Origin of the sequence: Brachyspira alvinipulli ATCC 51933, from assembly GCF_000518245.1 — a bacterium.
Classification (GTDB): Bacteria; Spirochaetota; Brachyspiria; order Brachyspirales; family Brachyspiraceae; genus Brachyspira; species Brachyspira alvinipulli.
In genome coordinates, this window is record NZ_KI912403.1 from 258,600 (window position 1) to 316,270 (window position 57,671).

Annotated in this window: 50 protein-coding genes and 3 pseudogenes (1 of these 53 only partly in view); 28 read left to right on the top strand and 25 right to left on the bottom strand. The window is 26.2% G+C overall.

Annotated elements, in window-relative coordinates:
* The first annotated feature begins 42 nt into the window (after positions 1 to 42).
* The 7 genes from T324_RS0108630 to T324_RS17040 all read left to right on the top strand — a co-directional run bounded on the left by T324_RS0108630 (position 43) and on the right by T324_RS17040 (position 4,742).
* Positions 43 to 579 (top strand): hypothetical protein, encoded by a 537-nt coding sequence (locus T324_RS0108630; RefSeq protein WP_028329882.1) that lies wholly within the window; start codon positions 43 to 45, stop codon positions 577 to 579.
* Positions 580 to 669: 90 nt separating this feature from the next.
* A complete protein-coding gene (locus tag T324_RS0108635; protein ID WP_028329883.1) occupies positions 670 to 1,113 on the top strand; it encodes a hypothetical protein in 444 nt (147 codons plus the stop codon).
* Between the two features lie 10 nt (positions 1,114 to 1,123).
* On the top strand, positions 1,124 to 2,149 hold the full coding sequence (locus T324_RS0108640) for a hypothetical protein (RefSeq protein ID WP_028329884.1): 1,026 nt from the start codon (positions 1,124 to 1,126) through the stop codon (positions 2,147 to 2,149).
* Between the two features lie 14 nt (positions 2,150 to 2,163).
* On the top strand, positions 2,164 to 2,697 hold the full coding sequence (locus tag T324_RS0108645) for a hypothetical protein (protein ID WP_028329885.1): 534 nt from the start codon (positions 2,164 to 2,166) through the stop codon (positions 2,695 to 2,697).
* Between the two features lie 30 nt (positions 2,698 to 2,727).
* Positions 2,728 to 3,735, top strand: a complete 1,008-nt coding sequence (locus T324_RS0108650; protein ID WP_028329886.1) for a hypothetical protein — start codon at positions 2,728 to 2,730, stop codon at positions 3,733 to 3,735.
* 21 nt (positions 3,736 to 3,756) lie between these two features.
* Complete coding sequence (locus tag T324_RS0108655) at positions 3,757 to 4,011, top strand: hypothetical protein (protein WP_028329887.1); 255 nt, start codon at positions 3,757 to 3,759, stop codon at positions 4,009 to 4,011.
* Positions 4,012 to 4,181: 170 nt separating this feature from the next.
* Positions 4,182 to 4,742: a hypothetical protein gene (locus tag T324_RS17040; protein WP_038375153.1), complete on the top strand. Its 561-nt coding sequence runs from the start codon at positions 4,182 to 4,184 to the stop codon at positions 4,740 to 4,742.
* A gap of 2 nt (positions 4,743 to 4,744) precedes the next feature.
* Here T324_RS17040 and T324_RS0108670 read toward each other — a convergent pair whose 3' ends face one another.
* The 3 genes from T324_RS0108670 to T324_RS0108680 all read right to left on the bottom strand — a co-directional run bounded on the left by T324_RS0108670 (position 4,745) and on the right by T324_RS0108680 (position 8,211).
* Complete coding sequence (locus T324_RS0108670; protein ID WP_028329888.1) at positions 4,745 to 5,887, bottom strand: hypothetical protein; 1,143 nt, start codon at positions 5,885 to 5,887, stop codon at positions 4,745 to 4,747.
* Between the two features lie 114 nt (positions 5,888 to 6,001).
* Positions 6,002 to 7,576, bottom strand: coding sequence for a DUF3800 domain-containing protein (locus T324_RS0108675; RefSeq protein WP_028329889.1), 1,575 nt, complete (start codon positions 7,574 to 7,576; stop codon positions 6,002 to 6,004).
* A 113-nt stretch (positions 7,577 to 7,689) separates the two neighbouring features.
* Entirely contained in the window at positions 7,690 to 8,211 is a 522-nt protein-coding gene (locus tag T324_RS0108680) for a hypothetical protein (protein ID WP_028329890.1), read from the bottom strand.
* A 229-nt stretch (positions 8,212 to 8,440) separates the two neighbouring features.
* On the opposite strand from T324_RS0108680, the gene T324_RS17735 reads away from it, so the two are divergent.
* Entirely contained in the window at positions 8,441 to 9,352 is a 912-nt protein-coding gene (locus T324_RS17735; RefSeq protein WP_051436824.1) for a CAP domain-containing protein, read from the top strand.
* Positions 9,353 to 10,295: 943 nt separating this feature from the next.
* On the opposite strand, the gene T324_RS0108690 is transcribed toward T324_RS17735, so the two are convergent.
* The 6 genes from T324_RS0108690 to rsgA all read right to left on the bottom strand — a co-directional run bounded on the left by T324_RS0108690 (position 10,296) and on the right by rsgA (position 18,682).
* A complete protein-coding gene (locus tag T324_RS0108690; protein WP_028329891.1) occupies positions 10,296 to 13,355 on the bottom strand; it encodes a hypothetical protein in 3,060 nt (1,019 codons plus the stop codon).
* 633 nt (positions 13,356 to 13,988) lie between these two features.
* Complete coding sequence (gene rplT, locus T324_RS0108695; protein ID WP_028329892.1) at positions 13,989 to 14,342, bottom strand: 50S ribosomal protein L20; 354 nt, start codon at positions 14,340 to 14,342, stop codon at positions 13,989 to 13,991.
* A gap of 14 nt (positions 14,343 to 14,356) precedes the next feature.
* Entirely contained in the window at positions 14,357 to 14,560 is a 204-nt protein-coding gene (gene rpmI / locus T324_RS0108700) for a 50S ribosomal protein L35 (RefSeq protein ID WP_028329893.1), read from the bottom strand.
* An 89-nt stretch (positions 14,561 to 14,649) separates the two neighbouring features.
* A complete protein-coding gene (gene infC, locus T324_RS0108705; protein WP_028329894.1) occupies positions 14,650 to 15,237 on the bottom strand; it encodes a translation initiation factor IF-3 in 588 nt (195 codons plus the stop codon).
* Between the two features lie 14 nt (positions 15,238 to 15,251).
* The gene (gene thrS / locus T324_RS0108710) at positions 15,252 to 17,183 is read right to left on the bottom strand and encodes a threonine--tRNA ligase (protein ID WP_028329895.1); all 1,932 of its coding nucleotides are present in this window, start codon (positions 17,181 to 17,183) and stop codon (positions 15,252 to 15,254) included.
* A 395-nt stretch (positions 17,184 to 17,578) separates the two neighbouring features.
* A complete protein-coding gene (gene rsgA / locus T324_RS0108715) occupies positions 17,579 to 18,682 on the bottom strand; it encodes a ribosome small subunit-dependent GTPase A (protein WP_028329896.1) in 1,104 nt (367 codons plus the stop codon).
* A gap of 136 nt (positions 18,683 to 18,818) precedes the next feature.
* Here rsgA and T324_RS0108720 point away from each other — a divergent pair, with 136 nt between their 5' ends.
* Entirely contained in the window at positions 18,819 to 19,991 is a 1,173-nt protein-coding gene (locus T324_RS0108720; RefSeq protein WP_028329897.1) for an MFS transporter, read from the top strand.
* 44 nt (positions 19,992 to 20,035) lie between these two features.
* Here the strand turns inward: T324_RS0108720 and T324_RS0108725 are convergent, their stop codons facing one another.
* Both T324_RS0108725 and T324_RS0108730 read right to left on the bottom strand, forming a co-directional pair.
* Positions 20,036 to 21,979: a heavy metal translocating P-type ATPase gene (locus T324_RS0108725; protein ID WP_028329898.1), complete on the bottom strand. Its 1,944-nt coding sequence runs from the start codon at positions 21,977 to 21,979 to the stop codon at positions 20,036 to 20,038.
* Positions 21,966 to 22,361: an ArsR/SmtB family transcription factor gene (locus tag T324_RS0108730; protein ID WP_028329899.1), complete on the bottom strand. Its 396-nt coding sequence runs from the start codon at positions 22,359 to 22,361 to the stop codon at positions 21,966 to 21,968. The genes T324_RS0108725 and T324_RS0108730 overlap by 14 nt, the downstream gene beginning before the upstream one ends.
* 651 nt (positions 22,362 to 23,012) lie before the next feature.
* Here T324_RS0108730 and T324_RS0108740 point away from each other — a divergent pair.
* The 4 genes from T324_RS0108740 to T324_RS0108755 all read left to right on the top strand — a co-directional run bounded on the left by T324_RS0108740 (position 23,013) and on the right by T324_RS0108755 (position 28,191).
* Positions 23,013 to 23,522: a hypothetical protein gene (locus T324_RS0108740; protein ID WP_028329900.1), complete on the top strand. Its 510-nt coding sequence runs from the start codon at positions 23,013 to 23,015 to the stop codon at positions 23,520 to 23,522.
* A gap of 486 nt (positions 23,523 to 24,008) precedes the next feature.
* Entirely contained in the window at positions 24,009 to 25,997 is a 1,989-nt protein-coding gene (locus T324_RS0108745) for a DUF4954 family protein (RefSeq protein WP_028329901.1), read from the top strand.
* An 11-nt stretch (positions 25,998 to 26,008) separates the two neighbouring features.
* Positions 26,009 to 26,881 carry a 50S ribosomal protein L11 methyltransferase gene (locus T324_RS0108750; RefSeq protein WP_028329902.1) on the top strand — a complete coding sequence of 291 codons (873 nt, stop codon included), beginning with the start codon at positions 26,009 to 26,011 and terminating at the stop codon, positions 26,879 to 26,881.
* An 11-nt stretch (positions 26,882 to 26,892) separates the two neighbouring features.
* Positions 26,893 to 28,191, top strand: coding sequence for a glutamate-5-semialdehyde dehydrogenase (locus T324_RS0108755; protein WP_028329903.1), 1,299 nt, complete (start codon positions 26,893 to 26,895; stop codon positions 28,189 to 28,191).
* Positions 28,192 to 28,299: 108 nt separating this feature from the next.
* Here the strand turns inward: T324_RS0108755 and T324_RS0108760 are convergent, their stop codons facing one another.
* The 6 genes and pseudogenes from T324_RS0108760 to T324_RS0108785 form a co-directional block, all read right to left on the bottom strand.
* Positions 28,300 to 29,037, bottom strand: coding sequence for a tetratricopeptide repeat protein (locus T324_RS0108760; protein WP_028329904.1), 738 nt, complete (start codon positions 29,035 to 29,037; stop codon positions 28,300 to 28,302).
* Positions 29,034 to 29,252, bottom strand: a complete 219-nt coding sequence (locus T324_RS18970; RefSeq protein ID WP_028329905.1) for a tetratricopeptide repeat protein — start codon at positions 29,250 to 29,252, stop codon at positions 29,034 to 29,036. The genes T324_RS0108760 and T324_RS18970 overlap by 4 nt, the downstream gene beginning before the upstream one ends.
* A pseudogene (locus tag T324_RS18975) lies at positions 29,250 to 29,486 on the bottom strand (tetratricopeptide repeat protein); the annotation flags it as partial. The gene T324_RS18970 and the pseudogene T324_RS18975, both read right to left, overlap by 3 nt.
* 158 nt (positions 29,487 to 29,644) lie before the next feature.
* Entirely contained in the window at positions 29,645 to 29,938 is a 294-nt protein-coding gene (locus T324_RS0108775; RefSeq protein WP_028329906.1) for a hypothetical protein, read from the bottom strand.
* Positions 29,939 to 30,243: 305 nt separating this feature from the next.
* Positions 30,244 to 30,582: pseudogene (locus T324_RS18980) on the bottom strand (DUF1232 domain-containing protein).
* A 261-nt stretch (positions 30,583 to 30,843) separates the two neighbouring features.
* Positions 30,844 to 31,227, bottom strand: a complete 384-nt coding sequence (locus tag T324_RS0108785) for a hypothetical protein (RefSeq protein ID WP_028329907.1) — start codon at positions 31,225 to 31,227, stop codon at positions 30,844 to 30,846.
* A gap of 278 nt (positions 31,228 to 31,505) precedes the next feature.
* On the opposite strand from T324_RS0108785, the gene T324_RS0108790 reads away from it, so the two are divergent.
* The 4 genes from T324_RS0108790 to T324_RS0108805 are packed head-to-tail and all read left to right on the top strand — an operon-like array spanning position 31,506 to position 35,018.
* Complete coding sequence (locus T324_RS0108790) at positions 31,506 to 32,270, top strand: ParA family protein (RefSeq protein ID WP_028329908.1); 765 nt, start codon at positions 31,506 to 31,508, stop codon at positions 32,268 to 32,270.
* Positions 32,271 to 32,302: 32 nt separating this feature from the next.
* A complete protein-coding gene (locus tag T324_RS0108795; RefSeq protein ID WP_028329909.1) occupies positions 32,303 to 32,809 on the top strand; it encodes a GNAT family N-acetyltransferase in 507 nt (168 codons plus the stop codon).
* A gap of 47 nt (positions 32,810 to 32,856) precedes the next feature.
* Entirely contained in the window at positions 32,857 to 33,810 is a 954-nt protein-coding gene (locus T324_RS0108800; protein WP_028329910.1) for a ParB/RepB/Spo0J family partition protein, read from the top strand.
* An 8-nt stretch (positions 33,811 to 33,818) separates the two neighbouring features.
* Positions 33,819 to 35,018 (top strand): DUF4384 domain-containing protein, encoded by a 1,200-nt coding sequence (locus T324_RS0108805; RefSeq protein ID WP_028329911.1) that lies wholly within the window; start codon positions 33,819 to 33,821, stop codon positions 35,016 to 35,018.
* A gap of 41 nt (positions 35,019 to 35,059) precedes the next feature.
* Here T324_RS0108805 and T324_RS0108810 read toward each other — a convergent pair whose 3' ends face one another.
* From T324_RS0108810 to T324_RS17055, 6 genes and pseudogenes are all read right to left on the bottom strand, one after another.
* A complete protein-coding gene (locus T324_RS0108810; protein ID WP_028329912.1) occupies positions 35,060 to 35,302 on the bottom strand; it encodes a PepSY-like domain-containing protein in 243 nt (80 codons plus the stop codon).
* A 195-nt stretch (positions 35,303 to 35,497) separates the two neighbouring features.
* A complete protein-coding gene (locus T324_RS0108815) occupies positions 35,498 to 39,811 on the bottom strand; it encodes a BadF/BadG/BcrA/BcrD ATPase family protein (RefSeq protein ID WP_028329913.1) in 4,314 nt (1,437 codons plus the stop codon).
* Positions 39,812 to 39,841: 30 nt separating this feature from the next.
* Positions 39,842 to 40,192 carry an aspartate 1-decarboxylase gene (gene panD / locus T324_RS0108820; protein WP_028329914.1) on the bottom strand — a complete coding sequence of 117 codons (351 nt, stop codon included), beginning with the start codon at positions 40,190 to 40,192 and terminating at the stop codon, positions 39,842 to 39,844.
* Between the two features lie 184 nt (positions 40,193 to 40,376).
* Positions 40,377 to 41,198 (bottom strand): DUF2262 domain-containing protein, encoded by an 822-nt coding sequence (locus T324_RS0108825; RefSeq protein WP_028329915.1) that lies wholly within the window; start codon positions 41,196 to 41,198, stop codon positions 40,377 to 40,379.
* 101 nt (positions 41,199 to 41,299) lie between these two features.
* Complete coding sequence (locus tag T324_RS0108830; protein WP_028329916.1) at positions 41,300 to 42,043, bottom strand: leucine-rich repeat protein; 744 nt, start codon at positions 42,041 to 42,043, stop codon at positions 41,300 to 41,302.
* A gap of 22 nt (positions 42,044 to 42,065) precedes the next feature.
* Positions 42,066 to 43,317, bottom strand: a pseudogene (locus T324_RS17055) (hypothetical protein).
* Between the two features lie 120 nt (positions 43,318 to 43,437).
* Here T324_RS17055 and yedE point away from each other — a divergent pair.
* Together yedE and T324_RS0108845 are read left to right on the top strand one after the other, a co-directional pair.
* Positions 43,438 to 44,523 carry a YedE family putative selenium transporter gene (gene yedE, locus T324_RS0108840; RefSeq protein WP_028329917.1) on the top strand — a complete coding sequence of 362 codons (1,086 nt, stop codon included), beginning with the start codon at positions 43,438 to 43,440 and terminating at the stop codon, positions 44,521 to 44,523.
* A gap of 284 nt (positions 44,524 to 44,807) precedes the next feature.
* Positions 44,808 to 45,041, top strand: coding sequence for a sulfurtransferase TusA family protein (locus T324_RS0108845; protein ID WP_028329918.1), 234 nt, complete (start codon positions 44,808 to 44,810; stop codon positions 45,039 to 45,041).
* Positions 45,042 to 45,061: 20 nt separating this feature from the next.
* On the opposite strand, the gene T324_RS0108850 is transcribed toward T324_RS0108845, so the two are convergent.
* Both T324_RS0108850 and T324_RS0108855 read right to left on the bottom strand, forming a co-directional pair.
* On the bottom strand, positions 45,062 to 46,054 hold the full coding sequence (locus T324_RS0108850; RefSeq protein WP_028329919.1) for a glycosyltransferase family 9 protein: 993 nt from the start codon (positions 46,052 to 46,054) through the stop codon (positions 45,062 to 45,064).
* Positions 46,055 to 46,089: 35 nt separating this feature from the next.
* Positions 46,090 to 47,208: an AI-2E family transporter gene (locus tag T324_RS0108855; protein ID WP_028329920.1), complete on the bottom strand. Its 1,119-nt coding sequence runs from the start codon at positions 47,206 to 47,208 to the stop codon at positions 46,090 to 46,092.
* Between the two features lie 116 nt (positions 47,209 to 47,324).
* Here T324_RS0108855 and T324_RS0108860 point away from each other — a divergent pair, with 116 nt between their 5' ends.
* The 9 genes from T324_RS0108860 to T324_RS0108900 all read left to right on the top strand — a co-directional run.
* A complete protein-coding gene (locus T324_RS0108860; protein ID WP_028329921.1) occupies positions 47,325 to 50,714 on the top strand; it encodes a UvrD-helicase domain-containing protein in 3,390 nt (1,129 codons plus the stop codon).
* Between the two features lie 160 nt (positions 50,715 to 50,874).
* Complete coding sequence (locus T324_RS0108865) at positions 50,875 to 51,588, top strand: tetratricopeptide repeat protein (RefSeq protein WP_028329922.1); 714 nt, start codon at positions 50,875 to 50,877, stop codon at positions 51,586 to 51,588.
* Positions 51,585 to 52,841 carry a DNA-processing protein DprA gene (dprA, locus tag T324_RS0108870; RefSeq protein WP_028329923.1) on the top strand — a complete coding sequence of 419 codons (1,257 nt, stop codon included), beginning with the start codon at positions 51,585 to 51,587 and terminating at the stop codon, positions 52,839 to 52,841. Before T324_RS0108865 ends, dprA begins: the two co-directional genes overlap by 4 nt.
* 30 nt (positions 52,842 to 52,871) lie before the next feature.
* Positions 52,872 to 55,031, top strand: a complete 2,160-nt coding sequence (topA, locus tag T324_RS0108875; protein WP_028329924.1) for a type I DNA topoisomerase — start codon at positions 52,872 to 52,874, stop codon at positions 55,029 to 55,031.
* Entirely contained in the window at positions 54,977 to 55,924 is a 948-nt protein-coding gene (locus T324_RS0108880; protein WP_028329925.1) for an N-acetylmuramoyl-L-alanine amidase family protein, read from the top strand. Before topA ends, T324_RS0108880 begins: the two co-directional genes overlap by 55 nt.
* A 54-nt stretch (positions 55,925 to 55,978) precedes the next feature.
* Positions 55,979 to 56,158, top strand: coding sequence for an AAA family ATPase (locus tag T324_RS18495; RefSeq protein WP_028329926.1), 180 nt, complete (start codon positions 55,979 to 55,981; stop codon positions 56,156 to 56,158).
* A 59-nt stretch (positions 56,159 to 56,217) separates the two neighbouring features.
* Positions 56,218 to 56,661, top strand: coding sequence for a hypothetical protein (locus T324_RS18500; protein ID WP_028329927.1), 444 nt, complete (start codon positions 56,218 to 56,220; stop codon positions 56,659 to 56,661).
* Between the two features lie 16 nt (positions 56,662 to 56,677).
* Positions 56,678 to 57,319 (top strand): AAA family ATPase, encoded by a 642-nt coding sequence (locus T324_RS18505; RefSeq protein ID WP_483771102.1) that lies wholly within the window; start codon positions 56,678 to 56,680, stop codon positions 57,317 to 57,319.
* Positions 57,316 to 57,671, top strand: the 5' portion of a protein-coding gene (locus T324_RS0108900; RefSeq protein WP_028329929.1) for a hypothetical protein. 250 nt of this gene lie beyond the right edge of the window; only the first 356 of its 606 coding nucleotides appear in the window; its start codon is at positions 57,316 to 57,318; the stop codon falls past the right edge of the window. Before T324_RS18505 ends, T324_RS0108900 begins: the two co-directional genes overlap by 4 nt.

The window sequence follows — 57,671 nt, forward strand, 5'->3', positions numbered from 1 at the left end:
AATTTATTATCAAAAAAAAATAATAATTATAAGGAGGTATTTATGACTAAAAAAACATTATTTATTTTATTCATTATGGCTATAGTTTCTGTATCTGCATTTGCATATTCAAGTTATGATTCTTATGATTCTTCTGATTCTTATGATTCACGCAAAAGCATAGCAGTAATAACATTTCAAGGTCCTAATGATATGGACAATGTATCATTATCTAATCTATTTGCAATAGAATTAGGTAATTATAAAGATATAATAGTAAGAAGCGGTAAATTTATAGACAGTTCTTTTCAAGACAAAGATAGAGACAGAGATCAAAACGAATATTACAGTTCATTATATTCTTCCAACTATGAGTACAGTGCCATAAAAATAGCTAAAGAACTTCGCAGTAATTATGTACTTATAGGACAAATAAATAAATTGGGAAAAACACATAAACTTATAGTAAGAGTTATAGATACAGATGGAAATCATATAGCTGGTTCACAAAATACATTTGAAAACATTTCAGATTTATCAGATTTAATACCAAGCATGTGCCAAAAAATAATAGAAAAGATCAATAATTCAAATAGTTAATATTAATTAAAGGAGAAATACATATTTAACTGGTATGGTTAATAATTTAATCATACCAGATTAAAAATAAAATTAATAGGAGTATTATTTATGTTAAAATTCTTACTAATGTTTATACTAATCGCTTCTTCCCTATTCTCAGAAACATTGATCATATCACCTTTTAAGGGACTTGAATATAATGACAATATAAGCATATCAGAAATGTTCAATGAGCATCTATCAAAAACTATAAAAACAATTAATTCGCAATTATTCGATTACAATTTTGGATTATTAGATATGAGAGACTATAATGAAATAATAATGAATGATGCTAAAGACTCAAATGCTGATTATGTACTATTTGGATATATAAGCAGAATACATAAGATAAACAAATTAAATATAAAAGTAGTTAATGTTAAATATGGTCATTGCATATACACATATTCTTGGTCTTTTCAATATATAGAAAAAATAGAAGCAGAAATATATAGAATTCATATTTATATAATTGAAAAAATATTAAATGATTCAAGTATTCAATTTTAAGGAGTTATTAATGAAAAGAATTATTGTATTAAAAATAATATTTATATGCTTTTATATAAATGCTTTGGCTGAAGTTCCAAATAGTATAAAAAAATTAGAAAAAAAATATATGAATAACGATGAATACTTATATTCTATAGGTGAAGGAGAAACTAGTGAAGAAGCAAAAATAAATGCATATATTAATATGGCAGATAAATACTTCTATATAGGTTTTAAAGCTGAAAGCATATTTTTGGAGCAATATAAAGAAAAAAATATGAATATAGCTTATATGCCATTTTTAGAAGAAAATTCCTATTTACAAAATTATGCTGAGATTTTTAATATAGAATTTGTAAAAGAAGAGTATAACGACAAAGAAAAAAAATATTATGTATTTTCTGCAGCAAATAAAGTACAGCTATATTCAATACTAAAAAACAAAATACTCAAAAATGAAAACAGCATTGAAGCATATAATGAACATTTATCATTTGAAAAAGATCATTTAAACAAATTTATGTATTTAGAAATTATATATATTCTATCAAGAAAAAACTATGTTTATAACAAACAAATTGAGGCCATGAATTTTAAATGTTTGAATCTTAATTATAAATATGATGATTTTCTATACAGATTAAAAGAAACAGAAACACAATTAACTTTTGCAATATCTGCAAATACAGGTATAGAAATAAATAAAGAAATAATGGATTTGTTATTTTATGGTATAAACCAATACGGTCTAAACGGAGCATCAAGCAGTAATGCCAATTATATTTTTAAGCTTAATATAATATTAACCCCTGTAGAGAACAGAACTATAAATAAAATAAAATATATAATGCAGTTTACTTTATCTATTTCAAGAAATGATGAGATTATACATACTTTTAAATTTAAAGATGATAAAGCTAACTATAAAAAAATAGGTATATCTGATTTAAAAAAAGCCCAAGATCAGGCTAGATATAATACAGCAAAAATATTAAAAGAAGAATTCGGTATACAATTAAAAGAATTCTTTAACAAAAAAATCAAAAATTTATAATTGGAGTGTTATCGATGAAAAAATTATTAATTATATTTATTATTTTGAATAGTTTGTATGCTTATAGTCAAACAAATGATAATAATGAGTCAGGAAATACAAAGAAAAAAATTGTTATAGCAGCATTTGAAATAGATTATAGTATAGAAACAATCAATTCTCAATTTTATAAAAATGTATTTACTAATTTATCTAAAATACTAATAAATGAACTTAGCAATGAAGAATATAATAACTTCATTATTGTAGATAAAGATATAGAAAATTACAGATATGACGAAGTTAATTATCAAATTGATAACTTAAATCGTGATAAAGCTAATAGTTTCAATATACCATATAATGCTGACTATATCATATTTAATAAAATATTAAAAAGTACTACAAATGAATATTTTATTATTAGTAAAATGATCAATATTGTAAACAACCAAATTTTTTTAAGTAAACGTGAAAGAATAGAAGACTTTGAACAGTTTACATCTGATCCAAATATAATATTACAAAAAATAAAATCTCTTGCCAAGAAAATATCACTAGGTTTATAAAATAAATTAATTAAATAAAAGGAGTATTATATGATAAAAAAAATATCTACATTATCAATATTATTCTTAATGTTTTTTGTAAATTCATTATTGGCAAATACTAATGATTACAAAAATTACAAAATAGCAATAAGACCTTTAAATTTTGATCCCAATTATGACACTTATATAGAGGAAATAATAGTAAGCGTATTAACTGATAACGGATTAAATGTTTTTAACAGAAATAAAAAAATAGATGAAATAATCGATAATGAGTATAAAGATATAAATGAGAATAATCCAGAAGCTAAATCTATTGATAAATCTATAATAACTCATGTTGTATCAGGAAATATCATCGAATTAAATGGTCAATATATATGTTCTCTATCTATAAAGAATATAGGAACATATAAATCCGAAAAATCTGTAACTAAAGTTTTATATGATTTAAGCTATGATAATGTAGTGAGACTTGCTTCATCTCTATATGAAGAAATAACAGGCTATAATGTAACAAGCCCTTATGATTCTGTATGCGAAATCAAATATTATAAAACTTCTTCTGTATCAAAAGAATTAGAGAATAACATCAACATAAAAAAGAAGAGCAGAGTACCAGCCATGGTTACAGGAATATTATTCTTAGCTTCAGGATTAGCTGGAACTATATATTCAACTTTTGAATTGGTAGATTGGCATTCCGAGATAGGAGGAAGTGCTGCAAATGAATACTATCTTTATAAAAATCCTAATTCATCCCTTTCAGGTTCAATACAATACAGAAAACTAACTTTATACAATGCTTGGAAAAAAGGAGAGATTAATACAAAACCTGATAATATGCCTTACTTTAATCCTGTAGGAAGCAGTATCATGCTAGGATCTTCTATTGCTTTAACTATAATAGGGCTTGGATTATTTGGATGGTCATTATCAGATCAAGATACTTCTTATTCCACATCAACAAGCAGCTTCAATATTACACCTACTATATTTGATGAGAACGGACTGTTTGATATGGGTGTACAAATGGCATTCAGTCATAAACTATAACTTACAAAAGGAGTACAATATATGAAAAAAAATATACTGCTTATAACTATTATAATGCCTTTATTATTAATACTATTTGCATCATGCACTGCAAACACTAAACCTAATATTTATCACTCTCTTATAACAATTAAAACTAGCTCTATAACTAATCCAGCATTGCCTATATCTGTTTATATTTCTAAAAGCAATGAAAATAGTTATGAACTTATGGGCATCTTACATATAATAAATATTCAGAAGAATATGACAGCAGCACAAAATCATACAATATAAACTTTTATTTAGATGAAGGAAATTATGATATAAAGTTTATTTGGTATATGGATCCTCAGGGCATTGAAAAAGAATATATATTAAAAAATGAGAGAATAGAAAAAGGTCAAAACTATAAATATGATCTAGAACAAATAATAAAATAATAAAAATAAAGGAGTAAATAATATATGAAAAAAATAATATCTAATATCAAATCAATAATTATAATATTAATAGTATTACATATTGCTGACATATTTATTCTTGGAAATACATTAAATATACCTAAAAGAGGAAAACAAATATTTAATAAAATTTCAGAATATGATACAAAATATTTTATAGATTCTATTAAAAATATAAAATATTATATAAACAACAATTTTGATAAATATAAATACAAATGGGAAAATATATCATCAGGCAAGGCTTTTATAGGAAGCGACGGCAAAGGAAAATACACTTTTGATGATAAAGGAGTACTGCATTTTAGTTCTGTTAAAAATACAGATGCATTTATGAAAGCTAATTTCAAATTAGTATATTTGGCAGATACAAATAAAGCGGTATTTGAATCAGAATTTCCAGAGTTTAACATTAAATATAATGGAAAAATACTATACCCCATAGAAATAAAAAATAATAAAATATATTTCTATGAATCTATAAATAAAAATGAATATTTACTTGCAATAGATAATATAGATTGGAAAAATCATTTTGACTTAGCTAATAGAATAAAAAAATAATATTACATATATAATTTATCTCTTACTTTTGATGCCCATTCTTTTTTATCATTTATTGAATCTTTAGATAATAGTAACTCATTAAAGGTATTTTTATATCCATCAGAAGTATCAGATAATTTTTCTATAATATCCAAAGCTTTATCAATATTGGATTCATTATCCATTAATATCTCTATTATATATAATGAAAGCATTCTCATTTCATTAAATGTTCCTTTTTTACCTATCATAAAACCATAACATCTTTCAAAATATTTAGTGTTAACCTCTTTATTATTATATTTATACAATAATAAAGTATATTCTTTTTGTATATCTACATCTTCCATTGAAGATAAATTGTATTTTATAAAATTTTTCTCATTAGAAATTAATAAAGCAGCAATTTCTTTTGATTTTTGACTTATTTTAAATGTATTGCAGTATCTTAAAAGCCTTATAACAAAAAACTTACATCCTTTATCTTTTTTATTATATTGAGATAAATATATATTAATTTTATCACCTAATTCACCGATATTTTCATCATCCTCTAATATTAAATCCAAATATTTTTGAGTATATTCTAAAAACTCTTCTTCATTTTTAGCACTTATAGCTAAATTTTGTAAATAACTATATTCTCTAATAATTTGATAATTATTATTTTCAAAATATTCTATTGATTTAAAATAAAAATCTTTAGCTTTTTCTAAATCATTTGTATCATTTGTAACATAATAACTGATATTATAGCTTTGTCCTAAAGTGCCATATAATTTTGCTCTATCTTCTGATTTTATATTATTATCATCTAAAGTTTCATTTAATGCTTTTATAGAATCTTGAGCATTATATTTATACCAATACACAATATAACTTATCGTATCAAATAATATAACCCTATCTTTAAACTCACTGCTATTTAAAGCATAATCTCTATAATTTTTATTATCTACTAAAACTTCATAAGCGTTTTTATCATCATCTGAATGATTAAAAACTGCCAATTTTTCTGTATTAATTGCAAATACTATTGCTTTATTCAAAGATATGTCATCTGTTAAAATATTTTTTTTAGCTAAAGATATTAAAATATCATAAGATTCTATAATATCATCATAATTATAAAGTGAATTAGATTCATACTCAATATTTTCCAAAATAGATTTTAAAGCTGCAACTATATATCTGATTTTTTTCCAATGCTTATCTTCTTTAAAATAATTTGCAATTTTTGAAAATATTTTTTCAGCATATGCTTTAGTGTTTATATTTTAATTATTTGAAAAATAAATCTTTCTAAATGTAATATATTTACTTAAAATATTAAAATAATCTTTTTTTTCTAGATATAAATCTATATCTTTACTAAAAGGATTATACTTAATTTTTAAATAACATAAATATAAAAATGTTGTAAATATCCCAGTGTCCATTCCATTACCATGTTTAAATGAATAAAACATATTACAAAAATAATCAGCTATAACTAAATCAGTATCTTTTGTAGCATTTGTTAAAGGAAGTATGGAATATTCTAAATTTTTACTATTCAACCCATAATTAATTTTTATTTTCTCTATTCCATCTTTTATAAATGGTTCTATATCCAATATTTCTAAATATCTAGTATTGGATAGATATCTCATATTTTGTTTTTTCCATTCATCTAATATATCATTTATATTTACTGCATTTTCTATAGAAGACATCAAAAAATTTTCAACATCTTTAAATTTAAAAGTAAGGCTTTTATATTTATCTTCATAGCTTCTTGATGAAAGTTTTATAATTAATAGCAATTTTTCTTCACTTAAATTAATTTTATCATCTGATATGATTTTATTTAATGTTTTAATTACTAAATCAGAAAGCAAATCAACATAATATTGTCTAGTAAAATCTATATTAAAAGGATTTTTTTCATATACATATATAAATTTTCCGCCATTTATTTTTATTAATCTAAATACATCATAAGTAATTGCTTTCTTTTTATTCTTTTCTAGTTCATTTCTATGCAATAAAGTATCATCAAATATTCTAAATTTATGTCTTAATATATCAAAATAATTTTTTGTAATATTATTCCATTTTCTCATATTAATATCATTAATTAAATATCCGCCTATTATAAATACATTCTCTCTATTATCATTAATATTGCCGCTTTCATCCATATAAAGATTGTATACCCTCAAATCAGAAAATAATAAATCCATTATTTCATATCTTACATTAATTTTATTACAGAATGAATATAATTTCTCCGAAGAAACAGAATGTTTGAAAATTGCAAGTAAATAAATCAATGGAAAATTATTATTTTCTATTTTAAGATTAAAAACTTCCTGCAAATACTTATCTATATAATTGTTTTCTTCATTATTTTTTTTATCTTTTTCTTTTAATACTATATCTGTAGCCTTATTTTTAAATAGTAAAAGATCTTCATCTGTTAAAGAATTTATAATTAATTTGTCATCTAATATATCAATATTTGATATGATTCTTTTTATGTTATCATCATCAATTTTATTTTCTTTAGCCTTAGTAAGTAATTCTAGTATATAACCTTTGCTATTATTATCTAAAATACTAAAAACATCTCTAAAAGTAATTAACTGTTTATTTTCAAAAAGAACAATATTTATAATATCTTTTTTAATATCAGATTCATCATCAAATAAATATATCAATGAAGAGAATAAATACATAAAAGGAAAATTAGAATTATCATTAATAATATTATCTAAGTTAACATCTAATAAGTTTTTAATATAATCCATTTTTTCATTTTCTTCTCTTATCTTTTTTTTACAAAATAATTTTTGTATTATATCCTTCACTATACCCAATTGAATTTCATCAAAATTATTAACTTTAATTTGGATATTAGTAATATTAATATCTTTAATTAAAGAGTCTATATATTCATTATGATAATCATATCTTTTTAATTCTATAAATAAATCTCTAATCTTTTTTTGTCTTCAGGATACAATATATCAAATAAATCTTCAAAAAATATTTTGTCTGTATTTTCAATAAATACAATATTATTTATTTTCTTTATAAATTCATCATTAAAATATTCATCAACATTACAAAAATAAAAAATAGATAAAATATAAGCAAATGGAAATAATTTATTATTATTTTTTATATCATCTATTATGGTATTTGGAATATTATAAATATATTTGTTGATTTCATCAAAAGTAATATTTTCATTATATTCTATATATTTATATAAATATTCTTTTAACAATATGTGTAAAAAATCAATCTGTTCCTCTGAAATATTATTTATCTTAAAATTATAACTTATCGTAGATTCTATATTAGAAATTATTTTCTCTAAATCAGTATTTTCATGGTTACTATTTTTAGCATTATGTACTAATTGTAATAATTCATTTTTAATATTATCATTGCTTATTATATCATTACAATATATAAATTTTTCATTATCAATTAACATATTAAGAATCCTCTAAATATTATATGATTTTCATATAATATAATAAATACATATAAAAACAAGTTAAATAATACTTGAAATAATATAAAAATTATATTAAACTATAAGTATATAATAATTAGTTCTTTTACATTTTATTTCTTGAATATAGATTAATTATTTTTTAGTTTGAATTTGAAATATGATATTTTTAATATCATCGAATCTATATTAATTTTAAGGAGATAAAATGAAGAACATCATAATATCAATAATATTTATTTGCAATAGTATTGCATTTTCTTATGACCTAGTTTCTATAATTAATGATTATAGATTCAAAAATGGAAGACTATCATTAAAACAAAGTTATGAATTAGATATAGCTACATCTAAAATGGCGGAAATGTATGCCAATGAAGGTACTTTGGATAATGATATGATTGGAGAAGCACTTTCAGATATCAATTTAAATATTACTTCTTTTGTAATTAGCAATATAGACGGATTCGATTCTTCTGATTCATTAGTAAAAATTTGTCTGCCTTCTAATGATTTTTTAGCTAATTATGATTATGCCTCAGTTGGAGTTTATAGGGTTGGAAATTATAATTATGTGGTAACTGCTATTTATAATGAAATTGATTATAATGCTGAAGTTGATAAAATATATGATTTAATAACATACAATAGGAATAATAATGGAGCTATAACAAAATTAAAAAGAGATAAAAATTTAGAAAAAATGGCAATGGCTAGAGCAAAAGAATTATTTGAAAACTATTCACATACGAGACCAAATGGAAAAGAATTCTACACAATAATGGAAGACTTGAATATAAAAAATTACTGGAATGGAAATGGAGAAAATATTGCTTATGGATATAAGGATGCCAAACATGTAATGAAAGGCTGGATGGAATCTAAAGGTCATAGAGAAAATATTCTTGATAAAAGATATACAAGTGTTGGAGTAGGATTATATATAAAAAACGGCTTAGCTTATTGGGTACAAATATTTGGAATAGATAATCCAAAATATAAAGATAATAATACTGAATATAATAAAAAAGACAATGAATATAATACTTATAATCAATATGATTCTTATCAAGACTATGATGAATACGAAGATCATTATAAAAATGATTCTTTATACTGAGTATTTGACAATACAATAAAATGATATTATACTTATTTACATATTTGCTTAATAGGAGGCGTGGTACAAAGTATCATCCGTCCCGATACCCTGTTGCTTATGCCTTAAAGAGTGGTTTTAATAAACTGTTTCTGGATATACAGGAAAGCGGGATTTCCACCAGCTACTGCAATAGTTTTTTAGGTCTCGATACCCTGTTGCTTATGGCTTAAAGAGAGGTTTTAATAAACTGTTTCTGGATATACAGGAAAGCGGGATTTGTATTGATTTTTAATCTCAGTCATGTAGTCTCGATACCCTATTCAAAGGACTGCGTGTGCCTTTGGCTATAAAAATTGCTAGTGCCTGCCTAACATTCGAAAGAATGGCATAAGTTATTAACTAGTAATTTTTTATTGATGATAAAATATAGGAAAGTGGGATTAATGGCTCTGTTAAGGTTCATAATCTTGGCATGGCTTTTTATATTTTAATTAGATTTTTTATATGATATATGTCTATTAATGATATTAAATTGTTTCTACATATAAATAATGTTTTATTAAAATTTGAAATTAACAATACATACCTAAACAACTATATTTTGTCAAAAATAAGTTTATATTTTTGTTTTTATATATGGGGCTTTGCCCCATACCCCAGTTCTTTTACGACCGAAGGAAGTACTGTAAGTATTGGTATAAGGCACAGCCCGCCTTCGGCGAGAACCTATATCCTCGACAGGCTCGGATACGCTTCGCGAACAACTGCATTTTTAACCTAAAATTAGGGTATTACACCATATTTAATAGATATTCTTAAATATAAAGTTCTAGTAATTGCGTTTTTTGCAACTTTTTTGTGCAGCAAAAAAGTTGATAAAATTTAGATAAAATCCATCAGTTAAGAAAGTTAAAAATTCTTAGTATATACCGAATATATACAACTGCAAAATAAATATGCATTATTTTTTATTGTATTTATTATTTTTTAGATATACATCTTTTAAAGATTTTTCTAAAGTTTTTTTCATAGCATCATCTAATATAGATATAGCAGACTTATAATTAAGTTCAGCACTTTCATCAAATAATCTTCCATGTGCCAACATATTTCTAACATTTATTATTTTTTCAGTTTCAGAATCATCAAAAGCAGAATTATTTTTATGATTATCTAAAACTCTTATTTTTTCTATATCTATATTATGTAAACTAACTAAATCTCTGAAATTGAAATATCCCTCTTCTCTTGTTAATTCATCTATTTGAGGTTGAGTATATATTTTATTTAGTGTGTATATAATATCAGCCTCTATGTTACAAATAAAATATAATAATTCTTTTTGAGCCCATACCAAAACTTTTACCATATCTTTTATATTATCTGCATTTAAAATATCTTTGCCAATCTCTGCAGAAACTTTAGGACATTTATTTTTTAATATATAATGAGAAGTAATCATTTTATAAGATTTAATGACATTAGTAAGACATTCCTGTAAATCTTTCTTTCCTCCAATTCTACCTTCTTCTTTTATTCTTGAAGCATCGAATATCCAATTTAAAGCAGAACGTATATCTTTTTTCATATAGTCTTTTATATTAATTTCAATGATAGGATTTAATTCCCATATTAAATTAAATTTTAAAGGGCTATTATCTGTTATATCCTCATAACTTTCTAATCTGAAATAAGAATTTCTATTTTTATTCATATTATTAACATATTGTAAAGATATATATGTTAATATCATTTCTTCTGCTATAATATTTCTAATTTCTTTATTTCTGTATTTATCTATTTTATTATTTTTAATATAATCATTATATATATCAACTAAATGAGGAGGAGTCATTTTTTCTTGTTCAAAAATTTTTGACAGTATATCAAATAAATCCGCATTTTTATTTTTAATATCATATTTAGTTTTTATATCATTCCATTGAAGTATGTCTGAAATTTCTTTGTTTTTCTCATTACAAGGAAGAAATGCAAATTTACTCCAAGTTTTAAAAAGTAAATTATCAGAATCGTTTTTTATTTCTTTATTTGGAATAGTAAATAAAGTAAAAGATTGATTAAGCATTTCAGATAAAGTATTACATCTAAGTACATTCTTTACTTTATCAGAAAAATTACGTGTATCAACTTTATATCTATGCATAACAGCAATGACATCATCATATACATTTCCAGTTCTATTATCTAATAAATATAAAACTCTAGTAAATTCATGGAAGAAAGCAACACTATCTCTGTTATGTAATTTCACATTTTTCATAGCACTTCTTCTAATAACTTTAATTATAAAAGAAGCCTGCTGATATCTATTCCAATTTTCACTTTTCTTTTTAATAGCATCAATTAATAATCTATCATTATTAACTTTATTAGTTTCTTTATTATTAGAAGCGGTACAATTATCTGATGCAGTAGTTTTTAATTTTTTGAATTCCACTCCACCATTAATTAAAATAGAAGTTATTAAGGCTCTTAAATTATGTCTGTTTAAACTGTATCTTTCTGCATTTTTTTTACTGTACACTATTTTATATATGGAATGTAATCCATTTTTTGAAGGCTTAACTTTTCTTCTCAGATCAAATAATATATCATCATTAGGCTCAATCCATATAATAGTATTTCCAGATATAGTCCAAGTATTATTTCCAAATTGACTTTTATATTTTAAAGATAAAAATTCAGCTGCATCTTTAATAAAAATATCTTCATTTCTAAACACATTAGTTAATAAAGGTATAATATTTTTATACTCAGTTTCCAAACGAGGTACAGGCTGTTCTTTTAATATTTCATCACGCCCTACTTTAGCATTATGCTCTTTAACATTTCTATTAAACTCTATTATACCATCAATTTTATTCTTATTGGCATTCGCTATTTCTTTGGCTTTAAACTCTCTTATTAAATCTTCAAATTCTTCAATCTTTGGAAAACTTGTTCTATAGCTATAGAATTTCAAAATCTTTTTATAAACTGCAAAGTCATTATTAACATCAATATCATTAATATTGAAATATGATAAGTTTTTTTTAAGTCTTCTTCCTGTAGTAGAAACTTCATTATTAACTATATATTCATTTTCTATTTGTTTTAAATATAATTCATCATCTTCTAAAGAAATACCTGGAACAAAAGTTTTATATCCACCTCTTAAAGAAAATGAAAGTATAAATTCCTCAATAAATTTTTTCAATTTTATTAAGTCCAAAATATCTTTTATATACTTACTTTCAACAAACATAGCCAATATTGATAAAGCATATATAAATGGTACATTGGCAAAATTTTCTCCCATTCTTTCAGCATTCATTTCCAATACTTTTTTTATATATTCATTTTTAATCTCAAATTTATCAGATGATAATTTTATACCTTCTTCTTTATTTTTTTCTTTTAATAAAGATTTTTGTTTATCATTGATTCCAAAAGCAGCCTTCATATTAAGTATTAAAAATGTAAATAAATCTCCTTGAAATTTTTTAAATTTACATCTTGAAAAAGTATCTTCTTTTACATTTTTATGCATCATTATATTTCTAAAATCTCTTAAAAATACTGCAGCCTCAGTAAAAGCATTATTGATTTTATACTCCAACACATTCTGTCTAATAAGCATATTATCTTCTTTGATAAATTCATCTTTATATTCTGAAGGAAGTTTTTCAAATCTATTTCTTATAACAACTGCAAAATCTTTTTTAAGATGTGATTTTTCATATTTAAATTGTTTATTTTCAACAATAAATGTAAGAAGCGGTATTAATAGTTTTTTAATTTTATTTTTATCTTTGTCATTGTGCTTCTTATCTTCTTTCAAAAAATAAGATAAATAATATATTTCATTGTTATTTCTATTATTGTTATTATTTCTATTGTTATTATTATTATTATTGCTGTCTACAGTATTTTCATCAGAATTAAATAATTGATCAAATGGATTATAAGTTTGAGAATCGGGTGTATATGAATATCTTTTTTTACTATGATTATTAGACATATAAAAATCCTTTAAGAATATGTAATTTTATTATATTATAAAAAATTATAAAATCAATGATATAAATTATAAAATAATATTAATACGTTATGATCATTGACATATTAATATTTAGTTGTTAAAATAATACAACTAACTAAATTACAGTTTCTATATGGGTTCGCCACCAGTCTCGATACCCTGTTGCTTATAGCTTAAAAAGTGGTTTTAATAAATCGTTTCTGGATATACAGGAAAGCGGGATTACCGGGATTTCTGTAATCTCTTGTGTGTCTTGATACCCTATTCAAAGGACTGCGTGTGCCTTAATAAAAAATTGTGAGTGCCTGGCATTCAAGAGAATAGCAGGAGCTTATTAACGAGCAATTTTTTATTTATGATAAAAATATAGGAAAGCGGGATTAATAGCTCTGTTAAGATTCAAAATCTTGGCAGGGCCTTTGTTTTTTTAAAGTTTGATATTTGTATTAGTGTTTTTGTATGAGATATACAATGATTTTGTTTCTTGATTTATATATTTTTAAGAATTGATTTTATGATATGTATTTGAAATTTAAAAATAAAAAACCGTTGGCATTCTATTAAGAATACCAACGGTAATTTTATACATAAGTAAATATTTTTTAAGTCTAATTAAGCAAGTGCCTTCTTAGCTACTTCAACTACTGCTTCAAATGCTTTATAATCTTCAATAGCTAAATTAGATAAAGCCTTTCTGTCTATTATAACATTAGCTTTTTTAAGTCCGTTAATGAACTTGCTGTAAGATATGCCTAAAGGTCTGCATGCAGCATTGATTCTTAAAGTCCATAAACGTCTCATCATTCTTTTTTTCTGTCTTCTATCACGATAAGCGTATTTTAAACCTCTTATTACAGCCTCTTTAGCCTGCTTCATTTGCTTGCTATGAGAACCATAATAGCCTTTAGCCATCTTTAATATTTTTTTAACCTTTTTCTTTCTTACTACACCGCTAACTGCTCTCATTTTAGTCTCCTTTATTATCTGCCATAAGGCATCAATCTAGGCATTTCAGCCATATTAGTGTCATCAGCTATTCTAGCTTTACGATACTTTCTTTTAGTATCTGGTCTTTTGTTCAAAAATTTGTGGCTACCAAATGCATGAGCAAATTTAACTTTACCGCTTTTAGAAAATCTAAAACGCTTTTTAGCACCGCTTTTTGTTTTTAACTTTTGTTTCATAAACTAATATCCTTTTAAAATTATATTTACTGTATGCTCAAACTATATGTATGATAAGTACATATAGGTAGTGGGCTTATTAAAAAATATTACTCCTCTGTATCTTCAGAAACTTCTTTCTTTGAAGAACTTTCAGAATCAGAAGAACTTTTTTTCATTTTTATAGGATTAAGTACTGCAGATAAATTTTTTCCTTCCAATTTGGCAGGCTTTTCTGTAGCAGCTTCATTCTCTAAATCCTGTATAATCTTTTCAATAAGGTCATAACCAAATTTAGTATGGGCCATTTCCCTACCTCTAAACATTATAGTAATCTTAACCTTATTGCCTTCATCTAAGAATTCACGAATATGCTTCATTTTAAAGTTATAATCATGTATGCTTATTTGAGGACGCATCTTGATTTCTTTAAGCTGTACTAACTTTTGTTTCTTCTTAGCTTCTTTACTCTTCTTTTGAATATCAAATTTATATTTACCATAATTGATAATCTTACAAACAGGCGGCTCTGCTGTAGGTACAATCTCCACCAAATCTGAGCCTTCCTCTTTGGCTAATGCTAAAGCATCTTTAATGCTCATTATACCAAGACTTCCCCTCTCATCATGCACAACTCTAACTTCTGGTGCAGTAATAAATTGATTAATTCTTTCTCCTTCTTTTTTTACTGTTGCCATATTATTTATCTACCTCATTTAGTAGTAAATATAGAATCATTCATTCTCTCCTTAAATTCTTTTTTGAGTTTCTCTATAAACTCATTTAAATCCATATCTTTAATTTCTTGTGAAGAGCGTGTTCTAACAGATAATTTTCCGCTGGAAACCTCTTCGGCTCCTATTATAACCGTATATGGAGTTCTTTGCAAGCGGTATTTCTTAATCTTAGTACCTAAATTTTCATTACCTTCATCAATTTCTACTCTGAATCCTGCATCTTTTAATGCCTTAGCTACTTCGTTAGCTCTGTCAATTTGAGGCTGTTCATTAAGTACATTAACTACAGCTACTTGTAAAGGTGATAACCATAATGGGAATTTACCATTATAATGCTCAACTAATATTCCTATAAAACGTTCCATAGAACCTAATATAGCTCTGTGAAGCATTACAGGAGTATGTTTCTTACCATCTTTACCTTCATAGCTAATCTCAAATCTTATAGGAAGTGAGAAGTCTACTTGTAAAGTACCACATTGCCAGTTTCTATCAAGAACATCTTTAATATTGAAGTCTATCTTAGGACCATAGAAAGCTCCGTCACCTTCATTAATTTTATACTTTATTCCAAGTTTATCTAAAGCATTAATTAATGATTTAGTAGCAAGCTCCCAAATCTCATCGCTTCCGATTGATTTAGCTGGTCTAGTAGAAACAAATATTTCAAAGTTCTCGAAACCAAAGTCTTTATATACAGATAAATAGTATTCAATAGTATTAATAATTTCATCGCCTAATTGCTCTTCAGTACAGAATATATGAGCATCATCTTGAGTGAAAGCTCTTACTCTAAAAAGTCCATGCAAAGCTCCTGAAAGCTCATGTCTATGAACAAAACCTAATTCAGCAACTCTTAAAGGCAAATCTCTATAACTATGTATGTTAGAATTATAAACAATCAAACCGCCTGGGCAGTTCATTGGTTTTACAGCATATTTAGTTTCATCAATTTCTGTAAAATACATGTTTTCTTTATAATTATCCCAGTGTCCGCTTCTATGCCATAATTCTTCATTAAGAATGGCAGGAGTTTTTATTTCAACGTATCCACGTTTATCATTTTCATTTCTAATATATGATTCAACAGCTTTATAAATAACCATTCCTCTAGGATGCCAGAAAGGAAAACCAGGACCTTCATCATGGAAACTAAATAAATTTAATTCCTTACCTAATTTTCTATGATCTCTTTCTTTAGCTTCTTGCAATTTTTTTAGATATTTATCTAAAGATTCTTTGCTTTCAAAAGCTGTACCATATATACGAGAAAGCATTTTATTATTAGAATCACCTCTCCAATAACTTCCTGCAACAGACATCAATTTATAAGATTTCAAATATCCTGTAGAAGGAACATGAGGTCCACGGCAAAGATCTATAAAATCGCCTTGTTCATAAAAAGATACTGTATCAGCATCTATCCCTTCTATAATTTCAACTTTATAAGGTTCATTAGCTTTCTTGAAATATTCTATAGCCTCATTTTTATTCATCACTTTTCTTATTACAGGTATATTTTCTTTGATGATTTTTTTCATTTCATCTTCGATTTTTGGTAAATCTTCTTCAGTGAAAGGCTTTTCTGCATCAAAATCATAGTAGAAACCATCTTTAATAGCAGGACCTATAGTAACCTGAGTATTAGGATAAAGTCTTCTAACTGCCTGAGCCATTAAGTGACTTGTAGAGTGTCTTAATATTTCAAGTCCCTCATCTGAGGTGGTAAGTATCAATTCTAAATCGCCGTCTGTTTCAGGCGTATATGTAAGGTCAACTTGTATTCCATTAAACTTAGCTGCTACTGCATCTTTGGAATCTTTTTTAGCATTTTGTTTAAGGAAGTCTAATAAAGACTCTCCTTTAGACAAGTCATAAGACTGTCCTAAATAATTAATTTTTGACATTATAACACCTCTTGAATTGATACTTTTATTTGCAAAACTTTTGCAAATATTTAGAGCCATTATAACATACATACAAACAATAGTCAACAAATGAACTATAAAATAATTATTTATAGCATAGATTTTTTACTCACTGCTTTGGCATTACAATACAAAAATACGCATATCAATTTTAATAAATTTATATTATAGCAATAAATTGAGTTATAATTTACTAATCATCTGCTCGTTTATCAGTTAAATTATTTATTATTCTTGATATTCATTTTTTATAATTATTTCTATGCTTCGTGATTTTATTAATACCATTTTTTATTATTGCTAGTGATAAACTCGCCCATTATTAGCTGACAACTTCCTTCGTCAGTTATCAGCTGCTCGTTTATCACTTTAAACTACTTCTTATTTTTTACATTCATCTTCTTATAATTATTTTTATGCTTCGTGATTTTCTTTAATGCCATTTTCCTGTCTTTTTTTATCTCTATAGAAGTTTTTTGAAGTTCTCTATTTTCATTAAGCAGAGTTATATAAGCATCATATCTTTCATAAGGTATTTCATCATTTTCAAGTAATTCTAATATATAACAATCAGGTTCATGCTGATGAGTGCAGTCTTTAAACTTACATTTTTTAGCATACTCTTCCAAATCTTCAAAAGTTTTCTTTATTCCTTTGTTATCTTCCCATAAACCTAAATTTCTTAACCCCGGAGTATCTATTACAACACCTCCGCTGTCTAATACTAAAAGCTCTCTATGAGTTGTGGTATGCATTCCTTTAAAATCATACTCTCTTACTTCCTGAGTTTTCATCTTTTCATCTTTTAAAAGATAATTGATAATAGTAGATTTTCCTGCTCCTGAAGCTCCTATAAATACTGATGAAGTATCTTTCTTAATATATTTTAGAAATGTATCAGCATTCTTTCCTGTTTTTGAACTGTAAGCAAATGCTGTTTCATTAGGATAAGTTTCTTTTATAGTCGCTAACAATTCTTTATACTCAGCATCTTCATATAAGTCTATTTTACTTATAGCAATTATTGGTTTAATTCCAGAAGTATGAACAACTGACAAATATCTTGCTATAGCAGACATAGGCATCTCATTATCAATACCTACTATAATAAAAGCATAATCAATATTGCTTACTATAGCCTGAATATCATTTTTTTTAACATTAGCTTTTCTATACAAAATATTTTTTCTAGTGAGAATTGTATCAATAAAGGCGTTATTATCAGACTTTTTCATTAAAACCCAATCGCCTACAACAGGAAGCTCGCTTTGTACTTCTGAATTATATCTAATCTTACCCTTTATTCTAGCTAAAAACTCGCCTTCATCAGAAAAAAGAGTATAATATCTTTTATTAATTCTTATTACTCTTGCTGGAATAAGTTCTTCTTTATTAATTTCATCTAAAGAATTAATATTTAAACTCTTAAGTGCTAATTTCTCAAAATATTCATCGAAACCTATATCTTTTATTTTCAATATTTTTATCCCCAAATAAAATATACAGCAATATAATACTAAATATAAAAGTTTTGTCAATTTAATTATTTATAATAGATATTGAATAAAAAATTATTTATATTATAATATTCAAATAATTTTATGGATATTTAATATGGTTAATTTACTACTTGCTATTATGTATTTATCATTTATCAGTTTGGGACTTCCGGATGCCCTTCTTGGTTCAGCATGGCCTACTATGCATAAAGAATTGAATGTGCCTATTTCTTATGCTGGTATAATATCAATGATTATATCAGCAGGAACTATAATTTCTAGTTTGCAAAGTGACAGATTAACTAAAAGATTCGGAGCTGGAAAAATAACTGCATTCAGCGTAGCCATGACAGCTATAGCACTTTTTGGTTTTTCTATTACTCATTCATATATATTTTTATGTGTTTGGGCTATACCTTATGGATTAGGGGCAGGAAGTGTAGATGCTTCTTTAAATAATTATGTAGCACTTCATTACAAAAGCAAACATATGAGCTGGCTTCATTGTATGTGGGGAATAGGTGCAACTACTGGACCGTATATAATGGGATATGCTATCACTAATAGTAATTGGAATGCAGGATACAGATATATATCAATAATACAGATAGTACTAACTGCCATTTTATTTTTGAGCCTTCCTTTATGGAATAAAAATGATGAAGAAAATAAAGAAAAAATAAGTACAAAAGCTTTAAGTTTGAAAGAAATAATAAAAATACCCGGTGCCAGAGAAATTATGATATGCTTTTTTTGTTATTGTGCTCTTGAAGCTACAACAGGATTATGGGCAAGCAGCTATTTAAATCTATATAAAGGTGTTGATATAAAAACTGCAGCTTCATTTGGAAGTTTATTTTATATAGGCATCACTGTTGGAAGAGCTATATCGGGATTTATAACAATGAAATTAAATGATAATCAAATGATAACTTTAGGCGAGTTATTAATTTTAATAGGTATTATATTAATGATTATTCCTGCTGTAAATATTGTATCTTTAATAGGATTTATAATTATAGGTCTAGGATGTGCACCAATATACCCTTCTATAATACACTCAACTCCATATAATTTTGGAGCAGAAAATTCTCAGGCTATAATAGGGGTACAAATGGCTAGTGCTTATATAGGTACTCTTGCAATGCCTCCGTTATTTGGCTACATTGCAAATCACATATCAATATCATTATTACCATTCTATTTGATATTAATTTTAATATTGATGTTTATCATGCATAAATTAATGATAAAAAAGACTATAAAAAATAAAAATATAGATGCATAATAAAAATCATGCATCTATATTTTCACAACATTATAAATATCAAATCAATGTTCGCATCCACAATTACAATTAGTTACTTTAATATCACAGGCTTCTGTATTGACATTTATATTTTCCTGTTTTTCACCTAAAGGATAAAGCAGTCTTAAAGCATTAAGAACAACTATAACAGTAACTCCTGTATCAGCAAATATAGCTAACCACATAGAAGCAAGTCCTAAAGCTCCTAATATAATAGCTCCAAATTTAATAACTAATGCTAAAAGTATATTTTGCAAAACTACTATATGATTTTTCTTAGCTAATTTTATTGCAGCGGCAACTTTTGAAGGCTTATCATCCATAATAACAACATCAGCATTTTCTATAGCAGCATCGGAACCAAGTCCGCCCATAGCAATACCTATATCAGCACGGGCAAGAGAAGGAGCATCATTTATACCATCACCTACGAATATTGAAGCCTTAGAATCTTTCATCATTTCTTCTAATACAGTTACTTTGTCTTCAGGCAAACAACCTCCTTTAAATGATTGTATATTCATCTCTTTTGCAAATGCTTCTACTCTGTCAACATTATCACCACTTATTAATGCAGTTTTTATACTCATTGAATTTAATAAATCAATAGCTTCTTTAGTATCATCTTTCACGCTATCATCAATGAAAAATCCGCCGGCATATTTTGAGTCTACAGCAATATGAACATTAATATTTTCTTTAATTTCTAATATTTCAACATTATTTTGTTTTAATAAATCGAGTCCTCCTATCAATATATTTTTATTTTCCACTATTGATGAAGCACCTTTTCCGCTTATATCTTTATGACTCGAAATTAAACTGTCATTTACAACACCATTATGATGATTCTTATAATGCTCAACTATTGATACAGCAATTGGATGGGAAGAACCTGTTTCAGCATAAGCTGCATATTTAAGTAATGTTTCATCATCGTATACACCAGTATTATATATCTCTCTTATAGAAAATTCACCTTTAGTAAGAGTTCCTGTTTTATCAAAAATAACCTTATCAACTTTAGCAAGTAAATCTAAAAATATACCACCTTTAACCATTATTCCAAATTTAGAAGCTCTTCCTATAGAAGCAAAATATGTTAAAGGAATACCAACCATAAATGCACAAGGACAAGACACAACCAACAGAGTCAAAGAACGTTTGAACCAATTATCAAAAACTTCTGTACCGTATATTATAGTAGGTATCACAGTAAGGAAAATTGCACCGAATACCACTATAGGGGTATATATTCCTGCAAATCTGCTTATAAATTGCTCAATATTAGCTTTTCTATTTTGTGAATCCTGAACAAGTTTTAATATTTTAGCTATAGAAGATTCAGAATATCCTCTTATAACTTTAGCCTTAATAGTATTATCTCCGTTTATAGTTCCAGCTAAAATTTCATCATTAACTTTAACACTTCTAGGCATACTCTCACCTGTCAAAGCTTTAGTATCAATCCAACTTTCACCTTCATATATAACAGAGTCAAGAGGCACTTTCTCAAACGGATTTATTATTATACTATCATTGATATGTACCTCAGATATGTCAACTTTTTCAACATTTCCATTAGCTCTTATAATATTTGCTGAATCTGGTCTTATTGCCATCAATGCTGCTATTGTTCTCTTAGATTTATCAACTGCCATATCTTCAAAGTACTCACCTACCCTATAAAACATAAGTACAGCCAAAGCCTCAGGAAGTTCATGAAGTATAATAGCTCCAACTGTAGCAATACTCATAAGAAAACTTTCACGCATAAACTTTCCCTTAATAAAATCTAAAGCAGCATTTTTAAATACTTCTCTTCCTAAAATCAAATATGGTATAAAGAAAATAATATATTCTATAGTACCATGTATATTGTTATGTAAAGTGTATAATAATATTAATACTATAAGTCCTAGCAAAATTTCTAATAAAAATAAAAGTCTTTCTTTATTCTTTAACATGTTCATACCCCCAACTATAAATTTTTTCTATATGCTCATCATCTAATCTATAAAATACATGAAGCCCGACTTTTCTTTTCTTTACTACCCTAGCCTGCCACAGCATCTTTAAATGCTGAGATACAGATGGCTGCTTCATATCAAGCAATGATGATAATTCATGCACACATAATTCCTTCTCACTCAGGGCAGATATTATCTTTAATCTTGTAGGATCAGAAAACACAGAAAAGAAATCAGCTAAAAGAGAAAACTCTTCATCATTTGGAAGTCTAGGTATAAATGATGATATACTGCTATCAGTTATGTTAACTTCGCAGTCATTATCTAAGTCTTTATTTATAAACTCTTTTTCATCAATATTTTGTAATTTATTTTTCATATTACCAACTTTATATAAGTATATTATAATATAATAATATATTTATATAATAATTAAGTCAATAATTTTTTTAAAAATTTAATTTGAAAATAAAAAAATTGTGTAAAGAAGAAAGTAAACATTATTTAATAAAAAAATATTTTTTTAGAAAAAAGATAAATAAAGATTACATATGAAAATATTTTTTAATATTTTATTTACAACTATAAAATTCGATTTGAGATATAAAAACATGAAAATATTTATAAATAAAAATTAATACTAATCATTAAAAATAAATATTTTCTATAATATGTTTTCAATGATTAAAAAAAATTAAAAAAACAAATATTTTTATCATAAAAAAAAGATTTGAGTATTGACATAAAAAATAAAGAACTCTAGCATTTAAGTATGATAAAATTAGAAACATTAATAAAAAAGTTAAAAACAATATTTGTAAAGTTAGATTACACTAAAAGTAAAAAAATATTTTACGTAAAAAACAATATAGTATCAGTTAATTATATTGATTTTCCAAAGAATAATATATTTATTTTCTGCAAATAAAAGTTTTGAATTCTTATAATTAATGTTTCTAAAAAAATATTTAATCAAGAAATAAACATTAGCAATAGTGTTTATTATAAAAAATTATTTAAAGGAGTTCATATGAACAAAAAAATTTTATCATTATTTTTAGTTGTTGCTGCCTCAGCTATTTTAGCTATAAGCTGTAACAACAAATCAACAAACCCTACTGCAGCTGGAAACGACAAAGAATTATCTAATGCTGATCTTGTAAATGCTTTAAAAGGTCTTGGAAAAGTTGGAGATGCTAGTAAGACAGGAACATTTGATTTTTCTGCAATTACATCTGTAGATGGAGGAACTGTAAAAGAAGAAATAACAGGAAGCGATAATAGCGGTGGAAACACTTCAAAAAGCGAATTAGAGAAAAAACTAGGAGAAGCTTTTGCTAAATTATCTGATAAAGGTTTTAAAGTAACATCAGACTATAGTACATTAAAAAGTGCTGGAAATGATGAAAATACAGTTTCACTTTCTTTAAATGTTACTCCTAATGCTGGCTTTAAATTTGGACAAGAATTAAATAGCACTTTAAAAAGTGGAAAATTGATTTTAAAATTAAAACCTCAATCATCAAAAAACTGGAACTAAAAATATAGCAGAAGTATGTTTATAATATAATAACATAGCTGCCATACAAAAAATTGAATAAAATAAGCGGTATGAGCATAAATAAAATATGCTCATACCATTATAAAAAAACATAAGAGAAATTAATAAACTATTTAAGATTTTTCATAAGAGATAACTAAAAAATTAATAAATGATAAAAAATAAAAAGAATCTATGATTTTGAGACTAATATCTAATTAGAATACTATTTTTATATGGGCAGGAGTGTTTTTAGAAAAAACATTCCTACCATACAAAAAATTGAATACATTTATATTATAATGTATTTAAAATAAGTCAATAGAATAAATAATTTTTTATAGAAAATTATTTCATTTCAGTATATAATCTGTAATATTTTTCATTTTTTAACGAATTTAAAAATTTTGATTAAAATATCATAATTTTACGATAGTTAACATAATGCTAAATAAAAATTATAAACAAAAGGAAAGTTTTTTAGTTATGTATAGTTTTACTAAGGATGATAAAGAGTTCAGAAATTTAACAAATGAGGAAATAGAATTCCTAAAATCTCAAGGATGTTCATCTCAATCTTGGGATAAAATATTTATAAAAAACGTAGATTTAACAAGAATAAAAGATGTACAGTTTCATGGTAAAGTAAAAATAAATGCACTTAATGGAATGGTAAAATATCACAACAAAGTACAAGTTCCTGCTTCAATTAACAGAGCAACATTAATAGATGTATTTATTAACGGAAATGTTTATATCAATAATGTAGGAAGATTCATTGCTAATTATAAAATAGAAAACGGAGTAATAATAGAAAATGCCGGTTCTATATATATGGAAGGAAAAAGCAGTTTTGGAAACGGAGTAGAAACTTCACCTATAATGGAAGGAGACGGAAGAAGCGTAAAAATATTTAATAGGCTAAATTCTCATATAGCTTATATGGTAGCAATGTACAGGCACAGATTTTTAATGCGTGCTAGAATAAATGCCATGATAGATGATTATACAGCAAAAAAAACTAGAAGATTTGGAAAAATAAAAGAACATGCCAAAATAATTAATGCAAGACTTATAAAAAATTCGCATATAGACCCTTATACTACAATAGAAAATACAGATGAAATCAATAATACAACAGTTATAAGTACAAAAGAATGTCCATCATATATTGGAACATCCGTTATATTAAAAGATTCTATAGTATTAAAAGGTGCGCATATAGTTGATAGTACAGTGATAAAAAAAGCATTTATAGGAGAAGGTGTAAAACTTGGAAGACAATTCTCATGCGAAGATTCTCTTCTATTTGCTAACTGCGAAGGAGAGCATGGTGAGATGTTCTCTATATTTGCCGGACCTTATACTGTTACTCATCACAAAGCAACACTTTTAATAGCAAGTCATTTTTCTTTCTTTAATGCAGGAAGCGGAACCAACCAAAGCAATCATATGTACAAATTAGGACCTTATCATCATGGTTTTATGGAAAGAGGATGTAAAACAGGCAGTAACTCATATATTTTATGGCCTTCTCATATAGGAGCATTTTCTACAGTTATAGGTGCTCATTATGATAATGTTGATACTTCTGATTTTCCATTCTCATATATAACAGAACATGGTTATCATCAAACAAGACTAATACCTGGATTGAATTTATTTGGTGTAGGGCTTTGCCGAGATGAAAACAAATGGAAAGATAGAGACAGAAGAGTTGGGGACAAGAAAGATTTAATCATATTTGATGTATTTAGTCCATATACTGTATCTAAAATGATTAATTCTGAAAGTATATTAAAAGAAATAAGAACAGAAATAGAGAATATAAATAAAGAAGGAGACTATATATTATATAAAAATATGATAATCAAAAAATCTTCTTTAGATAAATATTCTCAAAGATATTCTGTAGCAATTGATTTATATTTGCATGATAAAATACTTTCATATATTAAAGACTCAAAAAATATAGATGAAATAATAACAAACTTAGAATACAGGGATGATAAAGTATTTGAAAAATGGGTTGATGTAGGAGGACTTATATGTTCTAAAGACAGAATAGATGGTGTTATAAAAGATATAGAAAATAATAAAATCAATTCTTTAGAACTATTAATAAATGCATTTGAAGATTTATATAATTCCTATCAATCAGATGAAAAATCTTGGGTTATGAATACTATAAAAAGAAGATACGGCATAGAAAGTATAGATAAAGAAATAATTATTAAACTTTTAAAAGAACATATACTACTTTTAAAAGAAGCATACAAGATATTCTACAGAGATGTAAAAAAAGAATATGATTTATCTAAAATGGTAAGCTGCGGGGTTGATGATAAATCAACAATGGAAAGAGATTTTGAGGCTATAAGAGGAACAGTAAAAGATAATTCTTTTGTTGTAAAATATAAAAATGATATAGAAGAAAAAATTAATAATATAAATAATATTATGAGTATACTATAATAGGAGCTGTTATGCTGATACATTCATTGTCTATAATATTAGAAAGAGGTTTTGAAGATATAATAGAAGCAACCATAGAAAGCGGAGAATTAAATATACTTGGATTCAATATAGAATTTCCAATCAATGATGAAAATATAGCTATTGTAAATATATATAATGAAAACAATGATATATTAAAAAACAATTTAGCTATTATAGAAAAAAATATTAATGATATTGTAAAATACAATTATGAAATAAAAGAATTGGAATCAGATGAATATCTAACTTCATATATGGAATTCTTAAAACCATTTTGTATAGGTAATATAACTATAGTTCCTAATTTAAAAAATGACTCTGATGAATTAAATGATAGTACTCTTTATATAGCAAAACAATATGCATTCGGAACAGGTACACATGAAACTACATCATTGGCACTTGAAATGATAAACGAATATAGTGAAAATAATGATATAGCTTCAAAAAGTATAGCTGATATAGGATGCGGAAGTGGAATATTATCATTATTTGCTTATAAATTAGGGGCAAGAAATATTACTTCTATAGATATAGATAATGATGCTGTTAATTGTACTTTAGATAATGCTTCTTACAATAATATTAAATTAGATAATGTAATTCTTGGAAATACTAAAGATTTAATAAATATGAATTTTAAATTTGACTTGGTTATTGCCAATATAGAAACTGATGTATTAGTAGAAATTCTTTCAGAGTTAAAACAGCTTTTAAAACCTAATTCCACATTAATATTATCGGGTATTTTATTAGAAAAAGAATCTTCTATGAATAATGCTATAAGAGAAAATAATCTTCATATTATTTTAAGAAAGAGAAAAAATGATTGGGTATCTTTAATGCTTAATATTGAATAATGGAGGTATATATGCAATTAATAGATTTAGTAAAAAATGCCAAAGAAGCTACATATAAATTACAATCTTTAAATACAGATATAAAAAATAATGCTCTTCTTGAAATAGCAAAAAAAATTGAAGAAAATAAAGATAAAATATTTGAAGCTAATAAAAAAGATCTAGAATATGCACAAAAACTTCTTGATGAAAATAAAATTTCAAAATCTATGTTTAACAGATTAAAACTGGATGAAAATAAATTAATAGATGTTGTTTCAGGAATTAGAGATGTTGTAAAACTTGAAGACCCTATTAATAAAGTATTATTAGAAACAGAGCTTGATGACAATTTAGTATTAAAAAAAATATCCTGCCCTATTGGTTTAATCGCTGTAATATTTGAGGCTCGTCCTGATGTAATATCTCAAATATCTTCTTTGTGTATAAAATCATCTAATGCAGTTATACTTAAAGGAGGAAGTGAGGGAGAAAACACCAATAAAGCAATATACAATATAACAGAAGAAACTCTAAACAATATAAAAGAATTCCCAAAAAACTCTGTTAATTTAGTATTCACAAGAGAGGATATAAAAGAATTATTATCAATGGATAAATATATTGATTTGATAATACCAAGAGGCGGAAACAGTTTAGTACAGTATATAAAGTCAAATACAAATATACCTGTACTAGGACATGCTGACGGTATATGTCATTTATATATAGATGAATCTGCCAATCATGAAAAAGCATTAAAAATATGTTTGGATTCAAAAGCTCAATACCCAAGTGCCTGCAATGCTGTTGAAACTATACTCATAAATAAAAACATAGCTTCAGAATACTTGCCAAAACTTTATAATTTATTCAAAGAAAATGAAATAAAAATGAACGGAGACACTGAAGTAAAAAAGATATTAACTTCATCTGATATAGGCGAAGTAAAAGAATGGCATTTAGAATACGGTGACAAAGAGGTATCTTTAAAAATAGTATCAGATACAGAAGAAGCATACAATCATATTAACAAATACAGCTCTCATCATACAGACTCTATAATATCAGAAAATAAAGACAATATAGAAAAGTTTATGACATTCGTTGATTCTGCTAATGTATACTGCAATGCTTCAACAAGATTTTCAGACGGGTTCAGATACGGTTTCGGTGCTGAAGTAGGAATCTCAACAAATAAAACTCATGCAAGAGGCCCTGTAGGTTTGGAAGGCTTAACAATATACAAATATAAAATTTTTGGAAACTATCAAATCGTAGACGACTATGTTACTCATAAAGCAAGTTTTAAACATAAAAGAATAAAATAAGATTAATTTTCAAATGTGAGTAAATCATAAAACAATTTTTATAAAATTATTAAAGGCAAGAGATTTTTATTAAAGCTCTTGCCTTTTAATTTTTAAACTAATAAACAATTATTTAAAAAACTTGCCTATCCCTTTAACTATACCAGAAACTATGTCAGAAGGAGAACTAATATTTCGCAATCGTTCTTTAACATAATCATTATCAGGCTCTATTTCTAAAGACTTGTTATAGGCATATTTAGCATCTTCAATTCTTCCTGCATTTTCCAAAGCAACACCATAATTTTGCCATGCATAAGGATTACTATCATCTAAATCTAAAGTTTTTTTATAACTTTTTATAGCTTCCTGATAATTACCTAATGTTAAATATGAATAAGATAAAGAAAACATAACCTCATATAATAATTCATCATTAAGATCATAATTTTCTATTAAATTTATAAAATCATCTATTGCTTTATAATAATGACCAATAAAATAATATGATTTAGAAGAAAAAAATAAATAAAACATATTATTTATAAAATCAGAATAACCTTTAGCCTCCAAAATAGAAATATTTTTATTTATATAAAGAATATCACTATATCTTTTCATATCATACAATTTTAAAACAAGCTGTTCAGATAAATTAAAAAAAGCCTCTGTATAATTATAATCTTCATTTTCAAATAATTGTTTCATTTTATCAAGGGCTTCATTACATGCCAATTTTAACTCTTTACCTTCATTAGCATTTTCTAGCTTTTCAATTAATTCAAAAATGTTATCATCCTCATTTAACGCTTCTAAAATATTTGTAAGTTTTTCTTGTTTTTCTATAGAATCTAATATTTCTTTCATTTTATCATCGGAAGGATAAAATTGTAAATATTTATTAATAGTCTCTTTTGCATCTTTTCATCTTTTAGCAGAAAATAAGCTATAGCTAATGCCCCATAAGCTGAAGTATGCAATTCTGATGCCTTTAATGCATATTCTATAGCTTTATCATAATTTTCCATAAAACGGTAAACATTGGATATGTTAACCAAAGGAGTATAATTTTGTTTATCCAACTGTATTGCCTTATTTAATGCTTCTAAAGCTTTTTCATACTCCTTTTTTCCTTGATATAGTAAACCTAATGAATTCCAATTGTTTGACTTATTAGAATCAATTTCTATAGCTTTCAGGAATGCTTCTAAAGCTTCATCGTTATTTGAGTTTAAAAGATATGCATTACCAAGCCAACGCCAAGATTCATCATTATTAGGTTCTAATTCTACTGTTTTCTTAAAACATTTTATAGCCTCTTCATATTGTTTATCATCATAGTATGACCTACCTTATTCAAATAAATCTTTAGCATTTTCTTTATTAGAACTATTTGAAGTAGTATCATTAACTCCTTTAATACTTTTTATATAATCCTCAAATTCTCTTGCTCTTTCATCTGATATACCATACTTTATTTTCTTTTGTTTAATAAACTTCTTCCACTTTCATCTATAGCTCCGTCTTCAAGCATATCTTCCAAAAGCTCGTAATATTCTTCTTCGCCTTCTGTATTAAATTTAGGCTTATTTTTATTTTGTATTTCTTGAAGGGCAAAATCTTCTATTTCTTTTGCTCTTGAATCGGATGAACCGTATCTACCCTTTTTCTTATCTAATAGATTCCTCTCGCTATCGTCTATAATTCTATCATCTAACATGTCTAATATGAGTTCATAATAGTTTTGTTCCTGCTGTGTAAAATTCATTATTGTACTCCTTTAATTATAATTGATTAGAAATACCAAAAGAAAGGCATTAATATATTTAAGTATTTTAAAATATTGAAACTTTAATTTTGAATTGAAATTATGATTAATGAAATTTATGAAAATTCTAATTTGATTTTTAGCATAATTAAACAAACCTTAAATTAATGTTTCATTAGATTAGTATATATTATAATAGTTGTTTGTCAATATTTTATGCTGATTTTATATATTTAATGTATATAAAATTAAAACAAGAGGCTTATACCCCTTGTTTTAATTATAAATTTAATAAAAAATAGTTCTTAATTTGAAGCAACCTTGAAAACTAAGACTACAAGAAGAACTATTATTAGAATTCCTATACCCCCTATTATAAAAACTCCCCATTTTATATATTTTATTATTTTTCTTATATAACTATTAGCATCTACAACACCATTTTGTACTCCATTAAGTCCCCCAACTAAAAGAAATAAAGCATCCTTGAACTAACCAAGAATAGGCAATACATCAGGAACTAAATCTACTGGTGAAACTGTGTATATAACTGCCAATATTAAAGGTATCCAAGGCACTATGCCAGACTGTACAGGTTTTGACGGCTGATTGGAATTATCATTGTAGTTATTATATTCACTCATAAAACCCTCTATTATTTGATAAAATAAAAAGCATTAATATGTTTTAATATTATAAAAATTAAATATATTTAGTTACACATTTGCTTTAATAAAACATAGCATCTATATTATTAAAAAACATAAGTAAACATATTAATATTAAATTATATTATACAATACAATAATTATTTATCAATACTTTTTTATAACAGAAATAATAAAAAAGTACATACTAATAACTTTTAAGCTAATAGTATGTACCTAATCTTTTATAGTATAAAATTATAGCTTTTCGTAATAAGATGTTCCACCATTATTACCATAAAATACTTCACATTCACTATCACTCATAAATACAAATCTAACATTTCCTACAATTGGTATACCATATAGAACAAACTCATGCCAAGTATCTTCTACATATTTAATTCTATTCCAATTACTAATAGGAACGCTGCTTGATGAACCATCAGCATTATAGAAAGTAACTACCCCATCCCTAGTAATAACAAACAGCTCAAGACGATCGTATATGTTTCTCCAAGCACCTACTAAATCGTATGGCGTAAATGTTCTGTTAGGTTCAAACATAGATGAACAGCTTGTCAAAACCAAAGACATTATCAATAATAATACAATTTTCATAATACTTTTGTTTTTAATCATAAAACCTCCTAATTTAATAATATTGTTATAATGAATACAAATAACAATATTATTTGATTATTATTGTTTAATAAATCATATACCTCACATAGCTATAATATATTTTTAATATTTTTTATCAACATGTAAAAATATATTACAAAATAATTATATAATTTTTACAATAAATGTAAATATTACTTATATAGTAAATTTACAAAATAAAAAACTTGATAAAATACATGATTTTGATATAATAATATAATTTCACGATATTTTTTTAGTTTGAGGATATATTTATGTCTAAAGTTATAGCTATAGTTAATCAAAAAGGCGGTGTAGGAAAAACTACTACAGCCGTTAATTTAAGTGCTACAATAGCATCAATGGGCAAAAAAACATTATTAATAGATATTGACCCGCAGGCTAATGCTTGTTTGGGTGTAGGCGTTACTAGAGACAAAATGGAAAAAAGTGTATATGATTTATTAATAGGACAAGCAGAGGCAAATGAAGTTATAATGCCTACATATCAGGAAAATCTTTTTCTAATACCTGCAGATTCAGATTTGGTTGGTGCTCAAATAGAATTAGTTAATGAAATAGCTAGAGAATACAAACTAAAAAAGGCTATAGATACTGTAAAAGATAATTATGAATATATTATTATAGACTGCCCTCCTACTCTAGGTATATTAACACTTAATGCATTAACTGCTGCTGATTCTGTGCTTATACCTATACAATGTGAGTTCTATGCATTAGACGGAGTAGCTGAACTTAATAATACAATAGCACTTGTTAAAGAAAATCTAAATAAAGAATTAAAAATAGAAGGCGTACTTCTTACAATGTATGATTCAAGAACAAAATTAAGTGCTGATGTTGTACGTGAGGTTGTAAATTTCTTTAAAGATAAAACATATAAAACTATGATACCTAGAAATGTACGCTTAAGCGAAGCTCCTTCTTATGGTAAAGCTATAAGCGATTATGATAAAGACTGCATAGGAGCAAGAAGTTACAGAGAATTTTCTAAAGAGTTTATTGAAAAGTCTAAATAAATTATATTTTTTTAATATAAGGATATTACTATATGAATGATATTATTTTAAAAGATGTAAAAGAAGAAGATATTTTCATGTTTAAAAATAAATTACAAGAATCATTTATATTTGGAGCAAAAAATTATTTTGGAGAAGATATTACAGATAAAATACCAGAAGAAAAAGATATTGAAGAATCTTTAAATATGGAACAAGTATATTCTTATCATTTAGTACTAAATAATGAAAAAATAGGCGGAGCAATAATAGAAATAAATAATGAAACAAACCATAATGAACTTCATTTCTTTTTTATTTATCCTGAATATCAAAATAAAAAAATAGGATATTTATCTTGGAAATCAATAGAAAATAAATATCCTCAAACCAAAACTTGGACATGTTATACACCATATTTTGAGAAAAGAAATATTAATTTTTATGTAAATAAATGCGGTTTTCATATTGTTGCTTTTTATAATAAATATAATAAACTTGAAGGTATGGATAGCGGTCCTGAAGAGTTTTTTAAATTTGAAAAAGTTATGAATAAATAATATAATTAATATTTAAATAATGAATTTTAATATATAAGAGGATTTTTATGAGCAGAAAAGGCGGTCTTGGCGGACAAGGTATGAATGCCTTAATAAAATCTGGAGACAAAGAAATAAAGAGAGCTGTTGAAGAGGCTGAAAAAAACGGAGTACTAGAAATAGATGTTTCGCTTATAGATGTAAACCCTGACCAGCCTAGAAAAGTATTTAATGAAGAAGAAATACAAGGTCTTGCAGAATCTATCAAGGAGAACGGACTTATAAACCCTATAACTTTAAGAGAAAAAGAGGGCAAATATCAAATAATATCCGGCGAGAGAAGATTCAGAGCTTTTAAATTTTTAAATAGAGACAAAGTACCGGCATTAGTGCTTCAAAATATAGCAGATTCAAAAATGCTTGAGCTTACCCTAGTAGAAAATATACAAAGAGCAGATTTAAATGCAATAGAAGTGGCAAGAAGCTATAAAAAATTAATATATGATTTAAATATTAAACAAGAGGAATTAGCCAATAGAGTTGGAAAAAGCAGAAGCACAATATCAAATTCAATGCGTATATTGGAATTAAGCGAAAATATACAAAATTTAATATTAGAATCAAAAATTACTGAAGGTCATGCCAGAGCTATATTATCTTTAACAGATGAAAATGAAAGAGAAGCATTTGCAAAAGAAATAATAGAAAATGGTTATTCTGTTAGAGAATGCGAAAAAATAGTAAAAGATAAAAAAGAAAATAACAGTACTGCAGATAATGAAAATAATGAAAAATCTGATAATAAAGTAAAAAAAGAAAATAAAAAAGATCCTAATATAAAGCAATTAGAAAATGATTTAGAAAAGATATTCTCTACAAAAGTAAATGTTTTAGACAAAAATGGAAAAGAAGGTAAAATAGTAATAGAATACTACAGTGCAGATGACTTATCAAGAATCATGGATATGCTTGAAAAAATACATGAAAAAGAAAACAGCACAAGCCCTACACTTGAATATTAGGAGTAATTTTGAAATTCAAAATTTTAGCAGTGATATTATTTCTATCTCTAACTCTATATTCAAAAGAAAGAATGCCTATAGCCACTATAGATTTAGATCATAGTTTAAGGGCAAATGAACCTTTAAGAAAAGAATTAGTAAGAGCTATAAATAAATTTGTATATTTAAAACAAAAAACTTCTATATCTGTAGATAGACAAAAGAAAAAACTATTCGGTACTAATGAATTGGATTTAGAACAGGGATTAACTGTAGCTTCTAATCTAAATGTAAGAATAGCAATAATAATGAAAAGTGAAAAAGTATTGAAAAATACAAATAATAATCAAAACAAAATAGAAAATTTAACAATAAAATCTAATGAAATAAATGATATTATGAGCAATTATAATATTACCAATACAATATTAAGTAATGATATTATACTTACAAATGAAGCAAAAGATTTAGGAGATTTAATAGAATACGGAATAGGTAAAAAAACTGAAGATATGGATAAAGAAGGTGAAGAAAAAAAAGATGAAGAACTTTATGATATAAAATATAATTTTCAAGTCATAGATATAGAAACAGGAGAAACATTAAAAAAATATGACAAAAGAACATCATCTGAAGCTTTGCTTGCTATGCAGGAAATATGCTTGTATTTAGAATTTTATTTTTCTAATATATTATTCAAAAAAATAGAACATCAAATAAACGGTATTAATTTAAATTTGAGAGTAGAAAGAACAACTTTAGAAAATAAAACAAATGCAATATATGATAGAGGAGAAATAATAGAAGGAGAATCATTTACTCTAAACTTTAGATGCAATATGGACGGATATGTATATATATTTGCTTTTCAAAATGATGGAAATGTTATATTAATGCATCCAAATGATTTTAATAACTTTATAGATAACAAATATCAAAATCAAACTGAGGGAAAGAAAAACTACATAATACCTCCTGAAAACTCTATATTTAGAATAAGAATAAGACCTCCTTTCGGAGAGGATGCTTTCTATGCAGTTTATAGTAAAAAAGAACTTCCATGGATCACAGGTTTATACTTTAAAGGTGACGGATTTAAGATATGTGATAAAAGTAAAGTAGCAGAGTTCACGGCAAAATTAAAGTCCACATTAAAATTTATGAATGATAATAATTGGCAGATAGCTAAAATATACTTACATACTATCTCAGAATTAGAAGAAAATTAAAAAAGACTTATAAAATTACATTTATAAGTCTTTTTAATATTTTAATCATCAATATCAATTACTCTTCCGCCTCTAGTTATTTCTAATTCCAAACCATTACTAAGTTTAACTTTATATAAACCATCATCCATTTCAACTTTCCAAATTCTAGCTCTAGGATAATATCTTTTTGCTGCATTTATAACTCTTCTAGGAACTTGATTAATAGGAACAACCCAATCTGCAAAAAGGCTTGAACTTCCAATTATAGAAAAAGCAAATATTAAACAAAATAGTTTTTTCATAAATATATCCTTTCAAAATATAAAATTATCTTATAGTTATATAATAATACATTTTTTAATTATTGTCAATTTATTTTACATAAAAAGTAAAAAAATTCTTATTTTTTTAAATAAAACTACAATATAGTAAAAAAGGTTTACAAATAACATATAGTATTTGTAAACCTTTGTAAATTCTTTTTTATTAAAGTAAAATTATTTATTATAAGAAGCAATAGACTCAATAATATCTTTTTCTTCAGGAACCATTATAGTGTTCATACTGTCTTTAGCAGAACGTACAAAGAACTCTAAACGATTTACAGTATTAACTTCACTAGCACCAGCATCCATATCCAAATATAAAAGATTTAATTCAGGATATCTAGTTTTAAGTCTAGTTTCAATACCTCTAGCTATGATATGGTTAGCAATACAACCGAAAGGCTGCAAGCAAAGTACATTATTTATACCCTCTTCAGCAAAAGTAGCTATTTCACCAGGTAAAAGCCAAGCCTCTCCGAATTGATTGGTCATAGCAGTAACTTTAGCAGCATTCTCAGCTATTTGTCTTATATGATGTGCTGGTCTGAAACCCTTAAACTTAGACATTATTTGATTTACAGAATCAATTCTAACATCAATAACTTTTTCTGATAATTTAGAACCATAATATCCTAAGAATGATACATCTCTAGCATTAGTTTCTTTATTAACCTGCTCACTTATAACCTTTTGTACAAAGAAGTCAAATACAGGAGGAACTATTACCTCAACACCTTTAGACATAAGCCAATCGCAAACATCTCCATTAGCAAATTTGTTGTATTTTACATATATTTCACCAACTAATCCTGCTTTAGGTAAAATTAAATCATCATTAGTTTCAATAGCATTAAACTCTGCAACGGCTTGTTTCAATAATTTATCAGTTGCTTTAAGAGAAAAATCTTTAGGATGTAATGCTATATATTTATTGGCAAGTGCTAAAGATTCGCCTTTTTTTACTTCTCTAGCAGCAGTATAATAATACATTGTAGATATAGCATCAGCATAAGGCATAGCTACAATACCTTCTTTCATCATATCGATTTTAGAAAGTTTAAATCCAGGCTGATCATTTATCATTGTAAGCCCTACAGTTACTACTGGAACATCAGGATATCCAGCATTGATTAAACCTCTTTTTATAAGAGAAGCATAATTACTTGCTCTACATTGTCCTCCAGTTTGAGTAATACCAGCAGCTATATTTTTAGGATCATATTTTCCGCTTTGAACAGCTCTTATAATATCTCCTATTACAATAGTAGCAGGATAACATATATCTTGGTTGGCATATCTTAAACCCAATTCTACAGATTCAACATCCGGTTCAGGAAGAGCAATTGTATCATATCCGCTTCTTTGAAGTAAAGTTAAAATCATAGGATCATAGAAATGTCCGAATTTAGGTACAAGTATTGCACGTCTGTCATTTTTCTCATATCTTTTAATAATAGTTCTACTAGATTCTTCATTTGGTTTAAAATCACCTTTCATCTTCATACTTTCTATCATAGAACGTATTCTTAATCTTATACTTCCAGGACTTGATATCTCATCTACTTTTACTAAAGTAGGACTCTTACCATAAGCATTAAGTATAGATTTTATTTCATCTGAAGTAGTAGCATCAGGACCGCATCCAAAGCTATTAATTTGTACAACTTCAAGCTTCATATCTCTTTGTTTGCAAGCCCATAAAGCAGCTTTAAACATCTTATTAGGATAAGACCATTGAGTTAATACTTGAACATCTGCAAGAGATTCATCTATATCAAGCCCATCCTCTGTGATAACATTAATACCAAATGAAGCAATAGTTTCTGGTATTTTATGATTGATTAATGGGTCTATATGATAAGGTCTGCTTACTATAAGTATAGTAGGAGTTTGAGTTTCTTTAGCATGTTCAATTATTTTTCTGCCCTCAGCCCTTAACTCTTCTTTTATTCTAATTTGTTCCTGCAAAGCCATTTTAAAAGCTCTCTTAAAATCTTTTTTATCTATTCCAAGAACTTTTACAAAATAAGATTTACATCCTTTATATAACAATTCTTCATTTAAGAAAGAAATAGTTGGAGCATCAAAAGGTATACCATACTTACTTAAAGGACTTATAGAACTATCTATTACATCAGGATATCCTGTAACTACCGGACAGTTATAACTATTAACACTTCCATCATCTTCAGATTTCTCTAATACAACAGAAGGATAGAATATTCTATCAACTTTGGATTCTATCAAATCATATATATGTCCATTAGCAATTTTAGCAGGAAAACATATATTATCACTCATAACAGTACCAGAACCTTTCTCAGCTATAGCCATACTTGAAGGTGAAGATAATTGAACTCTGTATCCACATTCTACAAGCATAGTAGCCCAAAATGGGAAGTTTTGATACATATTAAGTACACGAGGTATGCCAATAGTACCTTTTATTTCATCTGTAGCAGGTGCTAAAGGTCTGTCAAATAGCAATGAAAGTTTTTTCTGAGTAATATCCATTCCGTATTTCTTCTCACCTGTACCTTTATTTGAGAATATTCTTTCACATTTGTTACCTGTATAGAATGATTTATTATCCTTGAATTTTAATCTAGTAACAGTACAAAGGTTTTCACAACCTTTACAAGTAAGCTGTTTTCTTTCATAATCATTTGCTTCCTGTAAATTATCCAAACCTATAAAAGCAGTATCTTCTTTTTTAGAATTGAAAGTATCCAAAGCCAATAACGCACATCCGTAAGCTCCCATAAGCTCAGATATATCAGGACGAATAACTTTTTTATTTAAGAATTTTTCTACAGAACGAAGAACAGCAGCATTTTTAAAAGTACCGCCTTGAACAACTATATGTTCTCCTAATATAGAAGTATCTGTAATTTTTAATACTTTAGTGAAACAGTTTAAAGTAACACTCTTAGCAAGTCCGGCAGAAATATCAGCAACTGAAGAACCTTCTCTCAAAGACTGTTTTACTTTACTATTCATAAACACTGTACAGCGGCTTCCTAAATCACAAGGACTAGCAGATTCACATGCTATATTGGCAAAATCAGCAACTTTATAACCCATTCCACGAGCAAATGTTTCTATAAACGAACCGCATCCTGAAGAACAAGCTTCATTAATTTCAATATTTTCTATAATACCATCTTTAATAAATATAGCTTTCATATCCTGTCCGCCTATATCAAGTATGAAGCTTACATCTTTATCAAAAGCCTTAGCACCTCTGTAATGAGCCATAGTTTCAACTATACCCTCATCCATATTGAATGCTGCTTTTATTAAATCTTCTCCATATCCTGTAACAGCAGTTCTAGCTATATTTATTTTTATATTCTTTTCATCTAATTCTTTTTTAATTTCTGTTAATCCTTCAGTAACAGCACCTACTGGATTTCCATTATTATTTCTATAATGTCTTAATACTACTTGTCCGTTTTCATCTATAATAACAATTTTTGTTGTAGTAGAACCAGAGTCTATACCTAAGAATGTATTTTTTCCCTCTACTGTAGATACATCAGCAGATTTTACTTTATCTTTGCTATGCTCTTCTTTCCAACTTTCATATTCTTCCTGACTGCTAAATAATGCTTCTCTAGTTTTTGAATTTGTAATTTTTACTTCAGCAGATATATTTTGCACTAATTTAGTAAATTTTGAAACTGTTATTATAGTTTTATCTTCTTTTTCACCAAAAGCTGCTCCTATAGCTGCAGTTAATTCAGGATGATCAACTGTATACATATCATCTTCTGTAGCATCAAGCAAAGTTAAAAATGTTTTTCTTAATTCTGGAAGGAATGTTAAAGGACCGCCTGTGAATAATATTTTAGGTTTTATTTCAAAACCTTTAGCAAGCGTGTTAATTGTTTGAACAGCAACTGCTTGGAATATACTTTTAGCAATATCAGCTTTTGGTATATCACGGCTTATAAGAGTTTGTACGTCTGTTTTAGCAAATACTCCGCATCTGCTTGCCATTGGATAAATAGAAGTAGATTTTTCTGCTAATGTTGAAAGCTCTGAAGGATGAACATTAAGAAGTGTAGCCATTTGATCTATAAACGCCCCTGTTCCTCCAGCACAGTTTCCATTCATTCTTATATCAGCTTTAAAATTATCATCAAAAACTATAATTTTTGCATCTTCTCCGCCTATATCAATCAATGTTCTTCCATAAGGATAAATCTTTCTAATAGCTGTCGAAGAAGCAATAACTTCCTGCACAAAACTAATTCCTGTTTTTTCACAAACTCCCATACCAGCTGTACCTGTAATAGCAAGGGAAAGCTGTAAATCTCCATGCATAGTATGGAGATTTTCTAATATGGACAGCAATGTATCTTTTATATCAGCATTATGCCTAACATAAGTTTTAAATATCATATTATCATTATTATCATATACAACCATTTTTGCGGTAGTTGAACCTATATCAATACCTGCTTTAAAAATTTTTTCCATAATATCTCTCCTAATAAATATAAACTATTTTTATTCTATAATCATATTCTGCATATTAACAAATATTACTTTAGTCTTATGGCTTTTTAAATTTTCTTCTGGTATATGTCCATAAAGAAGTATTATTATAGTATCATCTTTTTGTGCATAATGTACATTGCTTCCATTTATTCCTATAACCCCTGTTCCTCTTATACCTTTAACAACAACTGTTTCAAATCTTTCATCATTACTCAAATTAATAATGGATACTTTATCGCCTTCCATTATATCTGCTTTATCCATCAAATTTTCATCTATTGTTATAGAATCTCTAAAATTTAAATCAGTTCTTGTAACAGTGAGTCTGTTAATTTTAGATTTTATAATACTCCTCATCATAATGGTACAAAACCTAAAAACTATTCTTTCTTATATATAAGAATAATTTTTTACAAACATTTTACTAATATGATGAAAAATGTCAATATTATAATTAAAGATATTTATTAATAATAGTTACTATATACTATAACTATATTTGGTTTAACACTACATTTTGTACAAAATTTCAAGATATATAGTCTTAAAATTGACTAATAAAAGCATTTATGAAATTACCATTCAAATCGCCTTCAACAATAACATCTAAAGGGAACACTTTTTTATTACCAAGTCTATAATTAATATAATTATCACGCTCATGAATTATAATTTCTGAAAGTTCTATTTTACTCATAAAGGCATTAATAAATGCTTCTTCATCTACAATATTTCCGCCTCTTTTAGCTGAAATCTCATTTCCTTGTCTTATTATTTTTATGGCAGAATAATCTTTTATCTTTTTATCAAATTCTTCTTTATCCATAAAAATATTTCTTATAAAGCTAACAGCCTTTTCTTTATCATATTCATTGGAATCATCAAAAGCAACAAGAATCTTTTTATTAATCCATTCCATTTCTTTATCAAAAGAACCTACAGCTCTATTATATAAAAAATCTCCAAGCATATCATCATTATAATATATAGGCTCTAAATACTTACTAAGAATTAAATTTAAATCCTCATCTTTATAATGATTATCTATAATATCAGCAAGTAAAAATTCGACAATTTCTTCGCCTTGTTCTTTTTCGTATCTTACTTTTAATTTTACAATGGATTCTCTATTTATAATGGATTTATAATAGTCCAATTCTTTTTCATCTATTTTCATTCTAACGACAATTTTCTTATTTTGTTCAATATATCCTGTTTCAATATCTTTATAAGCCATGCATATCATAAGAACATTTATTTTATCATCATCTTCAGTTCTTGCCCCAATAAAATCGGGAGAACCTATTATAAATGCCACATCTTTATATTCATCTAAAAATTCGCTTTCTTTTTGTAAATAGAACATATTCAAATCCATTAACAGAATAATCAATATTCTAAATCAAATATTAATAATTATCAATAAATTTACAAAAACATTTTTTATTAAAAAATATAAATTAAAAATTAACGCACAATAGCTTTTAGATCAAACTCTCCTTTAAATTTAACCTCTTTCCAAGTATATCCTCCCCATTTAGGCCAAGAACCATATTGAACAGTAGTACTCATATTTCCAGATGCACTATCTCTATCTATATTAGGTAAATATAAAGTTATTTGTCCGCTAGGTATATTTCTCCATGCCTCGCCCGGTTTATCTCCGCCTGTAAAACTTATATTTTTACCAAAATATACAACCGTCTTTAAATTAGTACAATTTCCAAACATATCTGGACGCATTCTGCCAAGTGTATCCGGTATAGCTATCATCTCTAAATTTGAACAATTTTCAAAAGCATACCAATATATCTCTCTTGTATCTGATGGAAAGTAAATAGCTGTTATATTAGTTTTGTCCCTAAAATATGTATACCAAGCTTTATTACTTATAGGTTCATAATATGTTGAATATCTCAAATCTAAATATACAAGAAGTTTATTTTTCTCTAAACAGTTTGCTATGCTGTTTATAGAATCACTATTTACTATGCCTCTTATACAAAGCATATCGCCGCCGCTATTCTCTACGGAATAAAGTATATCCTGACAATCAAATTGTGAACCTCCCTGAGGGCTGTAATCTAAATTTATATAGTATTTAGTATATTCCAAATCTGAAATTTCTTCTGCAGGCTTAAGAAAAGTATTATTGCAGGATAACACAATAACTGTTGCTAATAAAAATAAAATAATTAATAATTTTTTCATAAATTAATATCTCCTAATAAAATTAAGTTTTAGGTTCTTCTCCAAACCTATAAACAAATGGTACAAAATTAAAAGAAAAACTTTTTGAATATAATGCATATTCAACAGATATAGATTGATAAAATATATCTATTGTAAGCCCAAATCTTATATCATAATAAAAATATGAGTCTTTGAGACCAAACGAAGGAATATCCATATAAAAAATCATGTTCTACACTATTAGGAAAAGAAGATTTGATAGTATTAAGAGAAAATTGTCCTCCAACATCTAGAGAAGAATACACAAGATCTACACCAACAAATCCATAAACAGCAAGATAATCAATATATGGAACTCTCTCTTTAGGCTTAAATCCAAATACAATTTTTGGTGTAACTGCAAAACTTGTCCATTTATTTCTTAGGGATGCATCAGAAGTAATAAAAGCTCCAGTATTTATTGAATGATCAGCATCATATTCTTGATAAGATGTAGAATTTTCATATGATAAATTCAATGTTCCATAATCAAAATTAAAATCTGTTCTAGCATCCAAAAATATATATTTATTTCTATAGATATAAAATTTTATATCTAAACCTCCATGAAATCCTAAAGCCTCAACATAAGTATCTTTGACAAAATGTCTGAATAAATCGCTGTATCCTGGTAAAAAAGAACACCTTAATCCAATAGATATAGGAGCAGTCCATGCATTAATAGAGGTAAATAATTGCACATAAGGAAGAGCTACCCTATCTATAGCATTTACTATATTAACAAAATTATTATTATCCTTTACATTTTTTGTAAAAGTATCATAACTCATATTCACATAAGTTCCTATTCCCACTGTACCTAATGGAAAATGCAAAGGTATAACTAATCCGTAATTATCTCCTGAAGCTGCATTAAAAAATGCTTTTCTTTTTATTTTATCCATTACAAGAGAAGAAACACCCAAATTAAACATATATGTATCATACAAATATTCCGCACCTGCCATCATAAGTATTACATCTTCATTTTCTGTATACAATGAAATTAAAGAAGGATCATTTAAAACTTTAGTCCAATCATCAGGATTTATGTTGTTTACATAGTCTTTAGCTCCATCAAAAAATGATGGAATATATGAATTTTGCAATACAAAATTTATGGCATCAGAATTATTTAATCCCTTAGAAGTAAAATAACCATTAAAAAAATCATATAAATCTGCCGTTTGGGAATAAATTGTATTGATACCAATTATAAAAAATAGTATTATACAAACAAAACGTTTTAACATATTACCAACTCTTAACACTTTTAAATATAAAAAAAATATTTATCAAAGTCAATATAAAATTATTGATAATTAACTTCTTTTGTTATAGAATTACAAACAAATATATTAAAGGAGTTGAAAATGAAAAAAGACATTTTCACGAGCTCTATAGGAGTTATAATAGCGGGTGCTGTTATAGGTGCTATAGCTGCTTGGCTCTCTGTAATGGGCAATCCTGCTAATATGGGTATATGTATAGCATGTTTCACCCGTGATTTGGCTGGAGGACTTGGATTACATAGAGCAGCTGCTGTACAATATATAAGGCCGGAATTAATAGGTCTTGTTATTGGTGCCACAGCTTCGGCAATGCTTTCTAAGGAATTTGTTCCTAAGGGAGGAAGTTCGCCTATTATAAGATTCTGTTTAGGCTTCTTTGCTATGATTGGAGCTTTAGTTTTCTTAGGATGTCCTTGGAGAACTTTGCTTAGAGTAGCAGGAGGAGATATTAACGGAATATTTGGCTTAATAGGCATTATTATAGGCGGAGGAATTGGCGTTTTCTTTTGGAAAAAGAATTTCTCATTGGGACAGCCTAAAGCTTATAAGAATAAGCTTGTGGGATTTTTACCGCTTGCTATATCAATAATTCTTTTAATATTGTTATTGCAGCAAACAAAATTTTCTGAAGGTGGTCCAATATTCTTCTCTGAATCAGGTCCTGGAAGTATGAGAGCACCTATAGCTATAGCATTAATAGCTTCTATAGTAATAGGATTTATAGCTCAAAAATCAAGATTCTGTACTGTGGGCGGGCTTAGAGACGGAATATTTATGAAAGATTTTCATATGACTAAAGGAGTAATTGCATTTATAGTTGCTGCTTTTATAGTTAATATAGCAACGAGCAGATTTAATTTATCTATGGAAAATCAACCAATAGCCCATACAAATATTTTATGGAACACTGTATCAATGATTCTTACAGGATTGGCTTTTACTTTAGGTGCAGGCTGTCCTGGCAGACAAGTGATACAATCTTCGGAAGGTGATATGGACAGTTTCATTTTCGTTATAGGAATGCTAGTTGGTGCCGGATTTGCTCATAACTTTAATTTAGCAAGTTCAACTGCTGGTCCTACGGTATATGGAATGGGAGCTGTTATATTAGGCTTAGTATTTTGCATTATCATTGGTTTTACAATGAAAGAAAATACTGCCAACTGATATATTTCTTGTGCAGCCGGGTGTTGTCATTATATAAAAAGAAATATACCGTGTAAAATTTTTGGAAGTTATATAATGAACTCTGCCGTTACGCTGTATTATTAGAACTAATACAGTTATGGTAATATAGAGTAGCGGCAGAGGTTATAATAAAAATATTTAGATATATAATCTAATGCTTATTATAATAGTTAAGACTTTCTTATTAAATTACAGTAAGGTATATTTATTATGATTATGGTATCTTTTACCATTAATAAAAGTTAAAATAAGGAAATTTTACTATGTCAGAAACTATAAAAGTAGATACTAGAGGAATGTCATGTTCTCAAGCATCTTTTCAAGCTAAATGTGCAGCTATTAACAATACAGAATTAAATACTATAATAGAAGTTTTAGTAAGCGGACATTCAAGCTGCGAAAGTGTAATCAGAGGATGTGAAAAATACGGATATGAAGGGAGTTTTGAACATATAGAAAATGAGGATATACTTGTAACTTTGAAAAAAATTAAATAGTATAATTAATATCAAAATAATTATTGAACATTTTTATAAATATTTAAAATACTTGGTAAAATCTCTTCAGGCATAAGTTTCTTCAAACAATCTATTGTTTTGCATCCGCGTTTCATATACTCGCAATGAAAACTTTTTAATGCTGTACAATACTTTTTTCTTGCTTCTATATTAAATGCTTTATCTCCCCTAGCCCCATAAATTAAAGGCAAAGTATCACCAAATACACCTATAGAATATATATTGCATGCATTGGCTATATGAAGAGGTGCACTGTCTCCTCCTATAAGTGCATAAGAATGCTTAATTACAGATATAAGTTCTCTAATATTCAATTTGGCAGTAAAATCATCCGCTATAATGCTGCCTAATCTTTTTTTCATTTCATTAGAAAAATCTAAATCATCTTTTGAACCTATTAATATTACAGGCACTTTATACTCTTTGTAAAACATATCTATTAATTTTGAAAAATTATCAGCACCATATCTTTTGCTTATTCTTGTAGCTCCTCCATGTACAAGCAAAGCATTTTTATAATCTTTCATTTTATTAATTCCAAAATTATCTTCTTCTTCATTTAAAAATATTTCAGTATTGATTCCGTCATCTTCTATACCCATAGGCTTTAGTATAGAAAGTATTGTATCGACTATATGTCTGCTATGCTTTTTCCAAGGAGTTTTTTTAGTAAGCAGAAATCCCCTGCATTCGCTATTTACTCCAGCCCTTACAGGTATTTTTGCCTTATATAAAATAGAAGCACCATAAAATGCTGTTGTTGCAGTAAAGCCTATATCATAATTTTGAGTTTTTATATATTCTATAATTTTATCATCACGTACTATTATATTGTTTATATATGGATTTTCTTTTAATATATCTATTCCTCTAACTCCATTTACTACATCTATAACACAATCTTTATAATGTTTTTTTACAGCTCTTATAAGCGGAGTTATAAATATTGTATCTCCAATATAATTCATTCCTATAATTAATATTTTTGTCATATATAAAACTCTATTAAAAAATATACTTTAATAAATTACTGAAGCCTTCTTCTCTTTGCAAATCTTTCTTTCTTAGCTTCAAGCAGTCTTTCTTCATTGTATATTTTCATTATTTCAAAGAATAGTATAAAAGTTAAAGGACCAAGTAAAATTCCAGAAAGTCCAAAGAATAAAACACCTCCAAGTATAGAAAAGAATATAAATAAAGGATGAAGTTCTATTCTATTACCTAGAAGAAGAGGACGTACAAAATTATCCGGTATTGTAATAAAGAACCAAGCACAAACTATAAATATTATAGCTTTTACCAACTCTCCATTTATAACAAACAATATTCCCAAAGGAATCCATATAATAGTAGTACCTATTATAGGCATAAAGGAAGCTATAATAGTTAAAAATGCAAATGTAAATGAATTAGCCACACCAAATACAGTATATACTATAAAAGCACAAAAACCTTGGAATATTCCTGTAAATAAATTACCAAATACTATACCTTTAATACCTTCTGATACCTGTTTAATCAATCTATCAAGATACTTTCTCTCTATAGGTAATAAAGTTCTAACCTGCTCTATTAAATAATCCCCATCTATAAAAAAGAAAAATAAAGAAAACATCATAAATATAAATGAACTTACAAATCCGCCTGTACTTTTAAGCAATCCTGCTACATTTTGAGTAAGATATGAACTGAGAAAAGTCAAATTTGAAAGCGAAGAGTCCTGTATTCTCTTTAATATTGTCTCCATAGAAACTTCTACAGGCAAAGATTTAAGAATATTATTAATAGCAGAATTATTTATAACCTCATTAACATCAAGATTCATAAAATATTTTATACCTATATTGGAAATATCTATAAGCTGAACTATTATAGTATATACTAATATACTTGTAGGAACTAAAAATATAATCAAAGATATCAATGAAAACAATAATGCCAATGTATTTCTTTTTATAATAGCTAATTTATTATTCTGCTTATAGCTTTTACCCATAGCTCTTATAAATAATGGATTTAATACCACATAAAAAACCACAGCAAAGAATATAATCATTCCAAATGGTTTTAATAATTGATACATTATAAATATGGCTAAAAATATAAAGGCTATAAAGAAAATGTAGGCAATATTATTTTTACTCATAAACTTTCCGTTAAAAAATACTAAATATTATTAGAGTTTTTTTATCATAATATATATATAATATTTTTCAAGCATTTTAAATTTGAATTATTATTTTTTCATGTTATTATATAGTAATGAAATTTTCTTTAAATTCTAAACAAAAAGAAATATTGGATTGTTTTTTTAACAATGGCGTATGTTTTGTAAATGCTTCAGCTGGAACTGGTAAAACCAGCACTATAACAGAACTATATTTAGAATTATTAAGAAAAAAAGAAAGAGTATCAAACATAGTTGTAATAACTTTCACAAAAGCTGCCGCAAATGAAATGCTTATAAGAATAAGGCTCAAAATAAGAAATGAAATAAAAGAAGCTAAATCAGAAAATGACAAAAAATATTGGCAGAATATTTATAGAGATATATTAACAAGTGCTAAAATATCTACTATTAACTCATTTGCTCATTCAATAGTTCTTGAGCATTCTATGGGACTTTCCATGCCTCCTAATATAGCAATACTTGAAGATAGTTCTGAATTCAATAATCGTTTAAAAGATGAAATACTTAATGTTTTAAAAGATGTTTCATACACAGAAAAAATAAGAAAGCTATACAGAATATATACAGAAGAATCAAAAAATCAATTTGCAGATAAAATATTAAAGTTTTTAATAAAAATAAAACCTAGATTGGAAAATATTGAAAACTTTGAAAAAAAAGCATTAGAAATAATAAATATAGATAAAGAAGAATATGACAAATTATACAATGAAATATATAATCATAGCATAGATTTAATTGATGATAAATCAAAAACCGGAAAATACATAAATGACTGTCAGAATAAATTATCTCTTTTAATAGAAAAAATAGATTTAATAAAAGATAAAGAAAATGTAAAAGCATTACATATAGAAGACTATGAATACATAACAAATGCTCTATACGAAGCATCTCAGGCAAAATTAGGTAATACCAAACATGATGATTTCAGAGCAGTTCTTTCAGCATTACAGCCACTTTGCACAATTATGATTAATTATGTTAATATATTATATAATGAAGAAAATTATATAACTGTTATCAATTTTATAAAAGATACTTTCAATAGATTTGAATATGTAAAAAAAATTATAGGTGCCTACTCTTATGAAGATATAATGCATAAAGCTATAGAAGCATTAGAAAATGATAATATTTCAAAAGAAATTAGAGAAAATATAAGCACATTAATATTAGATGAGGCACAAGATACAAGCTCACTTCAGTTTGCATTTATGAATTTAATAGCATATGGAAAAAGAGATGTAAAAAGCGAAGATAAAACAAACAAAAAAATAATGATAGTAGGAGATAGAAAACAATCCATATACAGATTTAGAAATGCCAATTTAAATGCTTTTACAAAAACTCAAGAAATATTTGAAAAAAATGTAAGATATTTAAAAGATAATTACAGAAGCTGCTCTATGTTAATAGAGTTCTTTAATGAGTTTTTTCAAGAAATAGTATTTAAAGATGATAAAATTAAATACATAGATGAAGATAATCTAGTATATAATAAAAAAACAAATGATAAGTCTGTATCTATATTGGTATTAAACAATAATGTTCAAGATGAAAATTCCCAATTAATAAAAAGCATAGAATATAAAACGGAACTAGAAGCATACAGCATAGCAAAATACATAAAAAAATACTACAGCAATGATTATAAAAATGTGGTTATACTTCTTCAAGCAACAAAAAGATTAAATGTGTATTTAAAAGCATTATCAGATTTGAAAATACCATATTATATAGACGGCGGAAACGGATTCTATGAGAGAGAAGAAATAATTTTAATAAAAACATTCTTGGAATATTTAATACTTAGAGACCATGCTAAACTAACTATCTTATTAAGAAGTGATTTCTTTGACATAGACATAAGTAATCTATCAGATTTCTTATTCACATTACTTATTAATAATTTGGATATAAATGATTATTTTCCTGTACATACAATAAACAAAAATAATTATGATAAAATACTTGAAATAGTAAAATCAAAAAGCTATTACAAACAATTAGAAAAAGCCAAAAATCTATTAAACACAATAGAAAATAAAATAGTTACTATGAATACAGCAGAAGCAATTGAAACTATATGTACAGAAACAAATTATTATAATTATTTAATGACAAGAGAAGATGCAGAACTTGCTTATGCTAATATAGAAAAATTAAAAAATATAGCCTATGAATTCGAAAATCAAACAGGACACAGCATATATGACTTTGTTTTATCTATTCAAAATATAAGCAATGATATGCCTTATTCATCTATACCAAAATTATCTGTAGAAGCTGTAAAAATAATGACTATACATAAATCCAAAGGATTGGAATTTGATAATGTATTTGTTGCAGGAATAGGACATGCTAGAAATCCAATAACAAATGATTTTGATTTTATAGATGATGCCCCATTAATAAAACTCCCTATATATGGAAAAAACAATTACAAAACTTTTGATTTTTGTGCATTAGATAGCGAATACAATAAACAAAGTAATTCATCAGAAAAAAAGAGACTTTTATATGTTGCTTTAACAAGAGCATCTAATAATCTAATATTATCAGGAGAATGTTCCAGAGTATCAAAAAACAACAGTTACAGAACATATATAAACAATTACTGTAATGAAATTAATGATTATAAAGCAGAAAATCTAAGCGAAGATATTAATGAAATAATAGAAGTTAAAGATATAAATAATAAATTTATGAATATTTATACTTATGGATTGGCAATAAAACCTAATGAAGAAATAAATAATCATCAAATAAATATAGAAGAAATCAAAAAGAAAATAGAAAATATAAAAAATAATAAAAAAAATATAAAAGAAAAAGAAATAAAAACAAGATTGAATATTAATCCTTCTTTGATAAATCATTATGAAAGAAATTTTAATGATATTTCAGCAATTCTTGATGAGAAAATATCAGAATTAGAAAATGATATTGACAATGAAGCAAACTATGATGAGGATGTTTCATTCATATCATATAAAGATATGGGTACTATAATACATAAAATATTAGAACATTTTGATTTTGAAAAATATAAAAAAGAAAAAGAAATATATTTAGATAAAATAAAAATGGATGTAATTAAAAGCTATAATCATTACAATGAAAATCAATTAATTAAAAACTTAAATACAGCATTCGATAAATTATTTGAAAATCAGCATATACAAAATATAATAAATGGAAATGAAATAATAATATCTAGGGAACATACTTTTCAGCATTATGATGAAGACAAGACAATAACCGGAAACATAGATTTAATTACAAAGAATGTTAATACTAATGAATATTTTGTATTAGATTATAAAACCTCAAAGTACAGCAAGGAAAAAGAAGACTATTATAAGCCTCAATTAGATACTTATAAATCCATGGTGCAAAATGTATTTAATATAGAAAATGAAAATAAAATTAGCACTGGACTTATATTCTTAAAATAAAAATATTCTTATATATATAAAATACATGATAATCAAAACAAAAAAACACTATACATTTATATTAAACATTATATTTTTATTAATTATATACTATATATATTAATAATTTCCTTTACTTTTTTTGTAATATGTATATATTATAAAAGGTAAGGAATATATAATGAGAATAATTTATAAATGTATAGTATTAGCTATTTGTTTTTTATCTTTAATATCATGCAATATGCAAATTTTCAGTAATAGGTTTAATTTAAATAGAGCCTATAATTTATATGAAAAAGGTAAAAATGAAGATGATGACCAAGCTTTGCTTGAAATAACTTCAATATATAATGATATTATTAATCAAAAAATATATGCTCAGGATAGATTGGCATCTGTTTATAGAGTATTGGGAGAAAGAAGTTTAGCTAAACAACAATACGCTTACTCTGCAAAATATTTCACAGAAGCATTAAAAATACTTCCAAATAGTCCGTATTTAAGATATGGTTTAGGTATATCCTATGCTAATTTGGCCGACAGTGCAGATACTCCGGAAAAAAAAACAGAGTTTATAAATAGAGCAGAAACAAATATAAATTTTGCTATTGGCAAAGATCCAAATAATGCAAATTATTATGCCGCATTAGCATCTTTAAAAGGAATACAGCAGGACAAATATGAAGAAGCATTTGAAAATATAAGCAAAGCTGTAGAAATGAGTCCTGACAACATAGACTATTTATTTATATTAGCTAGAATACAATACAGCAGAGAAAACTATAATGAAGCTGTAGCAGCATATAGAAAAATATCAAATCTTGCTACTGAAACTTCTATTAAGCAGACTGCATTAAATAATATTAATCAAATTATAGGACAGCAAAATTGAACAGTAGTAATGATATAAAAACATATTTGATTGCCTTAAATCAAATTGATAAAGTAGGAGACAGAAGAATATCAGAACTAATTAATCATTATGAATCTGTAGAAAATATATTTGAAGATAAAGAAGAAAATATAAAATCATTAATAGAAAAAAAATTCAAATCTCAAATAGGAAAATTTGAAAAGAATGAAATATTGGATAAGGCAAGAAACATAATAGAAAAATCAAATGATTACGGTATAGGTATATTAACCCTATTTGATGATGAATATCCTTTTAATTTAAAGCAAATAGATAATCCTCCATACATACTCTACTATAAAGGTGATTTGAAAAAATTAAGACGCAATTCTATAGCCATAGTAGGAACAAGAAATCCTACAAAGGAAAGCTGTAAATATTCTTTTGAACTTGCAAGTAAATTATCATCTTTGAATATATCTGTTGTATCCGGAATGGCTAAAGGAGTAGACAGAGAAGCACATCTTGGAGCTATATCATCTTTGGTTAATACGGCTGCTGTTTTAGGCAATGGAATAGATACAGTTTATCCATCTGAAAATTTAAAAATATATGATAAATTAATAGAAAAAGGTGTAATTGTAAGCGAATTTGAAATAGGAAGGAAACCTGATAGAACAAATTTCCCAAGAAGAAACAGAATTATATCAGGACTTTCTTATGCTGTTGTTATGGTAGAAGCAGCAAGCAAATCCGGAGCATTGATTACTGTTGATTATGCTTTAAATCAGGGAAGAGATGTTTATATTGCTCCTTATGATGAAAAAAATAGTTCGTATTTTGGAAATCATAAACTGTATAAAGACGGTGCTAAAATAGCTCATAATGTAATGGATATATTAGAAGATTTTGATTCTATATTTTCAAATGATGATGATTATGTGAAAATGAAATTAAAATATTTTGAAGGCGGAGATATAAGAAAAAATAAAAATAATAAAAATGAGATAAGAGAGCATATAGAAATTAATATAAATGATAATGATGATGTAAAAAAGAAAAAAAAGGTTAAAGAAAATAAAAAAACAAAAAACAATGAAATAATCAATAATTTAAAAGAAGATGAATCTGCTCTTTATAATATAATAAGCGAATCTGATAAAATACATATTGATGATATTATAGAAAAAAGCAATATAAAAGTTCAAATTATAACTTCAATATTAATGCAATTGGAAATTAGCGGGCTTATAAAACAATTAGCAGGAAAATATTATACTATAGAAAAATAACTTAATTAGGATTTAAAGGAGATTTTATTTATGGCTGATACAATAACAGACGAAAAGGTAAAAAATACAAAGGCTAAAAAAACAAAAGGGAAAAAGGAATCTAATAGTAAGAAGAAAAAACTAGTTATAGTAGAGTCTCCTGCAAAAGCAAAAACAATTAACAGATATTTAGGCTCTGATTATTTAGTACTATCTTCTATGGGACATTTAATAGATTTACCTAGAAGCAGACTTGCTATAGATGTTGATAATGGTTTTGAACCTGAATACATCACAATAAGAGGAAGAGCTAAAATATTAAATGATTTAAAAAAAGAAGCTAAAAAAGCAGAAGAAGTTTTACTTGCTGCCGACGATGACCGAGAAGGAGAAAGCATTGCTTGGCATATAGGAAACAAAATAAGAGGAGTAAACTCTGCTGTACCTATAAAAAGAATAGTATTTCATGAAATAACAAAAGATGCTTTAAAAGAAGCTATTGATCAGCCTAGAGATATAGATATTTCAAAAGTTAATGCTCAGAAAGCAAGAAGAGTATTAGACAGACTTATTGGTTATAACTTGAGTCCTTTGCTTTGGGATAAAATTAAAAGAGGACTTTCTGCCGGAAGAGTTCAAAACGTAGCACTTCTTATTATATGCAATAGAGAAGATGAAATTGAAACATTTGTACCTGTAGAATATTGGACTTTTGGAGTATTTTTGAAACATAAAAATAAAGAGTTTTTAGCAGAACTTCAAAAATACAAAGGTGAAAAACCAGATTTAAAAACTAAACAAGATGTTGATGATATAATGGAGCATCTTAAAGATAAAACTTATACTGTTGCCAGCATAGAAGTAAAAGACAGATTAAGAAACCCTACAGCTCCTTACACAACAAGTAAACTTCAGCAGGCAGCAAGCAGTGCATTGGGTTATAGTGCTTCAAAAACTATGCAGGTAGCACAATCACTTTATGAAGGTGTTGATATTGCTGGAGAGGCAACTGGTTTAATAACATATATGCGTACTGATAGTGTAAGAATATCTCCTGTTGCTCAGGAACAAGCAAGAGAATTTATAGGAAAAGAATACGGAAGCAATTATTTGCCTTCAGAACCTCCTACATATTCAGTAAAAAAGAATGCTCAGGATGCACACGAGGCTATAAGACCTACTAATGTATTCTTAACTCCAGACAGTATAAAAGAATATTTAAAAACAGATCAATATAAACTGTATAAACTTATATGGGAGAGATTTGTATCTTCACAAATGCTTCCTGCAAAAATGAAAAATACAAGGGCTATAATAGTTGCTGGAGATTGTGAATTTACTCTATCTTCTTCAAAAATAGAATTTGACGGATTTATGAAAGTTCTTACAATAGATAAAGAAGATAAAGAAAAAGCTTCAAAAATGCCTAATTTATCAAAAGATGATGTTTGTGAATTTGTTGAAAATAATCCTCAGCAGCATTTTACAACACCTCCTCCAAGATATACAGATGCTTCACTCGTAAAAATACTTGAGGAATCAGGGATAGGCAGACCTTCTACTTATGCCCCAACTATTAAAACAATTATATCAAGGCATTATGTACAGAGAAAGGGAAAGCAGTTGATACCTACAGAATTAGGAAAACTTGTTAATGAGCTTATAAGCGAAAACTTCCCAGAACTCGTAAATATTAACTTTACTGCTGATATGGAAAGTAAACTTGATAAAATAGAAGACGATAATATAGAATGGAATAATATATTAAAAGAATTCTATCCTCATTTTTTGGATACATTGAAAACAGCTACTGAAAACATAAACAATATGAAAGACTTTTTCAATGAAGAAACTGATTTTGTATGTGAAAAATGCGGTAAAAAAATGATTAAGCGTTTAGGAAGATACGGATACTTTATAGCTTGTTCCGGATTTCCTGAATGTAAAAATACTAAAGGTATTTCTTTTGGTGTTTGTCCTAAATGCGGTGGAGATATAACTTTAAAACGTTCAAAAAGAGGAAGAGAATTCTACGGATGTTCCAATTATCCTAAATGCGATTTTGTAAGCTGGGATAAACCTCTTCAAGAACCTTGTCCTAAATGTAATGGACTTATGGTTGAAAGGAACATAAAAAACAAAGGATTGTTTAAAGTTTGTATCAAGGAAGATTGTGGTTATTCAGAGGAAATCAAAGAGGACGAAGAATAACATTATTTTTTACTGTAGTATTAACTCTGTTTATTAATACTTGCTTATTGTACAGCCAAAACAATGATAAGATAAAGTTAAATAATTTAAACATCAAGATAGAAGATTTAAAAAATGCTTTTAATCCTGCTGTAAGTAAGTTTAATGAAAAAACAATATCTACAATTATAATAGATCCAGGACATGGAGGAAAAGATCCAGGTGCTATTGGTGTAAACAGATTATTTGAAAAGGATGTTGTACTTGCTTTTTCATTAGAATTAAAAGAAGAGTTAGAAGAAATACTTCCAAATGTAAAAATAGTACTTACAAGAACAAAGGATACCTACCCTACTCTTGAAGAACGTTTTGAGATAGCTAATAATGCTGCCAAAATAAATACTGATAAGGCAAAAAATGCTTTATTTGTAAGCGTACATGCAAATGCTTCATTTAGTCCTAATGCTAAAGGTTTTGAGGCTTATTTTGTAAGTGCTCAGGAATCAAGCGAATATGCAAGAGCTGTATCAATGTTTGAAAATGAGGCTTTAGTTAAATTTGATAATATAGATACTTCAAAATATGAAAAAGATTCATCTCAAATAACACATAACTATATGTTAGTGGAACAGTATCAAAAAGAAAGTAAATTATTAGCAGAATCAATTACTTCAGAAGTTCTTAAAGTATCAGGAGTTGCAAAAAGAACAAAACCTGTTCAGAATGCATTATTCTATGTTTTAAAAGGTGCTATAATGCCTTCTACTTTAATAGAGATAGGGTTTATAACAAATCCAGATGATGCCAAATTTATGAATACAAAAGAAACAAGATTAAAAATGGTAAAAGCAACAGCTGAAGGCATAAAACAATATATAGAAGTTTTTGAAAAGACAGAAGGTTTTACAAAATAATTTTTTGAATATATAATAATATTCTAAATCATTTAATAATAACTTGGAATCAATATGGAACTTCAATTAAGAAATATAGGAATGATAAAAGAAGCTGATATCATATTAGACGGACTTACTTTAATAGCTGGTGAAAATGATACAGGTAAAAGTACAGTTGGAAAGGCTTTATATTCTGTTGTTGCTGGTTTGAACAATGCTGAAAAAACTACAAAGAATATGTTGAAGAAATAAAAATATATCCTATAACAAGAAATATAGTAAGAAAATTAGAAAATGAATTCATCAAAAAAATGAATGATGAAAACTCTTTAATTAGAAAAAATAAATCAGATTTAAATGGATTTCAAGAAAAAATAAATGAAATAATAAGCTTTTTTGATTTTAATATAGATAATCTAGATAAATACTACTATATATTTGAAGAATTTAAAAATTTACTTCAAATATATGATTTATACAACTGCATAGAAGAAGATATTCAAGAATATTTTGATATCTTAAGAAAAAAACCAAACATTAATGAAATAAAGTATTATAGTATCAAACAGCATATATTAAATGAATTAAAAAATAATGTACAATCTTTTAATTGTGAAAAATCAAATATATCTATATTAGAAGATAATAACAAAATTATTAATATAAATATTATAAATAATCAATTTGACGATGATGAATTAATAGGAAATGTATATGCATCTAATATAACGTATAGAAACCCCATTTATATTTAACATAATAGAAAATTATATAACACCTTATAAATTAAAAAAATATACTATTGATAATCATTTAATAGATTTAAGTAAAAAAATAATTGAAAATAGAGATAAGTATACAATAGATACTAATTATTTTCTTTTTGAAGAACTAAATAAAACAAAAAAATTATCAGATGAAATACAAAAAAATATAAGTGGTTTTATAGAATATGATGATGTAAAAAATATATTACTATTCCAAAAAAATAACAACTATATAGAACTTTCAAATACTGCTGTAGGAATAAAATCTTTTGCTATAATAGATTTACTTCTTAAATCAGGTATTTTTGATGATAAACATATTCTAATACTTGATGAGCCTGAAGTACATCTGCATCCTAAATGGCAAATTGAATATGCTAAACTTATGGTAAAAATGGCTGAAGAATTGGATATACAAATTTTAATTAATTCTCATAGTCCATACTTTATAGAAGCTATACAAAAATATTCAGAAAAATCAGAAAAAATTGCTGATAAAACTAACTTTTATTTAAGTGAAAAACAAGATGACGGTTATGCTGTAATAAAAAATGTTAATGATAATATAGAAAGCATATACAAAACTTTAGCCGATGCTTACAGAAAATTAGATGAAGATACATTATGGAATGAGTCAGAAAAATGACATCAGAAGAAATAAACTATATTACAAATCAATTAAATAATATATTAAATACATATTTTAATAATTGCAAAGATAAAATATCAGAAGTATGCAAAGATTTTTATAAGAATATAAGCAACATAAATTCAGATGCAGAAGTTTTTGATTTTGATAAAATAACTTTTAATATAAAAAAGAATAACAGACCAAAATCAGCCGATATGATACATATACAGAATAATATAATATATTTAATAGAATTTAAAAATACATCTTTATTAATAAATTCAGAAAACAGTAAAGATTTTAAGCAAAAATTAAAAAATGAAATAAAATTAAAAGGCATAGAAAGTTTAATAACAATACATAAAAT

Coding starts and splice junctions, on each gene's coding strand:
- T324_RS0108760 (WP_028329904.1), bottom strand. CDS start 29,037: ATGAAAGAAATATTAGATTCTATAGAAAAACAAGAAAAACTTACAAAT.
- T324_RS0108755 (WP_028329903.1), top strand. CDS start 26,893: ATGCAATTAATAGATTTAGTAAAAAATGCCAAAGAAGCTACATATAAA.
- T324_RS0108825 (WP_028329915.1), bottom strand. CDS start 41,198: ATGTTCTATTTACAAAAAGAAAGCGAATTTTTAGATGAATATAAAGAT.
- T324_RS0108730 (WP_028329899.1), bottom strand. CDS start 22,361: ATGAAAAATAAATTACAAAATATTGATGAAAAAGAGTTTATAAATAAA.
- T324_RS0108815 (WP_028329913.1), bottom strand. CDS start 39,811: ATGGAAAAAATTTTTAAAGCAGGTATTGATATAGGTTCAACTACCGCA.
- T324_RS0108640 (WP_028329884.1), top strand. CDS start 1,124: ATGAAAAGAATTATTGTATTAAAAATAATATTTATATGCTTTTATATA.
- rpmI (WP_028329893.1), bottom strand. CDS start 14,560: ATGAAACAAAAGTTAAAAACAAAAAGCGGTGCTAAAAAGCGTTTTAGA.
- T324_RS0108860 (WP_028329921.1), top strand. CDS start 47,325: ATGAAATTTTCTTTAAATTCTAAACAAAAAGAAATATTGGATTGTTTT.
- T324_RS17040 (WP_038375153.1), top strand. CDS start 4,182: ATGAAAAAAATAATATCTAATATCAAATCAATAATTATAATATTAATA.
- T324_RS0108680 (WP_028329890.1), bottom strand. CDS start 8,211: ATGTTAATTGATAATGAAAAATTTATATATTGTAATGATATAATAAGC.
- T324_RS0108720 (WP_028329897.1), top strand. CDS start 18,819: ATGGTTAATTTACTACTTGCTATTATGTATTTATCATTTATCAGTTTG.
- T324_RS0108845 (WP_028329918.1), top strand. CDS start 44,808: ATGTCAGAAACTATAAAAGTAGATACTAGAGGAATGTCATGTTCTCAA.
- thrS (WP_028329895.1), bottom strand. CDS start 17,183: ATGTCAAAAATTAATTATTTAGGACAGTCTTATGACTTGTCTAAAGGA.
- T324_RS18495 (WP_028329926.1), top strand. CDS start 55,979: ATGGAACTTCAATTAAGAAATATAGGAATGATAAAAGAAGCTGATATC.
- T324_RS0108830 (WP_028329916.1), bottom strand. CDS start 42,043: ATGAAAAAATTATTAATTATTTTATTTTTATTAGCAACAGTTATTGTG.
- T324_RS0108690 (WP_028329891.1), bottom strand. CDS start 13,355: ATGTCTAATAATCATAGTAAAAAAAGATATTCATATACACCCGATTCT.
- T324_RS0108850 (WP_028329919.1), bottom strand. CDS start 46,054: ATGACAAAAATATTAATTATAGGAATGAATTATATTGGAGATACAATA.
- T324_RS0108865 (WP_028329922.1), top strand. CDS start 50,875: ATGAGAATAATTTATAAATGTATAGTATTAGCTATTTGTTTTTTATCT.
- T324_RS0108655 (WP_028329887.1), top strand. CDS start 3,757: ATGAAAAAAAATATACTGCTTATAACTATTATAATGCCTTTATTATTA.
- T324_RS0108645 (WP_028329885.1), top strand. CDS start 2,164: ATGAAAAAATTATTAATTATATTTATTATTTTGAATAGTTTGTATGCT.
- rplT (WP_028329892.1), bottom strand. CDS start 14,342: ATGAGAGCAGTTAGCGGTGTAGTAAGAAAGAAAAAGGTTAAAAAAATA.
- T324_RS17735 (WP_051436824.1), top strand. CDS start 8,441: ATGAAGAACATCATAATATCAATAATATTTATTTGCAATAGTATTGCA.
- T324_RS0108795 (WP_028329909.1), top strand. CDS start 32,303: ATGAATGATATTATTTTAAAAGATGTAAAAGAAGAAGATATTTTCATG.
- yedE (WP_028329917.1), top strand. CDS start 43,438: ATGAAAAAAGACATTTTCACGAGCTCTATAGGAGTTATAATAGCGGGT.
- T324_RS0108650 (WP_028329886.1), top strand. CDS start 2,728: ATGATAAAAAAAATATCTACATTATCAATATTATTCTTAATGTTTTTT.
- topA (WP_028329924.1), top strand. CDS start 52,872: ATGGCTGATACAATAACAGACGAAAAGGTAAAAAATACAAAGGCTAAA.
- T324_RS0108630 (WP_028329882.1), top strand. CDS start 43: ATGACTAAAAAAACATTATTTATTTTATTCATTATGGCTATAGTTTCT.
- T324_RS0108790 (WP_028329908.1), top strand. CDS start 31,506: ATGTCTAAAGTTATAGCTATAGTTAATCAAAAAGGCGGTGTAGGAAAA.
- T324_RS0108785 (WP_028329907.1), bottom strand. CDS start 31,227: ATGATTAAAAACAAAAGTATTATGAAAATTGTATTATTATTGATAATG.
- T324_RS18500 (WP_028329927.1), top strand. CDS start 56,218: ATGAATGATGAAAACTCTTTAATTAGAAAAAATAAATCAGATTTAAAT.
- T324_RS0108810 (WP_028329912.1), bottom strand. CDS start 35,302: ATGAAAAAACTATTTTGTTTAATATTTGCTTTTTCTATAATTGGAAGT.
- T324_RS0108855 (WP_028329920.1), bottom strand. CDS start 47,208: ATGAGTAAAAATAATATTGCCTACATTTTCTTTATAGCCTTTATATTT.
- T324_RS0108800 (WP_028329910.1), top strand. CDS start 32,857: ATGAGCAGAAAAGGCGGTCTTGGCGGACAAGGTATGAATGCCTTAATA.
- T324_RS0108740 (WP_028329900.1), top strand. CDS start 23,013: ATGAACAAAAAAATTTTATCATTATTTTTAGTTGTTGCTGCCTCAGCT.
- T324_RS0108775 (WP_028329906.1), bottom strand. CDS start 29,938: ATGAATTTTACACAGCAGGAACAAAACTATTATGAACTCATATTAGAC.
- panD (WP_028329914.1), bottom strand. CDS start 40,192: ATGATGAGGAGTATTATAAAATCTAAAATTAACAGACTCACTGTTACA.
- T324_RS0108635 (WP_028329883.1), top strand. CDS start 670: ATGTTAAAATTCTTACTAATGTTTATACTAATCGCTTCTTCCCTATTC.
- T324_RS0108725 (WP_028329898.1), bottom strand. CDS start 21,979: ATGTTAAAGAATAAAGAAAGACTTTTATTTTTATTAGAAATTTTGCTA.
- T324_RS0108750 (WP_028329902.1), top strand. CDS start 26,009: ATGCTGATACATTCATTGTCTATAATATTAGAAAGAGGTTTTGAAGAT.
- T324_RS0108745 (WP_028329901.1), top strand. CDS start 24,009: ATGTATAGTTTTACTAAGGATGATAAAGAGTTCAGAAATTTAACAAAT.
- infC (WP_028329894.1), bottom strand. CDS start 15,237: ATGGCAACAGTAAAAAAAGAAGGAGAAAGAATTAATCAATTTATTACT.